54 protein-coding genes and 1 pseudogene (1 of these 55 cut by a window edge) are annotated in these 56,185 nt (G+C 64.2%); 18 read left to right on the top strand and 37 right to left on the bottom strand.

Translation table 11 applies throughout. The annotated features are described in order from the left end of the window. The 6 genes from OSJ75_RS20265 to coxB form a co-directional block, all read right to left on the bottom strand. Positions 1-356: the 5' end (the start) of a cytochrome c oxidase subunit 3 gene (locus tag OSJ75_RS20265; protein ID WP_250014825.1), read on the bottom strand. Its footprint begins 523 nt before the window's first position; 356 of the gene's 879 nt are visible here — the first part of the coding sequence; it begins with the start codon at positions 354-356; its stop codon lies off the left edge, out of view. A gap of 57 nt (positions 357-413) precedes the next feature. Further along, on the bottom strand, positions 414-1,025 hold the full coding sequence (locus OSJ75_RS20260; protein WP_250014827.1) for a cytochrome c oxidase assembly protein: 612 nt from the start codon (positions 1,023-1,025) through the stop codon (positions 414-416). Positions 1,026-1,034: 9 nt separating this feature from the next. Next, entirely contained in the window at positions 1,035-1,190 is a 156-nt protein-coding gene (locus tag OSJ75_RS20255) for a hypothetical protein (protein WP_250014830.1), read from the bottom strand. Next, positions 1,187-2,137: a heme o synthase gene (locus tag OSJ75_RS20250; protein WP_267229280.1), complete on the bottom strand. Its 951-nt coding sequence runs from the start codon at positions 2,135-2,137 to the stop codon at positions 1,187-1,189. Before OSJ75_RS20250 ends, OSJ75_RS20255 begins: the two co-directional genes overlap by 4 nt. A 66-nt stretch (positions 2,138-2,203) precedes the next feature. After that, positions 2,204-3,865: a cytochrome c oxidase subunit I gene (ctaD, locus tag OSJ75_RS20245; RefSeq protein WP_250014835.1), complete on the bottom strand. Its 1,662-nt coding sequence runs from the start codon at positions 3,863-3,865 to the stop codon at positions 2,204-2,206. Positions 3,866-3,904: 39 nt separating this feature from the next. After that, positions 3,905-4,774, bottom strand: a complete 870-nt coding sequence (coxB, locus tag OSJ75_RS20240; protein WP_250014837.1) for a cytochrome c oxidase subunit II — start codon at positions 4,772-4,774, stop codon at positions 3,905-3,907. A gap of 453 nt (positions 4,775-5,227) precedes the next feature. Here coxB and OSJ75_RS20235 point away from each other — a divergent pair. Together OSJ75_RS20235 and tldD are read left to right on the top strand one after the other, a co-directional pair. After that, positions 5,228-5,662: pseudogene (locus OSJ75_RS20235) on the top strand (invasion associated locus B family protein); the annotation flags it as partial. A gap of 93 nt (positions 5,663-5,755) precedes the next feature. Next, entirely contained in the window at positions 5,756-7,168 is a 1,413-nt protein-coding gene (gene tldD, locus OSJ75_RS20230; protein WP_267229278.1) for a metalloprotease TldD, read from the top strand. Between the two features lie 5 nt (positions 7,169-7,173). Here the strand turns inward: tldD and OSJ75_RS20225 are convergent, their stop codons facing one another. From OSJ75_RS20225 to aroC, 9 genes are all read right to left on the bottom strand, one after another. After that, complete coding sequence (locus OSJ75_RS20225) at positions 7,174-8,403, bottom strand: class I SAM-dependent RNA methyltransferase (protein ID WP_267229277.1); 1,230 nt, start codon at positions 8,401-8,403, stop codon at positions 7,174-7,176. Continuing rightward, positions 8,400-9,134, bottom strand: coding sequence for a TlyA family RNA methyltransferase (locus OSJ75_RS20220; protein ID WP_267229276.1), 735 nt, complete (start codon positions 9,132-9,134; stop codon positions 8,400-8,402). Before OSJ75_RS20220 ends, OSJ75_RS20225 begins: the two co-directional genes overlap by 4 nt. Before the next feature lie 5 nt (positions 9,135-9,139). Continuing rightward, a complete protein-coding gene (gene dxs / locus OSJ75_RS20215; protein WP_250014843.1) occupies positions 9,140-11,059 on the bottom strand; it encodes a 1-deoxy-D-xylulose-5-phosphate synthase in 1,920 nt (639 codons plus the stop codon). A gap of 114 nt (positions 11,060-11,173) precedes the next feature. Continuing rightward, a complete protein-coding gene (locus OSJ75_RS20210) occupies positions 11,174-12,097 on the bottom strand; it encodes a pirin family protein (protein ID WP_267229275.1) in 924 nt (307 codons plus the stop codon). A gap of 86 nt (positions 12,098-12,183) precedes the next feature. Next, positions 12,184-12,438, bottom strand: coding sequence for an exodeoxyribonuclease VII small subunit (locus OSJ75_RS20205; RefSeq protein WP_250014845.1), 255 nt, complete (start codon positions 12,436-12,438; stop codon positions 12,184-12,186). Positions 12,439-12,441: 3 nt separating this feature from the next. Beyond that, entirely contained in the window at positions 12,442-13,368 is a 927-nt protein-coding gene (locus tag OSJ75_RS20200) for a histone deacetylase family protein (RefSeq protein WP_267229274.1), read from the bottom strand. Positions 13,369-13,451: 83 nt separating this feature from the next. Further along, positions 13,452-14,735, bottom strand: coding sequence for a cystathionine gamma-synthase family protein (locus OSJ75_RS20195; protein ID WP_250014848.1), 1,284 nt, complete (start codon positions 14,733-14,735; stop codon positions 13,452-13,454). A gap of 148 nt (positions 14,736-14,883) precedes the next feature. Then, positions 14,884-15,987: a 3,4-dihydroxy-2-butanone-4-phosphate synthase gene (gene ribB / locus OSJ75_RS20190; RefSeq protein WP_250014850.1), complete on the bottom strand. Its 1,104-nt coding sequence runs from the start codon at positions 15,985-15,987 to the stop codon at positions 14,884-14,886. A 12-nt stretch (positions 15,988-15,999) separates the two neighbouring features. Further along, positions 16,000-17,094 carry a chorismate synthase gene (gene aroC, locus OSJ75_RS20185; protein WP_250014852.1) on the bottom strand — a complete coding sequence of 365 codons (1,095 nt, stop codon included), beginning with the start codon at positions 17,092-17,094 and terminating at the stop codon, positions 16,000-16,002. Positions 17,095-17,261: 167 nt separating this feature from the next. On the opposite strand from aroC, the gene OSJ75_RS20180 reads away from it, so the two are divergent. Continuing rightward, positions 17,262-17,525 (top strand): DUF1344 domain-containing protein, encoded by a 264-nt coding sequence (locus tag OSJ75_RS20180; protein WP_250014853.1) that lies wholly within the window; start codon positions 17,262-17,264, stop codon positions 17,523-17,525. Positions 17,526-17,531: 6 nt separating this feature from the next. Here OSJ75_RS20180 and OSJ75_RS20175 read toward each other — a convergent pair whose 3' ends face one another. The 4 genes from OSJ75_RS20175 to OSJ75_RS20160 form a co-directional block, all read right to left on the bottom strand. After that, positions 17,532-18,122 (bottom strand): histidine phosphatase family protein, encoded by a 591-nt coding sequence (locus OSJ75_RS20175; RefSeq protein WP_250015436.1) that lies wholly within the window; start codon positions 18,120-18,122, stop codon positions 17,532-17,534. A gap of 12 nt (positions 18,123-18,134) precedes the next feature. Continuing rightward, positions 18,135-18,953: an enoyl-ACP reductase FabI gene (fabI, locus tag OSJ75_RS20170; protein WP_250014854.1), complete on the bottom strand. Its 819-nt coding sequence runs from the start codon at positions 18,951-18,953 to the stop codon at positions 18,135-18,137. Positions 18,954-19,062: 109 nt separating this feature from the next. Beyond that, positions 19,063-19,980 (bottom strand): J domain-containing protein, encoded by a 918-nt coding sequence (locus tag OSJ75_RS20165; protein ID WP_267229273.1) that lies wholly within the window; start codon positions 19,978-19,980, stop codon positions 19,063-19,065. A gap of 122 nt (positions 19,981-20,102) precedes the next feature. Beyond that, positions 20,103-20,453 (bottom strand): RT0821/Lpp0805 family surface protein, encoded by a 351-nt coding sequence (locus OSJ75_RS20160; RefSeq protein ID WP_267229272.1) that lies wholly within the window; start codon positions 20,451-20,453, stop codon positions 20,103-20,105. A 176-nt stretch (positions 20,454-20,629) separates the two neighbouring features. On the opposite strand from OSJ75_RS20160, the gene pdxH reads away from it, so the two are divergent. After that, positions 20,630-21,241 (top strand): pyridoxamine 5'-phosphate oxidase, encoded by a 612-nt coding sequence (gene pdxH / locus OSJ75_RS20155; RefSeq protein ID WP_267229271.1) that lies wholly within the window; start codon positions 20,630-20,632, stop codon positions 21,239-21,241. A 15-nt stretch (positions 21,242-21,256) separates the two neighbouring features. Here the strand turns inward: pdxH and OSJ75_RS20150 are convergent, their stop codons facing one another. From OSJ75_RS20150 to OSJ75_RS20120, 7 genes are all read right to left on the bottom strand, one after another. After that, positions 21,257-22,009, bottom strand: a complete 753-nt coding sequence (locus OSJ75_RS20150; protein ID WP_267229270.1) for a crotonase/enoyl-CoA hydratase family protein — start codon at positions 22,007-22,009, stop codon at positions 21,257-21,259. Positions 22,010-22,017: 8 nt separating this feature from the next. Beyond that, entirely contained in the window at positions 22,018-23,802 is a 1,785-nt protein-coding gene (locus tag OSJ75_RS20145; protein ID WP_267229269.1) for an acyl-CoA dehydrogenase, read from the bottom strand. A gap of 185 nt (positions 23,803-23,987) precedes the next feature. After that, positions 23,988-25,364 carry an NAD(P)H-dependent oxidoreductase gene (locus OSJ75_RS20140; RefSeq protein WP_267229268.1) on the bottom strand — a complete coding sequence of 459 codons (1,377 nt, stop codon included), beginning with the start codon at positions 25,362-25,364 and terminating at the stop codon, positions 23,988-23,990. A gap of 34 nt (positions 25,365-25,398) precedes the next feature. Further along, entirely contained in the window at positions 25,399-26,916 is a 1,518-nt protein-coding gene (locus OSJ75_RS20135) for a tripartite tricarboxylate transporter permease (protein WP_250014864.1), read from the bottom strand. A 55-nt stretch (positions 26,917-26,971) separates the two neighbouring features. Further along, positions 26,972-27,472: a tripartite tricarboxylate transporter TctB family protein gene (locus tag OSJ75_RS20130; RefSeq protein WP_250014866.1), complete on the bottom strand. Its 501-nt coding sequence runs from the start codon at positions 27,470-27,472 to the stop codon at positions 26,972-26,974. Positions 27,473-27,535: 63 nt separating this feature from the next. After that, on the bottom strand, positions 27,536-28,519 hold the full coding sequence (locus OSJ75_RS20125) for a Bug family tripartite tricarboxylate transporter substrate binding protein (protein WP_267229267.1): 984 nt from the start codon (positions 28,517-28,519) through the stop codon (positions 27,536-27,538). A gap of 66 nt (positions 28,520-28,585) precedes the next feature. Beyond that, a complete protein-coding gene (locus OSJ75_RS20120; RefSeq protein ID WP_267229266.1) occupies positions 28,586-29,647 on the bottom strand; it encodes a 4-hydroxythreonine-4-phosphate dehydrogenase PdxA in 1,062 nt (353 codons plus the stop codon). Positions 29,648-29,869: 222 nt separating this feature from the next. On the opposite strand from OSJ75_RS20120, the gene OSJ75_RS20115 reads away from it, so the two are divergent. Then, positions 29,870-30,553: a GntR family transcriptional regulator gene (locus tag OSJ75_RS20115; RefSeq protein ID WP_250014873.1), complete on the top strand. Its 684-nt coding sequence runs from the start codon at positions 29,870-29,872 to the stop codon at positions 30,551-30,553. A gap of 6 nt (positions 30,554-30,559) precedes the next feature. Here the strand turns inward: OSJ75_RS20115 and OSJ75_RS20110 are convergent, their stop codons facing one another. Both OSJ75_RS20110 and OSJ75_RS20105 read right to left on the bottom strand, forming a co-directional pair. Further along, a complete protein-coding gene (locus OSJ75_RS20110) occupies positions 30,560-31,231 on the bottom strand; it encodes an aldolase (protein ID WP_267229264.1) in 672 nt (223 codons plus the stop codon). A gap of 15 nt (positions 31,232-31,246) precedes the next feature. Continuing rightward, on the bottom strand, positions 31,247-32,242 hold the full coding sequence (locus OSJ75_RS20105) for a LacI family DNA-binding transcriptional regulator (protein ID WP_267229263.1): 996 nt from the start codon (positions 32,240-32,242) through the stop codon (positions 31,247-31,249). Positions 32,243-32,406: 164 nt separating this feature from the next. On the opposite strand from OSJ75_RS20105, the gene ltnD reads away from it, so the two are divergent. From ltnD to OSJ75_RS20085, 4 genes are all read left to right on the top strand, one after another. Beyond that, positions 32,407-33,336, top strand: coding sequence for an L-threonate dehydrogenase (gene ltnD / locus OSJ75_RS20100; protein WP_416362595.1), 930 nt, complete (start codon positions 32,407-32,409; stop codon positions 33,334-33,336). Positions 33,337-33,338: 2 nt separating this feature from the next. After that, positions 33,339-34,115, top strand: coding sequence for a 2-oxo-tetronate isomerase (gene otnI, locus OSJ75_RS20095; protein WP_267229262.1), 777 nt, complete (start codon positions 33,339-33,341; stop codon positions 34,113-34,115). Between the two features lie 5 nt (positions 34,116-34,120). Continuing rightward, the gene (gene otnK / locus OSJ75_RS20090; RefSeq protein WP_267229261.1) at positions 34,121-35,410 is read left to right on the top strand and encodes a 3-oxo-tetronate kinase; all 1,290 of its coding nucleotides are present in this window, start codon (positions 34,121-34,123) and stop codon (positions 35,408-35,410) included. 119 nt (positions 35,411-35,529) lie between these two features. After that, positions 35,530-36,708, top strand: a complete 1,179-nt coding sequence (locus OSJ75_RS20085) for a GH25 family lysozyme (RefSeq protein ID WP_267229260.1) — start codon at positions 35,530-35,532, stop codon at positions 36,706-36,708. Between the two features lie 743 nt (positions 36,709-37,451). Here the strand turns inward: OSJ75_RS20085 and purD are convergent. After that, positions 37,452-38,729, bottom strand: coding sequence for a phosphoribosylamine--glycine ligase (purD, locus tag OSJ75_RS20080; protein WP_267229259.1), 1,278 nt, complete (start codon positions 38,727-38,729; stop codon positions 37,452-37,454). 147 nt (positions 38,730-38,876) lie between these two features. Between purD and ubiA the strand changes: the two genes are divergently transcribed. Further along, positions 38,877-39,872, top strand: coding sequence for a 4-hydroxybenzoate octaprenyltransferase (ubiA, locus tag OSJ75_RS20075; RefSeq protein WP_267229258.1), 996 nt, complete (start codon positions 38,877-38,879; stop codon positions 39,870-39,872). Between the two features lie 8 nt (positions 39,873-39,880). Here ubiA and OSJ75_RS20070 read toward each other — a convergent pair whose 3' ends face one another. The 7 genes from OSJ75_RS20070 to OSJ75_RS20040 form a co-directional block, all read right to left on the bottom strand. Then, positions 39,881-40,453, bottom strand: a complete 573-nt coding sequence (locus OSJ75_RS20070) for a DUF6101 family protein (protein WP_250014890.1) — start codon at positions 40,451-40,453, stop codon at positions 39,881-39,883. Between the two features lie 212 nt (positions 40,454-40,665). Continuing rightward, a complete protein-coding gene (locus OSJ75_RS20065) occupies positions 40,666-42,081 on the bottom strand; it encodes an FAD-binding oxidoreductase (RefSeq protein ID WP_267229257.1) in 1,416 nt (471 codons plus the stop codon). Continuing rightward, on the bottom strand, positions 42,078-43,070 hold the full coding sequence (locus OSJ75_RS20060) for an L-threonylcarbamoyladenylate synthase (RefSeq protein WP_267229256.1): 993 nt from the start codon (positions 43,068-43,070) through the stop codon (positions 42,078-42,080). The genes OSJ75_RS20065 and OSJ75_RS20060 overlap by 4 nt, the downstream gene beginning before the upstream one ends. Positions 43,071-43,204: 134 nt before the next feature. After that, a complete protein-coding gene (gene glyS / locus OSJ75_RS20055) occupies positions 43,205-45,499 on the bottom strand; it encodes a glycine--tRNA ligase subunit beta (RefSeq protein WP_267229255.1) in 2,295 nt (764 codons plus the stop codon). Beyond that, positions 45,499-46,434, bottom strand: coding sequence for a glycine--tRNA ligase subunit alpha (locus tag OSJ75_RS20050; protein WP_256473344.1), 936 nt, complete (start codon positions 46,432-46,434; stop codon positions 45,499-45,501). Before OSJ75_RS20050 ends, glyS begins: the two co-directional genes overlap by 1 nt. A gap of 238 nt (positions 46,435-46,672) precedes the next feature. Beyond that, a complete protein-coding gene (locus tag OSJ75_RS20045; protein ID WP_267229254.1) occupies positions 46,673-48,430 on the bottom strand; it encodes a tetratricopeptide repeat protein in 1,758 nt (585 codons plus the stop codon). 119 nt (positions 48,431-48,549) lie between these two features. Continuing rightward, positions 48,550-49,566, bottom strand: coding sequence for a polyprenyl synthetase family protein (locus tag OSJ75_RS20040; RefSeq protein WP_250014902.1), 1,017 nt, complete (start codon positions 49,564-49,566; stop codon positions 48,550-48,552). Positions 49,567-49,752: 186 nt separating this feature from the next. Here OSJ75_RS20040 and OSJ75_RS20035 point away from each other — a divergent pair, with 186 nt between their 5' ends. The 6 genes from OSJ75_RS20035 to moaB all read left to right on the top strand — a co-directional run bounded on the left by OSJ75_RS20035 (position 49,753) and on the right by moaB (position 53,406). Beyond that, a complete protein-coding gene (locus tag OSJ75_RS20035) occupies positions 49,753-49,974 on the top strand; it encodes a DUF2007 domain-containing protein (RefSeq protein WP_250014904.1) in 222 nt (73 codons plus the stop codon). A 3-nt stretch (positions 49,975-49,977) separates the two neighbouring features. Continuing rightward, the gene (locus OSJ75_RS20030; RefSeq protein ID WP_267229253.1) at positions 49,978-50,751 is read left to right on the top strand and encodes a tRNA1(Val) (adenine(37)-N6)-methyltransferase; all 774 of its coding nucleotides are present in this window, start codon (positions 49,978-49,980) and stop codon (positions 50,749-50,751) included. A gap of 71 nt (positions 50,752-50,822) precedes the next feature. After that, positions 50,823-51,680, top strand: a complete 858-nt coding sequence (locus tag OSJ75_RS20025) for a S49 family peptidase (RefSeq protein WP_250014909.1) — start codon at positions 50,823-50,825, stop codon at positions 51,678-51,680. Between the two features lie 96 nt (positions 51,681-51,776). After that, entirely contained in the window at positions 51,777-51,962 is a 186-nt protein-coding gene (locus OSJ75_RS20020; RefSeq protein WP_250014911.1) for a hypothetical protein, read from the top strand. A 5-nt stretch (positions 51,963-51,967) separates the two neighbouring features. Next, a complete protein-coding gene (locus OSJ75_RS20015; RefSeq protein WP_267229252.1) occupies positions 51,968-52,852 on the top strand; it encodes a 4-(cytidine 5'-diphospho)-2-C-methyl-D-erythritol kinase in 885 nt (294 codons plus the stop codon). Positions 52,853-52,854: 2 nt separating this feature from the next. Then, entirely contained in the window at positions 52,855-53,406 is a 552-nt protein-coding gene (gene moaB, locus OSJ75_RS20010; RefSeq protein ID WP_250014914.1) for a molybdenum cofactor biosynthesis protein B, read from the top strand. A gap of 3 nt (positions 53,407-53,409) precedes the next feature. Here moaB and OSJ75_RS20005 read toward each other — a convergent pair whose 3' ends face one another. After that, on the bottom strand, positions 53,410-53,916 hold the full coding sequence (locus tag OSJ75_RS20005; protein WP_267229251.1) for a glycosyltransferase family 2 protein: 507 nt from the start codon (positions 53,914-53,916) through the stop codon (positions 53,410-53,412). Positions 53,917-54,059: 143 nt separating this feature from the next. On the opposite strand from OSJ75_RS20005, the gene OSJ75_RS20000 reads away from it, so the two are divergent. Continuing rightward, positions 54,060-55,211, top strand: coding sequence for a PA0069 family radical SAM protein (locus OSJ75_RS20000; RefSeq protein WP_267229250.1), 1,152 nt, complete (start codon positions 54,060-54,062; stop codon positions 55,209-55,211). Positions 55,212-55,416: 205 nt separating this feature from the next. Next, entirely contained in the window at positions 55,417-56,076 is a 660-nt protein-coding gene (locus OSJ75_RS19995; protein ID WP_267229249.1) for a ribonuclease HII, read from the top strand. Positions 56,077-56,185: the final 109 nt, after the last annotated feature.

The raw sequence follows: 56,185 nt of genomic DNA, 5'->3' as shown, positions 1-56,185 counted from the left end.
GCATCGAAGAACGCCCAGAACCAGGCGGCGAAGAACATCACCTCGGAGGCGATGAACATGATCATGCCATAACGCAGGTGCAGCGAGACGACCCGCGTGTGGTGCCCCTGCTTGCCTTCCTTGATCGTATCCGACCACCAGCCAAACATGGTGTAGAGCACGATCACCAGACCGACCAGGAATATCCACGGATTGGTCAGGTTGGCATTGAAGAGAACGAACTCGCCGCCGGAATGGTACCGCATGAAGCCGATACCGCCGATTGCCAGGATGAAAGCGCCGACCGAGGCGAGAAAGGGCCAGGGGCTCGGATCGATAATATGGTAGTCGTGGTTCTTTTGGTGCGCTTCGGCCATTTTAACCCCCGCAAGGTCTGTTATCGAATAAACATCGGCAGCACTGCCGGTGCAAGTTCAGAGTTGTCCCGCCTTGTCCTTCTTCGTCACATCGGCGCTGGCGGCAACCGGCGCAGGCATGTCGATCGGAAAGAATGTATAGGACAAGGTAATTGTGTGAACGCCTTCAAGTTCCGGCGCATTGACGATCTCCGGGTCAACGAAGAAGACCACCGGCATCTCCATGTCCTCGCCCGGCTTCAACACCGTATCGGTAAAGCAGAAACACTCCACCTTGTTGAAATAGGCTCCCGCCGCCTGCGGCGTGACATTGAAGGACGCCCTGCCCGCCGTCGCCTTGCCGGTGACGTTGCGGGCTTCGTACTTGATCAGCGTCGTCTCGCCGATATTCATCGTCACTTCGCGCTGCACCGGCTTGAAATCCCAGGGCAGCCCGCCCGACGTATTGGCGTCGAAGCGCACCGTGATCTTCCTGTCGAGGATCGTATCGGAAACCTGTTCGACCCGCTGAGTCGTGCCGCCATAACCCGTGACCTGGCAGAACATCGCGTAGAGCGGAACCGCGGCAAAGGCCATGCCCACCATGCCGAAGAAGAAGGCGAGGCACGAAATCGCTATGGTCCGGTCGGACCAGCGGGATTTCCTTGCGGGTGCGTTGCTCTGTGTCATTCTTCCAACCTACATCGGCCTGTTGAAGAGAGCGGCACCGAGCTTTGCCCAGGTGCCCACATAGACGATGACCACGAAGGCGGCCAGCGCCAGCGCCAGCGCCAGCGACCGGCTGCGCCGCGCCCGCTTCTGCTTTTCCGTGAGGGTAACGCGATCCTCGCTCATATCGCCCCACCGAACGCCGCCATGGCCTTGCCGACCAGAACCTCGCCGAGGAGGACGGCATAGAGCGAAAACAGGTAGAAGATCGAAAATGCGAACAGCTTCTTTGCCGGGCTGATCATCGGCTCGCCGACTTCCGCGCGCCACACCTTGAAGGCGTAGAGCAGGAACAGCGCACCCATGACGATGGAGAACACGCCATAGGCCGGCCCGGCAAAGCCCATCACCCAGGGCAGCACGCCAACCGGCGCCACCAGCACCGTATAAAGGAGGATCTGGAACTTGGTCGAAGCCGCGCCCATCACATTCGGCATCATCGGGATGCGGGCCTTTTCATAGTCGTCAGACATGAACAGCGACAGCGCCCAGAAATGCGGCGGCGTCCACAGGAAGATGATCATGAACAGCACGATGCTCTCGATGCTGACGGAATTGGTGACGGCGGCCCAGCCGATCATGGGCGGGAACGCACCCGCCGCGCCGCCGATGACGATGTTCTGCGGCGTCGAGCGCTTCAGCCAGATCGTATAGATCACCGCATAGAAGAAGATGGTGAAGGCGAGCAGGAAGGCGGCAAGGAGATTGACGAAGAGCCCGAGCGTGACGACCGAGAATGCCGACAGCACCAGGCCGAAGCCCAGCGCTTCCTCGCGCGAGACGCGTCCGGCCGGGATAGGCCGCTTGGCGGTCCGCTTCATCACGGCGTCGATATCGGCGTCGTACCACATGTTGAGCGCGCCGGAGGCGCCGGCTCCAACCGCAATGCACAGAATGGCGATCGCCGCGATGACCGGATTGATATGGCCGGGCGCCGCCATCATGCCGACGAACCCGGTGAAGATGACGAGCGACATGACCCGAGGCTTGAGCAGGGCAATGAAATCCGATGCGCTGGCCTCTGAAAGACCTGCGCCCGCATCCATGACTGCCTGTTTCTCGATAAGTGACATTCGCTTTTTAAAGTCCGCTGCTGTGTTGGTCGGGCGGGCCGCCATGAAGACGGCCCGCCCTGATCGTTACTTGATGCGTGGAAGCTGTTCCCACTGATGGAAGGGCGGCGGCGAAGAAAGCTGCCATTCCAGCGTCGTGGCGCCGACACCCCACGGATTGGCTCCTGCTTCGCGCTTCTTGGCAAAGGCCTCGAAGACGCCGAAGAGGAAGATCAGCACGGCGACGCCCGAGATGTAGGAACCGATCGAGGATACCTCGTTCCAGCCCTGGAACGCATCCGGATAATCGATATAGCGGCGCGGCATGCCGGCAAGCCCGAGGAAATGCTGCGGGAAGAAGACAAGGTTGACGCCGATGAACGTTACCCAGAAATGCACATGGGCGATCGTCTGGTTGTACATGTAGCCGGACATTTTCGGGAACCAGTAGTACCAGCCCGCGAAGATGCCGAAGACAGCGCCCAGCGACAGGACGTAGTGGAAGTGGGCAACCACGTAGTAGGTGTCGTGCATCGCGCGGTCGAGACCGGCATTGGCCAGTTGCACGCCGGTGACGCCGCCGACGGTGAACAGGAAGATGAAGCCGATAGCCCAGACCATTGGCGGCTTGAACGAGATCGACCCGCCCCACATCGTGGCGATCCAGGAGAAGATCTTCACGCCGGTCGGAACCGCGATGACCATCGTCGCGAAGACGAAGTAGCGCTGCGTCTCGAGCGACAGGCCGACCGTATACATGTGGTGCGCCCAGACGATGAAGCCGACGACGCCGATGGCGACCATGGCGTAGGCCATGCCGAGATAGCCGAAGATCGGCTTGCGCGAGAAGGTCGAGACGATGTGGCTGACGATGCCGAAGGCCGGCAGGATCATGATGTAGACTTCAGGATGACCGAAGAACCAGAAGAGATGCTGGAAAAGGATCGGGTCACCGCCGTTTTCGGGAGCGAAGAAGGCAGTGCCGAAGTTGCGGTCGGTCAAGAGCATGGTGATGCCGCCTGCGAGCACCGGCAGGGCCAGGAGCAGCAGGAAGGCGGTGATCAGCACCGACCAGGCGAAAAGCGGCATCTTGTGCAGCGTCATGCCCGGCGCGCGCATGTTGAAGATCGTGGTGATGAAGTTGATCGCACCGAGGATCGACGAGGCGCCGGCAATATGCAGCGACAGGATCGCGAGATCCATCGCCGGACCGGGCTGGCCCGAGGTCGACAGGGGCGGATAGATCGTCCAGCCGCCGCCCGTGCCGAAGCCGCCTGCCGGGCCCGGAACGAAGAGCGAAAGCAGGAGGAGAAGCAGTGCCGGCGGGAGCAGCCAGAACGAGATGTTGTTCATGCGCGGAAACGCCATGTCCGGCGCACCGATCATGATCGGCACCATCCAGTTGGCGAAACCGCCGATCAGCGCCGGCATGACCATGAAGAAGATCATGATGAGGCCGTGGGCCGTCGTGAAGACGAGATACATGTGCTTGCCGGCATCGAGCGCCGCATCGCCCTCGAACCCGTAGACCATGGCGGCGAGGCCGTGGAATATCTGGATGCCGGGCTGCTGGAGCTCCGCACGCATGGCGATCGACAAGACACCGCCGATAATGCCCGCGATGATCGCGAAGATCAGATAAAGCGTTCCAATGTCCTTGTGGTTGGTCGAATAGACCCAACGCACCCAACCACGCGGTTTGTGATCGTGGTGTTCGTGGTGGGCTTCGTGAGCAGCTGAACCTGCCATGAGATAGCTCCCGTTCCTCAAATGCAAAGCGCAGCTGGCTTAGTTGCCAGCCACATTGATGTTCTTGCCGGCTTCCACCGAAGCGGCGAGCGTCTTGTAGGCCCCCGGCAGATCGCTGCCGGCAGCCGCGAACCAGGCATCATACTGCGCCTGCGAGACGACGCGTATGGCGATGGGCATGAAGGCATGGTCCTTGCCGCAGATTTCCGAGCACTGGCCATAGTAAAGGCCTTCCTTGTCGGCCTTGAACCAGGTCTCGTTGACGCGGCCGGGCACGGCATCGATCTTCACGCCGAAGGCCGGCATGGCGAAGGCGTGGATGACGTCGGCGCCGGTCACGAGGACGCGCACCGTCGTGTCGACCGGCACGATCATCTCGTTGTCCACAGCCAGGAGGCGCGGATAGGCCTTGATGTCTTCCTTGCCGGCGGTGCTGCGGTCGGCATCCTTGAGCATGACCGAATCGAAGGAAAGCGGCGTCTCGCCCGCCTGGTACTCATAACCCCAATACCACTGGTAGCCCGTGGCCTTGACGGTGAGCTTCGGATCTTCGGGCGAATATTGCGCCGTCAGCAGCTGGAAGGACGGCACGGCGAGGAAAAGCAGGATGACGACCGGCGCCACCGTCCAGACGATTTCCACGGCGGTGTTGTGGCTCGTCTTGGAAGGCACGGCGTTCCTGCTCGCGCGGTAACGCAGCATGACCCAGGCCAGGAGGCCCATGACGAAGAGCGTGATCGGAATGATAAACCAAAGCGTGTAGCGCTCGAACCAGACAATCTGCTCCATGATGCCGGAAGCGGCCGGTTGGAACGTGATCTGCCAGGGTTCGGGCTGCGCCGCAAAGGCAGTGCCAGCGCACAAAAGGCCACCCAGGATACCGGTCAGCGTGACAATGTTCTTCTTCACCTAGAAATCTCCCGAATGAAGCTTTGGTTCCATACATTATTGCCGGGCGGCGAGGCCCGGGTCCTGCCGCGTTCAAACCACACATTAGCCCACATCGCAAGGAAGGCGAACGTGAACCCATGCGGCATTTTTGCGCGCAGCCTGCCCGATAATTGACCCGATGCGGCCAAACGGATGAATTTTTAGCCGCGATGGCGTGTTTTCCTCGTCAGAGCGGCGTTCAGCACACAATCCGGCCACTTTTGCGCTGCACCAAACCGGAATGGCTGCCATACGCTGGGGAGTGTTCAAGTGGCATTCTTTTCATCCGGTTCGGGGCGGTTTATCGTCTGGATGATTCGTTTTGGAGCCACCATGTCATTTTTTGCGTTACATAAGATTACAGCACGTAAGATTATCGCCGGCCTGTTCGTCGCTACGATCGCGGCCTTGCCCGCCAACGCCCTTGCGGCGCCCCAGAGCGGAACCGTGAAGTCGACCCATGGCGCATGGTCCATTCTCTGCGACACGCCGGCCGGAGCCAAATCGGAGCAATGCGCGCTCGTCCAGAACGTGGTCGCGGCGGATCGGCCCGAAATGGGCCTTTCGGTCGTGGTGCTCAAGACCGCCGACAACAAGGCGAAGATCCTGCGCGTCCTCGCACCGCTCGGCGTGCTGCTGCCGAACGGGCTCGGCCTCAATGTCGACGGCAAGGACATAGGCCGCGCCTATTTCGTCCGCTGCTTCGAAGATGGCTGCTATGCGGAAGTCATTCTCGAGGACCAGCTGGTGCAGACGCTGAAGACCGGCAAGGCGGCGACGTTCATCGTCTTCCAGACGCCCGAGGAAGGCATCGGCATCCCGGTCGAACTGAACGGATTCGGCGCAGGTTTCGACGCCCTCCCCTGAGCGCTTCAAAGCGGGCTTCAAATTTCGGGTTGTCCCGCGCTGGCCGAAGTCCTACATCCGTTCTTGTAATTGCCATTGGAACCGGATGTTGCCATGAAAAGCCTTATCGACAGTTTTGACGCCCCCCGGGAGAAAATCCTCGAAACTGTCAAGCATGCGCTTGGCTCGGCCGATGATGGCGAGCTTTTCGTGGAATATCGCGAATCGGAAGGCCTCGTCTTCGACAATGGCCGGCTGAAGAACGGTTCGTTCAACCAGGATCGCGGTTTCGGCCTGCGCGCCGTCGCGGGTGAAGCCGTCGGCTATGCGCATGCGGGCGAGCTTTCGCTGAATGCGCTTGGCCGCGCGGCCGATGCCGTCTCGGCCGTCGCCACGGGACATGCTGGCACCTACCAGGCCGCGCCGCCAAGAACCAATATCAGCCTTTATGGCGACGAAAATCCCCTCGGCGCGCCGAGTTTCGAGGAAAAGGTCAAGCTGCTCCAGGAAATCGACGCCTATCTGCGCGCCAGGGACCCCAAGGTGCGCCAGGTCACGGCTTCGCTCGCCGCCTCGTGGCAGCAGGTGGAAATCCTGCGCGCTGATGGGCATTTCGTCCGCGACGTCAGGCCCATGGTGCGGCTCAACGTTTCCGTCGTTGCCGGCGATGGCGATCGCCAGGAGAGCGGCAGTTACGGCGCCGGCGGACGCAAGGGTTTCGGCGAATTCATCGCCGGCGGTAATTGGCAGCATGCGGCCGATGAGGCGCTGCGGCAGGCGCTGGTCAATCTGGAGGCGATCCCCGCCCCGGCCGGCACCTTCGATATCGTACTTGCCAGCGGCTGGCCGGGCGTCATGCTGCACGAAGCCGTCGGCCATGGCCTCGAAGGCGATTTCAACCGCAAGAAGACGTCGGCCTTTGCCGGGCTTCTCGGCCAGCGCGTCGCTTCGAAGGGCGTCACCGTCGTCGATGACGGCACGATCACCGAACGCCGGGGCTCGCTGACGGTCGATGACGAGGGCATGCCTACCAACAAGACGGTGCTGATCGAGGACGGAATCCTCGTCGGCTACATGCAGGACCGCCAGAACGCCCGGCTGATGGGCATGGCTCCGACCGGCAATGGCAGGCGGGAATCCTACGCCCATGCCCCGATGCCGCGCATGACCAATACCTATATGCTGAGCGGCGACAGGACGCCCGAGGAGATCATCGCTTCGGTAAAGAAGGGCATCTACGCCGTTTCCTTCGGCGGCGGCCAGGTCGACATCACCTCAGGCAAGTTCGTCTTCGGCTGCACCGAGGCCTATATGATCGAGGATGGCAAGATCGGCGTCCCGGTCAAGGGCGCCATGCTGATCGGCAATGGACCGGACGCCATGCAGCGCATCTCCATGGTCGGCAACGACATGCAGCTCGATACGGGTATCGGCAATTGCGGCAAGGGCGGGCAATGGGTGCCGGTCGGCGTTGGCCAGCCGCATCTGCGCATGGATCGCATGACGGTCGGCGGCACCTCGGTCTGATCCGGCTATTTCTTGCTCAGGAGCGCCACCGTCTCCACATGGGCCGACCATAGAAACTGATCGATCGGCACCACCCGGTCGATCTTGTAGCCGCCCTTCGCCAATATGCTCAGATCCCGCGCCAGCGTGATCGGATTGCACGACACGGCCGCGACCTTCGGCACGGCAGATTTGGCAAGCTCGAGGCATTGCGCCTCGGCACCGGCACGCGGCGGATCGAAGAGCACGCCATTGAAGGGCGCAAGTTCGCGCGGAAGCAGCGGCCGGCGGAAGAGGTCGCGCCGCTCGACCGTCAACGGCTTGAGGCCCTGGACGTGACGCACGGCCCTGTCCAGCGCGTTCACGGCGGCCTGATCGCCCTCGACGGCATGGACGGCCGACTTTTCCGCCAGCCGCAGTGCAAAGGTGCCCGAGCCCGAAAACAGATCCGCCACGCGCTTGGACTTGCCGAGATGCGCCGTGACGAGAGCAGCCATCGCGGTCTCAGCATCGAGCGTAGCCTGCAGGAAACTGCCCGGAGGAACGGCGACGGGCACGCGGCCGAACTGCACGACAGGCTTGCGCGGCTCGACAATGATCTCCCCGTCGAGGCTGAGCCGGGCGAAACCCTTCTCGATGACAAGCGCAGTCAGGGCGCGGCGCTGGGCGCCATCGGGCGCGGCGCAGCCGGATGCCATGATGTCGAGGCCGCTTGCCGTCGCCGTCACCGTCAGCTTGAACGGCTTCATCGCCCCGCCGAGCACGGCGACCAGTTGCCGCAGATCGGCCAGTCGGTCGGTGATGGCCGGCACGGCAATAGGACATTGGGAAATATCGATAAGCTCGTGGCTGTGATGGCGATTGAAGCCGAGCTGCGGCCCGTGATCGCTGTTGCGGACGGCGAAGACCACCCTGCGCCTTGTCTGCGGCGCGCAGGATATCAGCGGATCAAGCGTAAACTGCAATCCGCGCCCGGCAAGGGCATCCTGCACCAGCGACCGTTTCCAGGCGCGATAGGCATCCTCCTGCCAATGCTGCAACGTGCAGCCGCCGCATTCCTCGAAATGCTGACAGACCGGCGCCACGCGCTGCGGCGATGGCTCCAGAAGCGCCATGATCGTACCGCGCCCGTTCTCGACGGCGATATTGGCTGTTTCGCCGGGAAGGGCAAAAGGCACGAACGCCGTTCCGCCGGCAAGGGATACGATCCCATCGCCGCCAGCACCCATCCGCTCTATCGTGACCCGTGTCGTCATTGTTCCTTCAGTCCTGCAAGCAGGAATTCGCGGTTGCCGTCGCCGCCTTCGATCGGTGATGGATGCAGCCCCAGCGACCGCCAGCCCGGCAGGCCGTCCAGCCACTCCCTTAGAGCATTTGCCACGCGTTCGCCATCGCCGGCGTCGCGCAAAATGCCGCCCTTGCCGATTGCCTCGCGGCCCGCCTCGAATTGCGGCTTGACCAGCAGCACGCAATGGGCGCCGCTTTCCGCCAGCGACAATGCCGGTGGCAAGGCGAGCTTCAGCGAGATGAAACTCACATCGGACACCACAATGCCTATCGCGTGGCCGGCCAGGTGGTCCCGCTCCAGTTCCCGCGCATTCAGCCCCTCAAGGCTGGTGACGCGGCTCTCGGCGGCAAGCACGGGGTCGATCTGCCCATGCCCGACATCGACCGCGACGACATGGCGGGCGCCGCGCTCAAGCAGCACCTGCGTAAACCCGCCGGTAGACGCGCCGATATCCAGTGCGGCCCTGCCGGCGACGTCGATCCCGAAGGCGTCGAGCCCGGCGATGAGCTTGAGAGCAGCGCGCGATACATAGGCACTCGCCGGGTCATCGACCATGATTTCCGCCGCCGAGCCGCATTCCGCACCCGCCTTGCGCACGACGCGGCCATCGACCTGCACGGTTCCGCGCAGAATGGCGTCGCGTGCGCGGGATCGGCTGTGGAAGAACCCACGCTCGACCAGCAGTTGATCAAGCCGCATGGCGATCAGGCGCGGACCGGCGCCACCAGCCGGTCACGGCCAAGCGCGGCGAATACCGTCTGAACGATGCCCGCTGCGTTCAATCCGGCGCGGGCATAGAGCGTCTCGGGCTTGGCATGGTCGAGATAGCAATCCGGCAAGGTCATGGTGCGGACACGCAGGCCGCCGTCAAGCAGGCCCTCGCCGCTGAGGAAATGCAGCACATGCGAGGCAAACCCGCCGATAGCGCCCTCCTCCACCGTAACGAGCACTTCATGCGAGCGCGCGAGCCGCCTGATCAGGTCCTGGTCCAGCGGCTTGGCGAAGCGCGCATCGGCGACCGTCGTCGGCAGGCCGGCGGCATCCAGTTCCTCGGCGGCAAGCAGACACTCCTGAAGCCGCGTTCCGAACGAAAGAACAGCGATCTTGCCGCCCTCGCGGACGATGCGCCCCTTGCCTATGGCCAGGACTTCGCCGCGCTCCGGCAGTTCGACGCCGACGCCATCGCCACGCGGATAGCGGAAGGAGATCGGGCCCTCGTCATATTCGGCAGCAGTGCGCACCATGTGGCGAAGCTCGGCCTCGTCCGACGCGGCCATGACGACGAAGCCCGGCAGCGCGGCAAGAAAACCCGTATCGAACGAACCCGCATGGGTGGCACCGTCGGCGCCGACGAGACCCGCCCTGTCGATCGGAAACCGAACCGGCAATTGCTGCAGCGATACGTCGTGGACCACCTGGTCATATCCGCGCTGCAGGAAGGTCGAGTAGATGGCGGCGAACGGCTTGTAGCCCTCGCTGGCCAGCCCTGCGGCGAAGGTCACGGCGTGCTGCTCGGCTATGCCGACATCGAATACGCGGCTCGGAAATGCCTGGCCGAAAAGATCGAGCCCGGTGCCGCCGGGCATCGCAGCCGTGATCGCGACGATCTTCTCGTCGTGGCGGGCCTCCTCGATCAGGCTTGTCCCGAAAATCTTGGTGTAGCTTGGAGCATTGGCCGGCGGCTTCGCCTGCGCGCCCGTGATCACGTCGAAACGATTGACGCCATGATATTTGTCCGCCGATGCCTCCGCCGGCGCATAGCCCTTGCCCTTCTGGGTGACCACGTGGATCAGCACGGGACCATCCATCGTATCGCGCACGTTCTTCAGGACGGGAAGCAGGTGTTCGAGATTATGACCGTCGATCGGGCCGACATAATAGAAGCCGAGCTCCTCGAACATCGTTCCGCCGGTCCAGAAACCCCTGGCATATTCTTCCGACAGCCGCGCCTTCTCCTGCAGGAATTTCGGCAGCTTTCGCGCCAGCTGCTTCGCCGTTTCGCGGAAAGTGCGGTAGGTGCGTCCCGAAACGAGGCGGGCGAGATAGGCGCTCATCGCGCCCGTCGGCGGGGCAATGGACATATCATTGTCGTTGAGGATGACGATGAGGCGGGCGTCGAGCGCACCGGCATTGTTCATCGCCTCATAGGCCATGCCGGCGGACATGGCGCCGTCGCCGATGACGGCGATCACATTGCGCTTCGTGCCCGAAAGCTCGCTGGCGACGGCCATGCCGAGACCCGCCGAGATCGACGTGGAGGAGTGCGCCGCACCGAAAGGATCATATTCGCTCTCGCTGCGCTTGGTGAAGCCGGACAGCCCGCCCTCCTGCCGCAGGGTGCGGATTCGATCGCGCCGGCCGGTCAATATCTTGTGCGGATAGGCCTGATGGCCGACATCCCAGATGATGCGGTCCTCCGGCGTGTCGAATACGTGGTGCAGCGCCACCGTCAGTTCGACGACGCCGAGCCCCGCGCCGAGATGGCCGCCGGTCGTCGATACGGCGTCGATCACCTCGCTGCGCAGTTCGGCGGCGAGGCGCGGCAGCTCGGATTCCGGCAGCCGGCGCAGGTCGGCCGGGATCGTCACGCTGTCCAGTAGCGGCGTTTCGGGTTTCTTGGTCAAGCCTCGGTTCCATCATGCAATTGCATGCCTGTTCCTAAAGCCTTTTGCGGGCGAATAGAAGAGGCTCCGTCTCCTCGACGGTGAGACAATGCGCGCGATGCTGTCGAACAACCCCTATGCTTCAGGCAGCGGAATGAATTCTTCCTCGTCGCCGGGAACGATATCGAAGCGGCCGCTGCGCCATTCTTCCTTCGCCTGCTCGATCCGCTCGCGCGACGACGAGACGAAATTCCACCAGATATAGCGCCTGGATGGCAGGGCAGCGCCGCCGAACAACATGAAATGTGCGCCTTGCGGCGCAGAAACGAGGATCTCGTCGCCGGCGCGGAAGGCAAGGAGCCGGTCGGCGGGAAACGACTGGCCGGCGATTTCCACCGAGCCATCCAGCGTATAGATCGCCCGTTCTTCCGCCGCCTTGGCGGGAATGACGATGCTGCCGCCCGGCTGCAACCTTATATCCACATAGAGCGTCTCGGCATGCTGCGTCACGCCGGAACGCGCGCCGTGGAACGTGCCCATCACGATTCGGGCCTCCATGCCGTTTTCCTGCAGCACCGGCAGGTCACGCACGCCCGTATTCGCAAAAGCCGGGTCGATCTCTTCGAGATGGTCGGGCAGCGCCAGCCAGGTCTGCAGCCCCGAAATCGGCAATGGCTCCGTCCGCAGTTCTTCCGGCGAGCGCTCGGAATGGACGATGCCGCGCCCCGCCGTCATCAGATTGACGTCGCCCGGCTTGATGACCATCTCGGTACCGAGGCTGTCGCGATGGCGGATATTCCCGTCAAACAGATAGGTCACGGTCGATAGGCCGATATGGGGATGCGGGCGCACGTCGAGCGGATCGGTCGGGCGCAGGATCGCCGGGCCCATGCGGTCGAAGAATATGAAAGGACCGACCAGCCGGCGCTTGGCGGTGGGCAATGCGCGCCGCACCTCGAGCCCGCCTATGTCGCTCGTCCGCGGTATGATCAGCGTTTCGATCGAATCGACCGCCGCCGCATCGCCGGGTTCGGGATCATTGCCGGGGAAGAAACTCATGGCACGCACGCTCCAGTTGTGGAAGCCGCCAGACTAGCGGCTCGTGCCTGCCATGGATAGTCCGCGCCACTGCAACAGTGTGTCGCCTATTCCGGATCGAGCGGCTCGGTGCCGGTCGGCTGGCCGTCGCGGCCAAGCCTGATCTTCTGCACCTTGTCTTCAGCCGCCTTCAACAGGCTGTCGCAATGTTTCTTCAACGCTTCGCCGCGCTCATAGATCAGGATCGACTGTTCGAGCGGCACGTCGCCCCGCTCCAGATCGTCCACGATCTTTTCCAGTTGATCGAGCGCCTGCTCGAAGCTCATGGCGGCGATATCGGAATTGTTCGGGGCGTCGGCCATGCTTTAACCTCTCATCAAGCGTTTGATATGTGCGCCCGCGGAGAGCGACATTCCCTTCAGGTCGTAACCGCCTTCCAGAAGGCTGACAAGGCGGTTCGACGCGTAGTTCCCAGCAGTTTCGAGCATAAGGCCGGTCGCCCAGTCGAAATCGTCCTCGGTCAGGTTGATCTCGGCCAGCGGGTCGCGGTGATGGGCGTCGAAACCGGCGGAAATGATCACCAGTTCCGGCCGGAACGCTTCCAGGGCCGGCAGGATGCGGCTGGTGAAGGCCTCCCGGAAGTCGGCGCTTCCGCTGTCGGGAACCAGCGGCGCATTGACGATATTGCCCTCGCCGGTCTCGTTCTTGCCGCCGGTGCCGGGATAAAGCGGCATCTGGTGCGTGGAACAATAGAGCACGGAAGGATCGGACCAGAAGATGTCCTGCGTGCCATTGCCGTGATGCACGTCCCAATCGACGATGGCGACGCGCTCGACCCCGTGCTTCTTCTGGGCGTGGCGGGCTGCGATCGCCGCATTGTTGAACAGGCAGAAGCCCATGGCCCTGTCCTTTTCCGCATGATGGCCGGGCGGGCGCGACGCCACGAATACATTGTCCGCCCTGCCCTCGAACACGTCGTCGATGGCGGCATTGGCTGCGCCGATGGCCGTCAGCGCCGCTTCCCAGCTCTTCGGACTGACGGACGTGTCGGCATCGACCCGGCTGAGGCCTTCCTGCGGCACCGCCTCGCGCACCCTTTCGACGAAAGTCTCCGGATGGGCAAGCAGGATCGCCTGCTCGTCGCCCATCGGCGCCGTCACCCGGTCAAGCGCATCGAATTCACTGTCCTCCAACACTTTTGCCAGCGCGCGCAGCCGGTCCGGCCGTTCGGGATGGCCGGGCGGCGTCAAATGTTCCAGATAGATCGGATGAGAATAGAGGCGCGTGACCATGAAACTTCCCATTGCGTCGTCGAGCTACAAGTTGCACCAGGCAGCCGAAGCAGCGCAAGGGGGCCTCCATCCGATTTGACCGGTCAGGCGGCGGCGAGCGCCTGGGCGAGATCCGCGATCAGATCGTCCGGGTGCTCTATGCCGATCGAAAGCCGGATCGTCGAATCCAGCACGCCGATACGCTGCCGCACGTCGACCGGAACGCCGGAATGGGTCATCGTGGCCGGGTGGCTCGCCAGCGATTCGGTTCCGCCAAGGCTGACGGCCAGTTTCAGGATCTCGAGCGCATTCAGGAAGCTGAACGCCGCCGGCTGGCCGCCGCGAATGTCGAACGAGAATGTGGAGCCAGCGCCGGTGCATTGCGCGGCGAAAACCTTGCCGATGGGCGATGCCGGGTCGTGGTAGGGCAGATAATGGATATGCTCGACCTTCGGATGGTCGCGCAGGAAATCTGCCACGGCCTTTGCATTCGTATTGGCCTTTTCCATGCGGATCGACAGTGTTTCCAGTGAACGGCCGAGCATCCAGCAGGAATGCGGGTCGAGCTGGGTGCCGATCGCGCCGCGCAGCGCCTTGACCTGTTTCATCACGGCTTTCGAACCAAGCGCCGCGCCGGCGATGAGGTCGGAGTGGCCACCGACATATTTGGTCAGCGAGTACAGCGAGATGTCGGCGCCATGTTGCAGCGGGCGCTGGAACACCGGTCCGAGCAGCGTGTTGTCGCAGGCTATGACCGGGCGATGGCCCTGCCGCTTCTCGATCGCATCGGCTATGCGGCCGATCATGGCGACATCGACAAGGCTGTTGGTCGGATTGGCCGGCGTCTCGATCAGGATCAGCGACACGCGGCCACGTTCCATGGCGTCATTGGCGGCCTGCCTGACGCTGTCCTCGTTGACGCCGTCGGCAAAACCCACGGCGGCGATGCCAAGATTGAGGAAGGTCCTGGCGAGCAGGGTCTCGGTGCCGCCATAGAGCGGCTGCGAGTGGAGGATGGCGTCGCCCGGGCGGGCGAAGGCCAGCAGCGTCGTGGCGATGGCCGACATGCCGGAAGAGAACAGCGCACAGCTCTCGGTCTTTTCATAGACGGCGAGGCGATCCTCGACGATTTCGCTGTTCGGGTGGTTGAAGCGCGAATAGACGAGGCCGGCGCCGGTTCCCGCCGGAGGTTCGCGCCGGCCGGAGACGAAATCGAAGAAGTCCCGGCCCTCTTCCGCCGATTTGAACACGAAGGTCGAGGTCAGGAACACCGGCGGCTTTACGGCGCCCTCGGAAAGCTCCGGGTCGAAGCCGTAATTGAGCATCAGCGTTTCAGGGTGCAGTTCGTGATTGCCGATATGGGTCTTGGAGGGATGTGGAGCGGTCATGCCGGTACCTCGCTTAACTGACTGAACCCGCGAGGTTACAATAAATTCGCCGATCGTTCCTTGCTTATTTGGGCCTGTCTGGCGCACGAACCGCAATGGGACGCGCAGCCGGCGCGACGCTTCCCAAGACTTCGAGGACCCAAGCCCGTTAGAGGATTTCGGTGCGGGTGATCTCGATGCCGAAGCCTTCGAGGCCGACATAATGGCGCTCACGCGAGGCGAGAAGCCGGATCGAGGTAATGCCGAGATCCTTCAATATCTGCGCCCCGAGGCCGATCTGACGCCATTCCTCGTCGCGGACCTTGGCTTCGGCATGGCCCTCGCGCTCCTGGAGCAGCGCCCGGTTGCGATCATCCTCGCTGCCGACACCGACCGAACCCTCGCGCAGATAGACGATGACGCCGCGCTTTTCCTCCGCCATGCGCTTCATGATGCTGTCCAGCGTGTTGCGTGCGCCGAACACGTCCGTCAGCACGTCCTCGCGCTGCAATCGCACCGGAACATCCTCGCCATCGCGAATGTCGCCATAGACGATCGCCGCATGGTGCATCGGCTCCCACGGCAGCGAATAGGTGATGGCGCGCGCCTTGCCGGCGCAGGTGTCGACATCGATTTCGCCAATGCGCTCGATCAGGGTTTCCTTGCGCTGGCGGTAGGCGATGAGGTCCGCCACGGTAACCTGATGCAGATCGTGGGTCTCGGCGAAGTTTTGCACCTGCGGGCCGCGCATGACCGAGCCGTCATCATTGACGAGTTCGCAGATCACGCCGATCGGCGGCAGGCCGGCAAGCTTGCACAGGTCGACCGCCGCTTCCGTATGGCCGGAGCGCATCAGCACCCCGCCTTCACGGGCGACGAGCGGGAAAATATGGCCGGGACGGACGAAATCCGCGGCGCCGGCATTGGGATTGGCAAGGTTGCGCACCGTCAGCGTGCGGTCGTCGGCGGAAATGCCGGTGGTCGTGCCGTGCTTGTAATCGACGGTGACGGTGAAGGCCGTCGAATGCGGCGCGTCGTTCTCCGCCACCATCGGCGCGAGGTTCAACCGGCGCGCCTCCTGCCGCGTCATCGGCGTACAGACGATGCCGGACGTATGCCTGACGATGAAGGCCATCTTCTCGGGCGTGCAGTGAACCGCCGCGACGATCAGGTCGCCCTCGTTCTCGCGGCCGTCATCATCCATGACGACGACGATCTCGCCCCGCTCGAATGCCCGCAGGGCATCCACGACACGCTTCTGATTATAGGCCATTCCGTTGCCCCCTTAGATGCGGCCCGTCTGGCCGCGATGTCTGAGATAATGATCGGCGATCGCGCAGGCCACCATGGCCTCCCCGATCGGCACGGCCCGGATGCCGACGCAGGGATCGTGCCTGCCCTTGGTCATCACATCGACCTGCTGGCCGTCGGCATCGATGCTGCGGCGCGGGGTCAATATCGAAGATGTCGGCTTGACGGCAAAACGCGCAACGATGGGCGCGCCGCTCGATATGCCGCCGAGGATACCGCCGGCATGATTGGAGAGGAAGATCGGCTTGCCGTCATTCCCCATGCGCATCTCGTCGGCATTGGCTTCGCCCGTAAGCTCGGCCGCGGCAAATCCGTCGCCGATCTCGACGCCCTTCACCGCATTGATCGACATCAGATAGCTGGCGATGTCCTGGTCGAGCTTGGCATAGACCGGAGCGCCGAGGCCCGCAGGAACGTTTTCGGCAACGATCTCGATCACCGCCCCTATGGACGAGCCCGCCTTGCGAAGACCGTCCAGATAGGTTGCAAAGCCATCGACTGCACCAGCATCGGGTGTAAAGAACGGGTTCCTGTCCACCTCTTCCCAATCCCAGCGGCTGCGGTCTATCGAGTGCACGCCCATCTTGACCAGCGCGCCACGGACGACGAGCCCCGGCACCACCTTGCGGGCGATCGCCCCGGCAGCCACCCGCGCGGCCGTCTCGCGCGCCGAGGAGCGGCCGCCGCCGCGATAGTCCCTGATGCCATATTTCACGTCATAGGTGTAATCCGCATGGCCGGGCCGATATTGCCGGGCAATGTCGCCATAATCCTTCGAGCGCTGGTCGGTGTTCTCGATCATCATGGAGATCGGCGTGCCGGTGGTGATCATGGTCACGCCGTCATCCTGCAGCATGACGCCGGAAAGCACGCGCACCTGGTCGGGCTCGCGCCGCTGCGTGGTGAATTTCGACTGGCCCGGCTTGCGCTTGTCGAGATAGGCCTGCACCTCCGCCTCGGTGAAGCTGATGCCGGGCGGGCAGCCGTCCACGACGCAGCCAAGCGCTATGCCATGGCTTTCGCCCCAAGTTGTGACGCGGAAAAGATGACCGAAACTATTGTGAGACATGCGCCTACCCGACTTTGTGTGAGGCGGTTTTATGAGCCTTTCGCATCGCGGTCAAACCTGCCTGTGAAATTCCTTCATCCGGCGCGAAAAAAGCAATTCTTTTGCCACAAATGAAAGCTCTAACTGACGCCATAGCAGATATGTATTTTGTCCGAGAGGTTCCCGCCATGCGCCATTTCGTTGCCGCCTTCATGTTTTTCGCTTCACTTTTCCCCGTCGGTGCCCTTGCTGACGATGCGCAAGGCACGATCACCAAGATCGACGAGGACAATTCGACGATCACGCTCGACGATGGCAAAGTCTACAAGCTGCCGGGCGAATTCGACCTGAGCGCGATCGAGAAGGGCATGAAGGTGACGCTGATGTTCGACGTGGTCGACAAGGAGCGCTACATCACCGACATCGAACAGGCGACCGATCTGGCCGAGTAAGCGGGATCACATCCAGGTCAGCTGACCGTTCTCAAGCCGCAATATATGGTCCTGCGTGATCGCCATGTTGGCGGCATCGTGGCCGTCGAGGCCATTGACCATCTGGAAGATGGTGCGCAGGCAGCCGCCATGGGTGACGCAGACCGTCGGCTGGCGCACCTCGGATAGCCAGTCGGCGACACGCACGCCGAGCAGCGCATAGCTTTCGGCGGCCGCGCCCGGAGGTACGAAATTCCACTTGTCGCGGGCGCGCGCATCCACGAGTTCCGGCGTCCTTGCCGCGATATCCTCGATCATAAAGCCCTGCCAGTCGCCGAAATGCACCTCCTTGAGGCGCGCATCGGTGCGATAATCGTGCGGGTCGAGCCCCATGCGCGTCCTGATGCGTTCCATCGTCTCGCGCGTGCGGCGCAGTGGGCTTGCGACGAAATCGAAGCCGCTGCCATCGCCGATCAGCGATTTGATCATGTCGCCATTGCGGTCGGCCTGCACCTTGCCGCGGGCATTGATGTCGATGTCTTCCTGCCCCTGGATGCGCTCGGACACATTCCAGTCCGTCTCGCCGTGTCGCGAGAAATAGATGACCGAACTCGGCAATTTCACTTGATATCAGTCCTTAACGACGGAGATGTCCGGAGCGTCGACCGCCTTCATGCCCACGACGTGATAGCCGCTATCGGCGTGGTGAACCTCGCCGGTGACCGAGCGCGAAAGGTCGGAGAGGAAATAGAGGCCGGCATCGCCGATCTCCTCGATGGTCACCGTGCGGCGCAGCGGTGCGTTATATTCGTTCCACTTCAGGATATAGCGGAAGTCGCCGATGCCGGAAGCGGCCAGCGTCTTGATCGGGCCGGCCGAAATGGCGTTGACGCGGATATTGTCCGGGCCAAGGTCGACGGCGAGATATTTCACGCTCGCTTCGAGCGCGGCCTTGGCGACACCCATGACATTGTAGTTGGGCATGACCTTCTCGGCGCCATAATAGGTGAGCGTGAGGATCGATCCGCCATCGGTCATCAGCTTCTCGGCGCGCTTGGCGACGGCCGTCAACGAATAGACGGAGATGAGCATCGTCTTGGTGAAGTTCGCCTCTGACGTGTCCACGTAGCGGCCGGTCAACTCGTCCTTGTCGGAGAAGCCGATGGCGTGCACGAGGAAGTCGATCTTGCCCCAATGTTGTTCGAGCGCCGCAAAGCAGGCATCGATGGTCGAGGCATCCGAAACATCGCAATGGCCGCAAAGATAGGCGCCGAGCTCTTCCGCCAACGGCTCCACGCGCTTTTTCAGCGCATCGCCCTGATAGGTAAAGGCGAGTTCGGCACCCGCATCATGGGCTGCCTTGGCGATGCCCCAAGCAATCGAGCGATTGTTGGCGACACCCATGACAAGCCCGCGTTTACCCTGCATCAAACCAGTTTTGGCGGTCATCTACCAACCCTTCATGTAACTTCTGATTGACTGCGGTATCGCACAGCCCGCGCCGGGCTTCAAGCCATGCCGTCATAGCCTATTTGGGTTTTCCGGAACGTGCGCAGATCTAGCTCTCCGATTGGCGCAGAAACGCCTCAAGTGCGGGATCGCCATTCTCCGGCAGCATGATGCGGACATGGACGAAAAGATCGCCATGTCCATCCGGCTTGCGGGGCAGGCCCTTGCCCTTCAATCGCAGGACGCGGTCCGAACTCGTCCACGGCGCGACCTTCACCGCGACGCGCCCGTTCAGCGTCTCCACCTCCTGGCGCGAACCGAGCACGGCATCCTTCAACGAAACCGGCAGGTCGGCGTGGAGATCGCGGCCCTCGACGCGGAATCGCGGATGCGGCCGGAAACGGATGGTGACGAGCGCATCGCCCGGCGTTCCGCCGAGAACGCTCTCGCCCTGGCCCTTGAGGCGAATCGTCTGGCCATGCTCCACCTGCGTCGGCAGCTTGATCGCCAGCCGCTTGCCGGTCGGGAACACCGCCTCCACCTTCTCGGCACCGGCGGCCTGTTCCAGGGTGATGTCGATCGTGGCCTGCAGGTCCGCACCCTTGCGGGAAGAGCCGCGCCGCGCACCGCCTGCGCCTGCCGTCTCGCCGAACAGGCTGCTGAGGATGTCCTCGGCGTCGAAGCCGCCCATGCCGCTGCGGAACTCGAATCCGCCCGGGCGCGCTCCACCCCCGCCGAACCCGGCAAATGGATCGCCGCCGCCGCCGCCGCGGGCGAAACCTTCGAAGCCATGGGGCGCGCGCTGCTTGCCCTCACCATCGATCTCGCCGCGGTCGAACTGGGCCCTGCGGTCCTTGTCGCCGACGATTTCGTAAGCCTGGTTTATCTCGGAGAACTTGGCCTGCGCCTTCGGATCATCCTGATTCTGGTCGGGATGATATTTCTTGGCGAGCTTGCGAAACGCCGATTTTATTTCCTCGGGCTTCGCCGTCTTGGCGACGCCCAGCACGCTATAGGGATCGCGCATGCGTGTGCCTTTCCTCGCGACATGCGAATGGATATGAAATTCAGTCCACGCCTATATGGGCTCAAATAGGAAGAAATTCCATATTGTGTCATGAAAAACACGAAAAATCTTGATGTCCACCCCTACATAGGAGCGAAGGATTTCAATGTCCACTGGCCGCCATTCTGCAGGCAGGTTTCGCCCTTGTAGAGCATGACGCCATCAAAGGATTCGCGCGAGGTCTGGAATTCGCGGCAGAGCTCGGCACCGGCCTTCTTCTCGGCGATGGCGGTAATGGTGCCCTGGCTGCCGGTCTCGGGGTTCGACCATGGCAGGGGCTTGTTGCCCCATTGCGTGAAATTCAGGGCCGAGACGATGTTGCGCACGGTGTTCTGGTCGGAAGTTGTCTGTCCGTCCACCGGCTTGTGCGAGGCGACCGAGCCCGTCACGGTACTCTGATCCGGCACCGCATCCTCGACGCCGATGCCCTTCATGGCACAACCGGAGAGAAGGCATAGCGCTACGACCGCCGTTACTACGCCGCCGTGGAAAGTGCCCGAGCCAACCCGTATAATTGCTCCGGACTGCTTGCTATCGGATCGTAGAAGCGCCAAACACATATCTCTCTTTAACAAGCCCAAACCGAATTGACCATGGGACTATGAATTAAATGAAGTTAACAATGGATGACTTCACGCAAAAAACCGATCCTTTTGCGTTGTTCGAGGAATGGTTGCAGGACGCAACGAAGACGGAACCCAACGATCCGAACGCGCTGGCGCTGGCGACGGTCGATGAAGATGGCCTGCCGGATGTGCGCATGGTGCTGCTGAAGGGCTTCGATAGCGACGGATTCGTCTTCTACACCAATTTCGAAAGCCGCAAGGGCGTCGAGATCCTGGGGTCGATGAAGGCAGCCATGTGCTTCCACTGGAAATCGCTGCGCAGGCAGGTGCGCGTGCGCGGACCGGTCGAGATCGTGACGGCGGCCGAAGCCGATGCCTATTACGCCACCCGGCCCCGTGGCAGCCGCATCGGTGCATGGGCGTCGAAGCAGTCGCGACCGCTCGAAAGCCGCTTCGCGCTGGAGAAGGCCGTGGCGGAATATACGGCGCGCTACGCCGTCGGCGACATTCCGCGCCCCGCCCACTGGTCGGGCTTCCGTATCCGTCCCATTTCGATCGAATTCTGGCACGACCGGCCGTTCCGGCTGCATGATCGCGTCGTTTTCGAGCGTTCTTCGCCTGACGAGCCGTGGAGCAAGACCAGGCTCTATCCTTGAGAGCAGGCGGGCGGCTCAGCCCTTCTTGCGCGCGAGGAAATTCATCATCGCGGCGCGCGCTTCCTCCGATTGCAGGCGCTCGGCGAAATGCCGGGCCTCCAGCGCCATCCGTTCGGCCACGGCCTCGCGCGGGCCGCGCAACAGGTCCCGCGTGATCTGCATCGCCTCAGGCGGCTTGGCCGCGATCTCCGTCGCCGCCGCCAACGCGGTTTCCTCGAGCTGCGCGGCATCGACGATCCGGTAGACCAGCCCCGCCGCCTTCGCCTCCTCCGCGCTCAGGTCGTCGCCCTTGGCCAGGAAAGCGAAAGCCTGCTGCGGGCCCATCAGCCGCGGCCCCAGCAGGCTGGACGCCGCCTCGGGAACAAGTCCGAGATCGACGAAGGGCGTCCTGAACAGCGATTGCGGCGTGGCGAAGGTCAGGTCGCAGTGGAAATGCAGCGTCGCGCCGATGCCGATGGCAAGGCCGTCCACGCCCGCAAGCAGCGGCTTGCGCGCCTGGCCGAGCGCCATGATGAAGTCGAACACCTCATTGCCCATCTGGCCGCTGATGGCGAAGGCCATGAAATCCTGCAGGTCGTTGCCGGAGGAGAAGGCGCCGGGAACGCCGAGAAAGAGATTGGCGCGGATCGAGGCGTCGGCCTCGCTGTCCACGAGCGCCGCGGTCATGGCGGCATACATGGCGCGGGTCAGGGCGTTCTTCTTCTCCGGGCGGTTCATCCGGATGAGCTGGACTGCGCCCTGTCGTTCGATCTTGATATGGTCTGACATCGTCTTTCCTAGGTTTCGAGTGCGCTTCGTGCGGCAAGCAGGCTTTCCGCGCCATTGACCACCCGGTCCATCAGCGCCGTGGTTTCGCCAAGCAGGTTCTCGGCAAAGAAGCGGGCCAGCGCCACACGGCCCGCATCGGCGGACGAAAGGGCTCCCCTGGCGAGGCAGGCGCCGCCGGCGGCGAGCCCGAACAGGCGCAGGAACGGCGTCGCGCCGGCCAGCGCCTGCGCTACCTGCCGCTCCGCCAGCCGCTGCTGCAGCCAGGTCGCCGCGGCCTCGAAATCGTCGAGAGCGCGCGCCAGCCGCTGGCCCGTATCGCCGAAACCTTCGCCGCCGGAGGCCTGCACCGCCTCGGCGATGCCGCGCAGTTCGGCGATGTAGCCGCGAATATGCCCGCCATTGCCGAGCGGCAGCTTCCGCTGCACGAGATCGATGGCCTGGATGCCGTTCGTGCCTTCATAGATCGGCGCGATGCGCGAATCGCGCAGGAACTGGGCGGCGCCGGTCTCCTCGATGAAGCCCATGCCGCCATGGACCTGAATGCCGAGCGAGGCGACATCGACGCCTGTATCGGTGGAGAACGCCTTGGCGACGGGCGTCAGGAGATTGGCGCGATCGGCCCAATGGCCCGCATCATGGTGGGCATCATCATCGGCCTTCCCGGTCTTCGCCATGTCCAGCGCATGGGCGCAGCTATAGGCAATGCCGCGGGCCGCGCCGGTCAGCGCCTTCATGGTGAGCAGCGTCCGCTGCACGTCCGGATGTTCGATGATCGGACTCGGCCCCTCGCCCGTCCAGCCCGGCGCCCGCATCTGCCGGCGCTCCTGCGCATAGGCCAGCGCCTGCTGATAGGCCGCCTCGGCCACCGCGACGCCCTGGATGCCGACCGCAAGCCGCGCATTGTTCATCATGGTGAACATGCAGGCGAGGCCGCGATTCTCCTCGCCGATGAGCCAGCCGATGGCGCCGGGCTCGCCGGCAAAGCCATCGCCATAGATCATGGTGCAGGTGGGCGAGCCGTGAATGCCGAGCTTGTGCTCGATGCCACCGCAGAAGACGTCGTTGCGGGCGCCGAGCGAACCATCATCATCGACGAGGAACTTCGGCACGAGAAACAGGGAAATGCCCTTGTTTCCCTCCGGCGCATCGGGAAGCCGCGCCAGCACCAGATGGATGATATTGTCGGTAAGGTCATGCTCGCCATAGGTAATGAATATCTTGCTGCCGAACAGGCGATAGGTGCCGTCATCGCTTCGTTCCGCGCGGCAGCGCAGCGCACCGACATCCGATCCGGCCTGCGGCTCGGTCAGGTTCATCGTCCCCATCCACTCGCCGGAAACGAGCTTCGGCAGATATTTCCGTTGCAGTTCCTCGGTGGCGTGGGCTTCGAGCGCCTCGATCGCGCCGAGCGTCAGCGTCGGCCCTATGCCGAAGGCCATGGATCCGGAATTCCACATTTCGAAGGTCGCGATGGCCAGCATCATCGGCAGGCCCTGCCCGCCATGGCGCTCGTCGCCGGTCAGCGCATTCCAGCCGCCTTCGGTCCACTCGCGGTAGACGTCCTTCCAGCCGGGCGGCATGGTGATCTTGCCATCGGCCAACGGCGTACCATGCTCGTCGCCGACGCGCAGCAGCGGTGCGACGCGCTGCGAGGCGAAACGCCCGGCCTCTTCCAGGATCGCATCGACGAGATCGCTGGAAAGCTCGCCGAACCGGCCCTGTTCAATGGCTGCTTCGAGCCCTGCGACCTGTTTCAGGCAATGGGCGATTTCCTCCACCGGCGCGCGGTACATGTCAAAGTCTCCTCATCCGTCATGCTGGCGCACTTTGAAACGGCGGAACGCGCAAAGGCAAGTGCATTTTTACGTAAACGTAAGCTTTTTCGATGGAGCCGGCATTTTGCCGTAACCGGCCGCACCCATCCGGCCGGATGGATCGGCGGCGAGGCCGGCACGCACTGACGCGCCCTTGGCTGCGTTCAGCCGAAAAACTGCGCGTCCTGGTCCCGGCGCAGCGCCAAGAGCAGCGAACCGCCCAGCTCCACATCGTCGAGACGGACCGGATCGCCGGCTTTCACGTCGCGAATGAGACGCCGGTTGGCGACCAGGTAGAATGGCGCGGCCTCGCCATCGGCGACAGGCGCCGCCGGCACCAGCGCGGAGGAGAGATTGGCGATCGCATGGTGGTGACCGGTGGCCGACAGGACCGTGCCGGCAGCGATGTCGGCATCGGCAACGGCGATGAGGTCGAGGCGCGGCCGTGGCTCTGCGGCGCCGCTCGAACGGCCCTTCAGGCCGGCTTCGAGAACGCTTGTCGCGGCCTCGAGCCCCAGCAGATGGCGCGGCAGGTAGATCATCGCCGCCGTGCCGTTGCGGCTGATGACATGGCCTTTGCCGGCGAGAAGCTCCCAGCTCGTGGCATCGTCGCAGCGGATGACCACGAAGACGCCGCCGGCAAAGCTGACCTCGCCCGGCAGGCGCAGGCAATGGAACACGTCGAGACGGCGATCGCCGCGAAGCAGGCCGCCCTCGGCGCGCGTCGAGAACAGCGATGGCACTTCGCCGATCCGCGCGATCGGGCAATGAAGATCCGGCCGGTCGGGAACGAGATCGACGGAATGGGACGTCACCGCGAGTTCGCACAGATCGGGAACCGCGCGCTGCGGCAGCCGGGACGCGGCGATGGAACGGGCCGCCACCAGCTCGGCGGCATCGCGGTCGCCAAGATCGAGGCAATCGCCGAGAGCCGCCGCCTCGATCTCCTGGCCGTTGCTGGCAAGGAGCCCGGTCGCCGGGTCGTAGACGAAATCATATTCGCTGGATTTTCCGGCGCAGATGATTTCGAAGCCGAGGGTTTCCGCCCAGGTGACGAGGCCGATCAGCAGGCTTGGCTGATCGCCGTCTACCGGCGTCACCACCCTCCCCGCCGCTCCGGCCCGCCAGGCGAGACCGGGGCCGACGACGCTGTCGACCTCCTTCGACACCAGCGCCACATGCTTGCCGTTGCGGATGGCGAGATCGACATGCCGCGCGCCGCCTTCGGGATGCCCGGTCGCCTCGACCAGAACGTCGAAGGGAAGATGCACCACATGGGCGAGATCGCCCGCCGCAATTGCCTTTCCGGCGCTCCAGGCGCTGCTCGCCTCTTCCGGGCTGGCGCATTCGGCGATGGCCGCGATGCCGAGGGATCGCAGCGCCGCCGCCGCCGTGGCGCTGTCGAGATCGACGGCGATGCGGCTGTTCATCAGCGGAACGTGACGGCTCTGCGCCAGGAAGCTGCGGCCAAATCCGCCCGTGCCGACGATACATGTTTCGACCGGGCGCGAGGCGCCGGAGAAATACTCATGAAAATTCATGCCGAAGCGATCCTTCTTTGCGATATTTGGCGGGTCAGGCGGAGCGTTGCGCCGGCCGGCGGCGCAGATTGCGCAGGCCGATGGCCTTGGCGATCAGCGGCCAGGCGAGCATGAGCAGGCCGATCGCCATGATCCCGCTGACGAGGGGGTTGGACCAGAAGATCGACAGCGAGCCGTTCGACATCAGCATGGACTGGCGGAACGCGTCCTCCGCCTTGTCGCCGAGCACCATGGCGAGGACCAGCGGCGCAATCGGATAGTCGAGCTTCTTGAACAGATAGCCGAACACGCCGAAGCCGAGCACGAGCCACATGTCGAAGGTGGAGTTGGCGATCTGATAGGCGCCGGAGAAGATGATGGCGACGATCACCGGCCCGACGATGGCGAAGGGAACGCGCAGGATCGAGGCGTAGAGCGGCACGGTTGCCAGCACCAGTATCACCGCCACCACATTGCCGAGATACATGGAGGCGATCAGGCCCCAGACGAAATCCGGCCTGTCGATGAAGAGCATCGGCCCCGGCGTCATGCCCCAGATCATCAATCCGCCCATCATGACGGCAGCGGTGGCGGAGCCCGGAACGCCGAGGGCGAGCATGGGCAACAGCGCCGATGTGCCGGCCGAATGGTCGGCGGTCTCGGGCGAGACGATGCCGCGCGGGTCGCCCTTGCCGAATTGCGACTTGTCCCTGGCGAAGCGGCGGGCAAGGCCGTAGCTCATGAACGACGCAGCCGTCGGCCCGGCCGGCGTGATGCCCATCCAGATGCCGATGACGGTCGAGCGCAGGATGGACCAGGCATAGCGCGGCATTTCCTTCAGCGTCCGCAGCACGTCCATCGGGCGCACGCGGGCCTTTATGCCCTCGAAGCGCAGGCCCTCTTCCGTCGTCAACAGCAGTTCGCCGATGCCGAACAGCCCCATGACCGCGACGAGGAACGACACGCCCTTGATGAGGTCCGGTATGCCGAATGTCAGGCGCAGCCCGCCGGAGATCGTATCCATGCCGACGGTGGCGAAGGCGAAGCCCAGCATCATCATGACCAGCGACTTGGATGGCGCGCTGGAACTCATGCCGATGAAGCTGGCGAAGGCGAGGAAATAGACGCCGAAGAATTCCGGCGACGAGAACTGCAACGCAAAGCGCGCGACCCAGCCGGAAAGCAGCGTGATCATGACGACGCCGGCCAGCGCGCCGATGCCGGCCGACATGAAGGCGAGCGTCAGGGCGCGCGTCGCCTCGCCATTGCGCGCCATCGGGTAGCCGTCGAAGGTGGTGGCGACGGAGGACGGCTCGCCCGGAATGTTGAAGAGGATCGATGTGGTGGAGCCGCCGAAGAGCGCGCCCCAATACATGCAGGACAACAGGATGATCGCCGAAATCGGGTCCATGGTGAAGGTCAGCGGCAACAGCAGCGAGACGCCGTTCGGCGCTCCGAGCCCCGGCAGCACGCCGACGAGGATACCAAGCATGACCCCGATGATCATGATGACGATGTGATGGGCGGTGATGACGGTGGCGAAGCCGTCCATCAGATAGCCGATATTGCCCATTGTCGTTTTCCTCCCGAATTCCGATGCTATGGCAGGCAGCCTGGCCCTGCGGCCGTCAGTAAAGCCCGATGGCGTTTTCCAGCGGTCCCTTGAGCAGCGGAACCTGGAACCCGATCTCGAAGACCAGATAGAACAGCACGATCACGACAAGGCCGGTGAGCAGCGATATCCACCAGCGATAACCGCCCTGCCAGGTCATGAAGCCGAATATGTAGAGCGCGGTGCCGACATAGAGCCCGAGGAGAAGCGAGACGACGATGAAGCCGATGATCGGCAGGAAGAAGCCGAGCACCGGCTTCGCCTTTTCCATGTCGAGGAATATCTCGCCCTCGTGCCGGTAGAAGAACATGGTCCGCAGCAGCGTCACGAGGCTGCCGAACACGATGAGGACGCCGATATAGAACGGGAAATACCCGGCCTCCGGCCCTGTTTCGCTCCAGCCGATGCCGCTTTTCCACGATCCGTAGCAAACGGCGAGACCGGCGCCGGCTGTAATCAGCGCGGTAACGATTTCCATGGTCCTGCGGGACAATGAGGATTTTTCGGACGCGGCCATGCTTTTCTCCCATGCGTGCCTTGTCGGGCGCCGCGCATGGCGGCACCCGATGGAGGTAGGTGGCTACTTGACCAGCCAGCCTTCGCGCTCAAGCACCTTGACCACGTTTTCGCGGTCCTTGGCCTGGTAGGACTTGAAGTCGTCCCCGGCCATGAATTGCGCCGTCTGCGAGGTCTTGGCGATATATTCCGCCCATTCCGGCGTTTCCGAAACCTTTTTCAGCACGTCCTGGTAGAAGGCGACTGCCTCCGCATCGACGCCGCCCGGCAGCCAGACGGTGCGCGGCATGCGGTAGCTGTCGATGCCGAGACCGGCTTCGGCGCAGGTGGGGATATCGTGCCAGCCCTTGCCGTCATGCACCGCGTCGCTCTTCGGAAAACGGTCGGGGCGGAACACGCAGAGCGGCTTCACCATTCCCGCCTGCCACTGGCCGCGATTCTCGTTGGGATTGTTCACATTGGCGTCGATATGCCCGCCCGCGAGCTGCACGCCGGCCTCGCCGCCGCTCTTGAACGGAATGTAGCGGAATTCCGCCCCCGTGGTCTCGCCAATGGATGATACGAGGATCTGGTCGGTGTCCTTCGACTGGCTGCCGCCGAACTGCACCGCCTGCGGCTTGGCCTTGGCCGCATCCAGGAAGGCCTTCACATCGGCATATTCGGACTGGCCGTTGACCCAGATCAGGAATTCGTCGAGCGCCATGGCCGCGACCGGCGTCAGGTCCTCCGGCGCATAGGGCACCTCGGCGACGCTCGGCAGGAGATATTCATTATTGGTGCCGAAGGTCAGCTTGTAGGGATCGGCCTTGTAGCCGGCGGCATAGACGAAGCCTTCCGCACCGCTGCCGCCGCCCTTGTTGGTGACGACGATCGGCGCCTTCATCAGCTTGTGCTTGCCGATGATCGCCTGCACGGTCCGTGCGAAATTGTCGGTGCCGCCGCCCGGCCCCGAGGTGACGACGAACTCCACCGGCCGCGTCGGCTCGAATGCGAGTGCCGGCACTGCCGACACGGCAAGGGCAAGCGCGAGGGTAATCTGTTTCAGCATTTTCGGTTCCTCCCGGTTATCGGTCCCCTGCCGCAAGCTCCTACCCGGCAGCGGGTCCCGTCTTCATCAAGCAGTCTTGCGGTCTGCCTCCCTCTGCCGCGCCTGGCGGACAGCCATGCGCGCTGCGAGCAGGATGGCCTCGCGCGTCGCGCCGATATCGGCGACGCCCTGGCGGGCAATGTCATAGGCCGTGCCATGCGCCGGCGTGCAGAGCGGGAACGGCAGCCCGCCCATCATCGTGACGCCCTTGTCGAAGCCCATCATCTTCATCGCGATCTGGCCCTGGTCATGATACATGGTCAGCACCGCGTGGAATCCCTCCTTCAGCGCCCGCAGGAACACCGTATCGGCGGGAAACGGTCCATCGACGGCATAGCCCTGGGCCCTGGCACGCGCGACGGCGGGTTCGATCACGTCGATCTCCTCGCGACCGAAACTGCCGCCATCGCCCGCATGGGGATTGAGCCCGGCGACCGCGATCCGCGGCTTGTCGATGCCCGCGAGCCGCAGGCAGGCGCTGGTCAGGTCGATCTCGGCCAGTATGGCCTCCTCGCTGATATGCGAGGACACGGCGGAAAGCGGGATGTGAGACGTTACGCGGGCATTCCAGATGCGCTCGAGCACGTTGAATTCGCGCATCTTGCCCTTGAAGGAAAGCACGTCGGAGACGAAGCGGATTTCGTCGTCATAGCCCGGATAGGCATAGCGCATGGCCTTCTTGTTGAAGGGCGTGAAGCATACGCCGTCGACGCGGCCGGCATCGGCAAGCTCCAGCGCCAGACGGAAATTGCGCGTGGCGAAGGTACCGCCCGCAAGCGTCGCCTCGCCGACGACGACATCGGCCGGATCGAGATGGCCGAGATCGACGAATACGGGCCTCTCGGCGGGTTCGGTGGAGAAACTGTCTTCGCCCCGGTAATCGATATCGAGTTCGACGCCGGCGATCTTCGCCCCGTCTTCCAATATGCGCCTGTCGCCGACGACGACGAAATGCGCAATCTCGCGAATGTCGGCAAGGGAAAGAAGACGCGCAGCCAGTTCCGAGCTGATGCCTGCGGGGTCACCCATGGCAAGGGCCAATACGGGACGCTGGTCCCCGCCGCCAACAGGCCTGTTGTTCTGCGCCATCCAAAAACCTCCCTCTTCGTCCGGTTCCCCAACGACTACGATCATATTCCCCGCTTTGCAAGTATTTTGTATACAGTATTAAAAATAGCGTATTAAGCCCAGTATCATTTTGCCGCGACAAATGCGAGAATGCGCCAGATTCGGCGCTCGTATGGGCAGCACAGGCCGCCGGCACGGGCAGCACAGGCCGCCCCCATGGGCAGCACAGGGATGGAGGATTGAATGGCATCGGAAGTCGTTGAGCCGGCGGGGCGCCGCGCGGTCGCCACCATTTCGCGCCAGTCCCTGCATGGAGAAATCGTCACCCGGCTGCGCGACATGATCATCGAGGGCGATCTGCAGCCCGGCGAGCGCATCTATGAGAACCAGCTCGGCGAGGAGCTCGGCGTATCGCGGACGCCGCTGCGGGAAGCGTTGAAGTTTCTCGCCAGCGAGGGCCTTGTCGAGCTCGTGCCCAGCCGTGGCGCGGTGGTGAAGCGCTTCTCGCCGAAAGACATCGAGGACATGCTCATCGTCATCAGGTCGATGGAGATGCTTGCCGGGCGCATCGCCTGCGCCATCGCCAGCGACGAGGGCATCGCCGGATTGCGGCTGCTGCATGATGCGATGGTCCGGCATTACGAGGCCGGCGAGCGGCTCGAATATTACAAGTTGAACCAGCAGATCCACACCGGCATCGTCGCCCTTGCCGACAATGCGCCGCTGGCGGAAGTGCATGGATTGCTGCAATCGCGGGTGAAGCGCATCCGCTTCATCGGGCATGAGGGGCCGGAGCGCTGGGCCAATGCGGTTGCCGAGCATGAGCGCATCATGGCCGCGCTCGAACGGCGCGACGCCGAGACGCTCGCCCGTGAACTCGACGTTCATCTCGCCAATGGCTGGGAGCGGGTGAAGTCGGTGCTCTGACGGCAATCACTCGTGATCGTGGTGATCGTGCGCGACCGGCAGGTCGAGGCCGAATGTGCGCTCCAGATCGGCCACCTGCCCCGGTGAAAGATAGCGCGGATTGAGATTGCGCAGGAGCAGATAGAGCTTCGCCGTCTCCTCCAGTTCCTCGGTGGCGAAGACCGCCGCTTCCAGACTGTCGCCGGCGACGACCGGCCCATGATTGGCCAGCAACACCGACGAATAGCGCCCGGCAAGGCCGCGAATGGCATCGGCCACGGCCGGATCGCCCGGACGATAATAGGGGATCAATGCCGTCTGCCCGGCCCGCATCAGATAATAGGGCGTCATCGGCGGCAGCGCCGCGCGCGGGTCGATCTCCGGCAGCATGGTCAGCGCCACCGCATGCGTCGAATGGAGATGGACGATGGCGCGGGCGCTGGTGCGGCTGTCATAGAGCGCCGTATGAAGCGGGATTTCCTTGGTCGGCTTGTCGCCGGAAACGAGGTTCCCTGAACCATCGAGCCGCGAAATGCGCGCCGGATCGAGAAATCCCAGCGAGGCATTCGTCGGCGTGACCAGCCAGCCGCCATCGTCGAGCCGCAGCGAAATATTGCCGGAGGAGCCCGGCGTCAGGCCCCGCTCGAACAGCGACCTTCCATAGCGGCAGATTTCTTCGCGCAGGCGGGTATCGGACATGATGTCCCTCCGATGTCAGGCGGTGGCGCCAGTGATGAGTTCAAAGCCGAGATCGACGATCTGCGGCGGTGCCTTGTCGACGATCAGTTTTGCCGCCACCTCACCCGTGGCGGCGCGCGGCGTCCTGATGGTGGACAATGGCTGCGGCATGGCCTTGCCGATATCGAGGCCGTTATAGCCGAATATCGCCAACTGGCCCGGGATGGCGATCCCTTGGGCCAGACAGTGGAAATATCCGCCGAGCGCCATGTCGTCATTGGAGAAATAGACCGCATCGAGATCCGGATGCCGCGCCAGCAGGCGCGACAGCGCCCCGCGCCCCTCCTCCACCGAGGACCGGCCCGGATGGATCTCCTCGCCGGCCAGCCCGGCGCCGTTGTCGACGAGCGCGTCGCGAAAACTCGCATGGCGCTTGGCGGCGCGCGTATCGCGCTTGAGATCATGCCCGACATAGCCGATCCGGCGGTATCCGCGCTCCAGCAGGAAGCCGGCGCTGGCCCGCCCCGCCGCATGATTGGAGAAGCCGACCGCCAGATCGAGCGCCGTGCCATCGATGTCGAGCAGTTCCACGATACGGCAGGAAGCCGCCTGAAGCGTGCGCACAGTGCGCTCCGTATGCTCATAACCCGCCAGCATGATCGCCGCCGGCCGCCATGCGAGCATGGAGGCGACCAGCATTTCCTCGCGCTCGGCATCGTAATCCGTCACCGCGAAAACCGCCTGGTGCTGCGCCTGTTCCAGCGTGCCGATGGCGCCGCCCAGAAGATCGGCGAAGACGATGTTCGAAAGCGACGGAATGACGAAGGCGACGAGCGGCGAACCGGACGAGGCGAGCGTGCCGGCAATGCGGTTCGGCACGTAGCCGAGCCGTTCCACCGCCGACAGGACGCGCTCCCGGGTCTTGGCGGAGAAGGAACCATGGTTCCTCAATACCCGCGACACGGTGCTTTCACCGACGCCGGCCGCCTCCGCAACCTGCGCCAGCGTCGCCGACTGCTGCCTTGTGCCCATGGGCCGATTTCTCCCCTTGCAGCCTCTTCCTCCATGCCACGGATAATAGGGAAATTTTGGCAGCGCTACCATTTTATTATTGGCAGCGCTGCCAATTCGTGGTTTACCATCGGACTGCCCTCTTGAGCGAGGCGATCCATGTCGATTGGGCGGAGGAGACCGATATTTTGGCCAATGAGAACAATCGCGGCGGCGTCACCATCGCCGTCATCGGACTGGGTTCGATGGGGCTCGGAATGGCGCATTCCGCTGCCCGGGCCGGCCATGACGTGGCCGGGTTCGATATCGCGCCGGCAGCACTTGCAAAGCTCGCCGCCTTCGGCGCGCGCAGCGCCGCCTCGGCCGTCGATGCGGTTCGAAACGCCGATATCGTCGTTTGCGTCGTGGTGAATGCGCAGCAGACGGAGGCGCTGCTGTTCGGCGACGACGGCATGGCCACGGCCATGAAGCCCGGCGCGGTGTTCGTGTCCTCCGCCACCATGGACCCGGCGGCGGCGCGCGATCTTGCGCAGCGCGTCGAAGCCGCCGGCCTGCACTATCTCGATGCGCCGGTTTCCGGCGGTGCCGTCAAGGCCCTCGGCGGCGAACTGACGATCATGGCATCCGGCACGCCGGAGGCGTTTCTCAAGGCGCGGCCGGCGCTCGATGCCATGGCGGCAAAGGTCTATGAACTTGGCGACGCAGCAGGCACGGGCGCGGCATTCAAGATGATCAATCAATTGCTCGCCGGCGTTCACATCGCCGCCGCTTGCGAGGCCATTACCTTTGCCGCCCGGCAGGGGCTGGATCTCGACAAGGTCCATGAGGTCATCACCGCCTCCGCCGGCAATTCGTGGATGTTCGAAAACCGGGTTCCGCATATCCTCGACGGCGACTACACGCCGCTGAGCAGCATCGACATTTTCGTCAAGGATCTCGGCATCGTCCAGGACATGGCGCGCAATGCCCGCTATCCCGTCCCGCTCGCCGCCGCCGCGCTGCAGATGTATCTGGCGGCTTCCGGCAGCGGCATGGGCCGCGACGACGATTCCTCGCTCGCCCGGCTTTATGCCGGTCTTTCCGGCACTGAGCTGCCCATGGCACCGGAGAAATAGACATGCCGAAATTCGCCGCCAACCTCACCATGATGTTCACCGAATGGCCGTTTCTCGACCGTTTCGACGCCGCCGCGGATGCGGGCTTCGGCGCGGTCGAATATCTGTTCCCCTATGAGGTGGAGCCGGGTGAAATCGCCCTGCGCCTCGAACGCAACAGGCTGGAACAGGCGCTGTTCAACCTGCCGCCCGGCGACTGGGCCGGCGGCGAACGCGGCATGGCGGCGCTGCCGGAACGGTTCGACGATGTCGCGGCCAGCGTCGGGCGCGCGCTCGACTATGCTGCCGCGACCGGCGTCCGGCGCCTGCACCTGATGGCCGGAATCGCCGACCGCTCCAGCCCCGCAGCAAGCGCCGCCTATCGCCGTTCGGTCGTCCATGTGGCTGAACGGCTGGCGTCTGCCGACATCGACCTCCTGCTCGAGCCGATAAATGGCCGCAACATGCCCGGCTATTTTCTCGACGATTTCGCCTTCGCGGCGGCGCTGATCGAGGAATTGCGCCTGCCCAACCTCAAGCTCCAGTTCGACATCTATCATCGCCAGATCATGGATGGCGATGTGGTGATGGCGCTGCGCCGGCTCCTGCCGATCATCGGGCATGTCCAGATCGCCAGCGTCCCCTCGCGCCACGAGCCGGACGACGAGGAGATCAACTACCCCTATCTGTTCGCGGAGCTCGACCGGCTCGGCTATGCCGGCTTCGTCGGCTGCGAATACAATCCGAGGAACCACACGCTGGACGGCCTCCGCTGGTTCCAGTCCTTCAAGCGGAGCTAGCTGACATGGCAATCCTTCTCGGGTCCATAGCGGACGATTATACCGGCGCATCCGACCTCGCCAATACCTTGTCGAAGAACGGCCTGCGCACCATCCAGACGGTGGGGATACCCGATCCCGGCCTTGCCATGCCCGATGTCGATGCGGTGGTGATCGCCATGAAGATCAGGTCGGTGCCCGCCGGCGAGGCCGTGGCCGCAGCCCGGACGGCCGGGAACTGGCTGCGCGGCCAGGGCGCGGCGCACATCCTCTACAAGATCTGCTCGACCTTCGATTCGACCGATGCCGGCAATATCGGGCCGGTGACCGAAGCGCTGCTCGCCGGGCAGCAGGCGCCGGTCCTGGTGACGCCGGCCTTTCCCGAAACCGGGCGCACGGTCTATTTCGGCCATCTCTTCGTCAATGGCCAGCCGCTCGACGAAAGCCCGCTGAAGGACCATCCGCTGAACCCGATGCATGATTCCGATCTCGTGAGGGTGCTCGGACGGCAGACGCGGCAAGCGGTAGGGCTTGTGGATCTGGCGACGATCCGCGCCGGTGCGGACGCGGTCAGGCAGCGCATGGCGCTGCTCGCCGGCGAAGGCCGGACCATGGCGATAGCCGATGCCATCGCCGAGGACGATCTCGAAGTGCTCGGCGAAGTCGCCGCCGATCATGGACTGTCGACGGGCGCCTCCGGCCTCGGTCTCGGCCTGGCGCGGGCCCTGAGGCGCAGGCACGGAACCGGGGATGGCAGGACCGGGGAAACCAATACCGGGAATACGGGCATCGGCGCGCCCGTCGGCGGGCATGCCGCCATCATCGCCGGCAGTTGCTCGCGGATGACGCTGCAGCAACTGGCTGCGGCCGAGAAGGCCATGCCCGTGCTGCGGCTCGATCCGGAGAAGCTGCTGGCCGGCACGGCGGAGATCGAACGGGCGCTTGCCTGGGCCGGCGAGCGCCTTGCGAAGGGCCCCGTCGCCATCGCCGCCAGCGCAACGCCGGAGGAAGTGGCCAGCCTGCAGGCAAGGCATGGGCGCGACGCCTCCGGCCATGCGATCGAGCAGGCGACGTCCACCATAGCGGCCGAACTCGTCGCCCGCGGCGTGCGGCGGCTGGTGGTGGCGGGCGGGGAAACTTCCGGCGCGGCGGTCGATCGGCTGGCTATCCCGGCCTTCCTGATCGGGCCCGAGATTGCGCCGGGCGTTCCGGTCCTGCGCACGGTCGGCGGCGGCCACGACATGCTGCTCGCGCTCAAATCCGGCAATTTCGGCGGCGAAGATTTCTTCGCTCAGGCGCTGGACGCCATGCGCTAAACAGGGGCGCTAAACGGGGCGCTAGCTGGAAGACCAGGCGTAGTTAACGCGGTGTTAACCCTGCTGGGCCAGCATTCACATTCTGGTCACTGAACCCCTTGAGGCGCGAGGGCGAAAATTTGGCATACCGCTATTCCGGCCTGTCCCTGCTTGTAGCAGTGCTTGCCCTCTTCGGCCCCGCCGAAGCATCGCGGGCGGAGTCGGAGTTCAGGACGCCGTGGACCGACAAGAACCGCGCCATCGTGCTCGACGGCTACGAGCAGAACACGTTCAACCTCGTCGAGATCGCCAAGGACCCGCGCATCGCCGCCTTCATCCACAAGGGCTCGGATGGCGTGCCGGTCAATTATCATTGCAAGCGCATCGAAGATGCCATGCAGCAGGAATTGTGCCGGCGGATCTGGCGCAACTACGCAGTGTCGCGCGAGCTCTATCACACGCGCAAGATGCTGGCGAAGGCGATGGGACTGAAATGGGGCGCCTATCATCTTGGCCGCCCGGGCGATCCGATCGAGCAGGCCAATCATTTCATCGACTATGCCGAGCCGGCGGATGACGAGCTGATCGCCATCGACATCGAGGACAATGACCCGACGCGCTTCATGTCGCTGCGCGATGCGGAGATCTTCGCCGAACATATCAAGCTGCGGACCGGGCGCTATCCGGTTCTCTATACGAACGGCACCACCGCCAGGCATATCGCCGAGAACAGGCTGGAATTTCCGGTGCTTTCGCGGCTCCAGCTCTGGTATGCCCGCTACGAGGCGGATATCGCGCCGCATTTCCCCAAGGGCAACTGGCAGGACTACGCCCTGTGGCAGTTCGCGTCGCAAAGCAATTGCACCGAGGCGCGCTGCCCCTATCGCCCTGCCGGCACCAATCGCGATATCGACGTCAACATAGCCGATATGAGCGTTGCCGAACTCAAGGCGGCCTGGCCCCTCGGCGAACTCGTGCCGGCCCTGCCGCCGGATGGCGTGCCCCTGCCCGGCTCGCGGCCCTATGATCGCGACGACATCCTGATGGCGGCCGCCGCGCCGCCGCTCGTCGATTACCGCGCCCTGCTTGGCGCGGTGCGCACCCTGCCGCAGGCCGCGTCGCGGCTCATGGCGGACGCCGGTCGCCTGTGGCAAGGACCCGACGCGGTAGACACCGTTACCACCGCCGCCATTCCGCCAAAGGCCGCGCCGACGCTCGCCGACATAAGGGCCGCGCTCGCCGAGCCCGCGCGCGCCCGGTTCGCCGCCTCGGGGGGCGCCCGGCAATGTGTGGCAATGACGGACATCGCCGCCAATTAGGGGATTTCGCTCTTGGGTGTTTGGCAGGGGGATAATTCTGCGAGGTTTCAGATCCTGGCTCCCTGCTTTTCTGCAATCAAATCAATCATCCTCATCCTGCGCTTGTTGAAGCGCCCGCTTTATTCATGCAACACACGTCCCTTCTGGTGGGATAAGTCGATACTTATCCCACCTGTTTGAAACCGGGTTATTTTGATTCGGTCCTTTCCAGTGGGGGAGCAGCTTCCGGTGCTGTTTCGACAAGCTGGGAAAGGGTGGCGTTGCCGGATGGTCGGAAGTGACAACCCCGACCATCAAGCAAACTGCAGAAGGAAACGGAGGTGGCGCTTCGTTTTCCGGGTTGTTGCGTCTGACAAGCGTGACAACAGCAGGCAAAGACGTCGCGGGCGGTCTTCGGACCTCGACCCTGATACCATACTGACGCGCTGAAGACCGCCCGTCTCCCCCCATTTCAATGACCAGACGCAATTTTCGCGGGCGTGGTGCGGATTTTCTGTATCCAGCATCTCCATAAGGGATTGCACAAACGTTGCAGCGCCCTTCGACAGGCTCAGGATGAGGGGAAATAGAGTTTTGCAGGGTGGTGGTTCTGAGATGTTGGCAGGTGTCGAGAGCTTGCAGAACTACCTACCTGCCACCAACCCACACCCCTCATGCTGAGCCCGTCGAAGCACGCAATAACATTCCTGCCATCAACCGAGAGGTTGGCTCAGCATGAGGGAGGTGGTTGGTGGCAGCGAGCCTCAGGACCGCTCGCGCTCGATGGCGCGCCAGCCAATATCGCGGCGGTAGAAGCCTTCCGGCCAGTCGATCCGGGCGATGGTTTCATAGGCGGTCTTCTGCGCCTCGCTCACGCTGCGGCCGCTCGCCGTGACGTTCAGGACGCGGCCGCCATTGGCGACGAGTTCGCCATTGCGCAGCGCCGTGCCGGCATGGAAAATCTCGACGTCGCCGCCCGCTGCGGCCGCATCGACGCCGCGGATGACGCTGCCCTTTTCCGGCGCTGCCGGATAGCCGCGCGCCGCCATGACCACCGTCAGCGCCGGCTCGGCGTTCCAGCGCACCGACACCTGGTCGAGCGCGCCATCGGCGGCCGCCTTGAGCAGGAGCAGGATGTCGTCCTTCAGGCGCAGCATGAGCACCTGGGTCTCGGGATCGCCGAAACGGGTATTGTATTCGATCAGCCTGGGTCCGTCGCTGGTGATCATCAGGCCGGCAAAAAGCGTGCCGCTGAAGGGCGAGCCGAGTTCCGCCATGCCGCGCATGGTCGGCTCGATCAGTTCGCGCATGGTGCGCTCGATCATGGCGTCGGTCATCACCGGCGCCGGCGAATAGGCGCCCATGCCGCCGGTATTGACGCCCGTATCGCCCTCGCCCACGCGCTTGTGGTCCTGCGCCGTGCCGAAGGGAATGGCCGTCCTGCCGTCGCAAAGGCAGAAGAAGCTCGCCTCCTCGCCCTCGAGATATTCCTCGACGACGACTTCCGCGCCGGCGCCGCCAAAGGCGCCGTCGAAACAGGCGTCGACCGCATCGAGCGCTTCCTCGAGCCCGAAGGCGACGACGACGCCCTTGCCGGCAGCCAGCCCGTCGGCCTTGACCACGATCGGCACGCCCTTCGCACGAATATAGTCCTTTGCCGGGCCCGCCTCGGAAAAGCGCTGGTAATCGCCGGTCGGAATGCCGAAACGGGCGCAGAGATCCTTGGTGAAGCCCTTCGACCCCTCGAGCCGGGCCGCCGCCTTCGAGGGCCCGAACACCGATATGCCGGCGGCGCGCAGATCATCGGCAAGACCGGCCACCAGCGGCGCCTCCGGTCCTATGACGACGAAATCCACCGCATTTTCCCGGCAGAAGGCGGTGATCGCCGCGTGATCGGCGGGATCGAGCGGCACGCAATCGGCGACGGCGGCCATGCCCGGATTGCCGGGGGCGCAAAAGAGCTGCGTCAGCACCGGCGACGCCGCGATCTTCCATGCCAGGGCATGTTCGCGCCCTCCCGAACCGATAAGCAGGACTTTCATTGGATTTCGCTCCGCGCTGGCCAGATTCAAGGAAATTCGAGGTTTCGGTATGGCTTTGCAGCCCGGGGGTCAAGCGGCCAATCGAAAAATCCGCTTGAAAACCCTCATTGCGCTTGACTGTGCGACGTCTCGCTGCAAGGTCACGCCATGACATCAGAAAAAGACATCATCCAATCGGCGCAGGCGCGCGGCCGGGTGTTCGATGCGCCGTCCGGCCACTGGGTCTACCGGGTGCTGCCGAACCGGCTCTGGCCCTATGCCCAGCTCGCCCGCTGGGACAGGCCGATCGGCTGGTGGCTGCTGCTCTGGCCCTGCTGGTGGGCGACGGCGCTGGCGGCGACCGCTGGCGCGCGGACCGGCGACCCGCTCGTCTCCGTGCTGCCCTCGTTCTGGCATCTGCTGCTTTTCCTCATCGGCGCCGTCGCCATGCGCGGCGCGGGCTGCACCTATAACGACCTTGCGGACGAGGATATCGACAATCAGGTGGCGCGTACCCGTTCGCGGCCGCTGCCCTCCGGCCAGGTGACGCGCAGCCAGGCCAGGCTGTTCCTGGCGCTGCAGGCGCTGGTCGGTCTCGTCGTGCTCGTGCAATTCAACCGCTTCACCATCGTCCTTGCCGTGGCGTCGCTCGCCATCGTCGCGGTCTATCCGTTCATGAAGCGCATCACCAACTGGCCGCAGCTCGTGCTCGGGCTCGCCTTCTCCTGGGGCGCGCTCGTCGGCTGGTCGGCCCATTTCGGCACGCTCGGCTGGCCGCCGGTGCTGCTCTATGCCGGATCGATCCTGTGGGTGATCGGCTATGACACGATCTATGCCCATCAGGACAAGGAGGACGACGCTCTCGTCGGCGTCCGTTCCACGGCGCGGCTCTTCGGCAGCCGCACCCGCGAGGCGCTGATGATCCTCTATGGCGGGGCGCTGGCGCTGTTCCTCGGCGCATTCGCCCTCGCCGAAGTGCCGATGCCGGCCATTGCCGGGCTGCTTGCCGCCGGCGCGCACATGTATCGCCAGATCAGCGTGCTCGACATCGACGATCCCGCCGAATGCCTGCGCCTGTTCAAGTCGAACACGGTCGTCGGCTGGCTGATCTTCCTCGGCCTCGTGGCCGGCGGCCTGTGGACGGTGGTCAAGCCGCTCGTCTGACGGGCGCCCTACCGCGCCCGCTGCGGGATTATCTCTTCGCCGCCGATGACGAGCCGCATGCCGAGATTGCCGACCTGGCGGCGCGCCAGGAAGCGCGGGCGGCGGCGGTTTGCCTCGCTGCCCTTGCGGCGGGGCATGGCTTCGCGCACGGTCACCGGGCCGACCTTGTGTTCGAGCGGCCGCGCCACGCCGTCTTCCTCGACCATCAGCATCGGCAGCGCGAAGATCGACGACCATGCGCGCCAGTCGGCGGCGACATCGTTGAGATCATGCGCCACCAGCAATGGCACCGAAAGCTGCGGGTCCGTGTGCATCAGTTCGAGCGTCACGGTGATGTCGCCGGCATCGTCCTCCACCGCGCGGGCGGCAATGCCGCGAAAGGCGCATGTCGGCAGCGCCATGGAAACCGGCAGGTGGCTCGCCGGCAATAGCCGCTTCAGCACGGCGCCGCGTTCATGCAGGGTGAAGGTGATGTCGCCACTGTCATCGCGGGTGGCGTAGGTTACGGTCTGGGGCAGGTGGAATGGGTCAAGCCGGAGTTCCCGGCCTGCCCAAACCGGCTTGGTTCCGGCTTGTTTCATTTGACGCCTTCTGTCGATCCTGAGAGCCGGTTTTCCCGGGCTTCTCTTTTTTCCCTGTTAGGAGCGGACCCTTCTGGGTCTCGTTGGACTGACAATAGCGCGCTCTTTCCCAAGACCGCTTAATGAACGGGGTTAACTCTTTATGATTAGATCGAATGGTTATCGAAAGCCAACCGGGGCCAAGAAACTGGTAAGGTTCCCGGCGTTTCGGGCTAGATCACCTTGCCCGGGTTCATGATGCCGGCGGGATCGAAGGCGAGCTTGATGCGCCGCATCAGGTCGAGCGCCACCGGCGATTTCGTCAGGGCCAGTTCCTCGCGCTTCAGCTGACCGATGCCATGTTCGGCCGAGATCGAGCCGTGACAGGAGCGGACGATATCGTGCACGCGCTTGTTCACCTCCGGCCAACGCGCAAGAAAGGCGTCCTTGTCGGCGCCGACGGGCTGGGAGATGTTATAATGCAGGTTGCCGTCGCCCATATGCCCGAACGACACGATCCTCGCGCCGGGGATCATTTCGAGCACGGCGGCATCCGCCTCGGCGATGAAGGCGGGGATGCTGGCGACCGGCACCGAAATATCGTGCTTGATCGAGCCGCCTTCCGGCTTCTGCGCGTGCGACATCGCCTCGCGCATGTGCCAGAAGGATTTCTCCTGCGCCGTGCTTTCGGCAATGGTCGCATCCTCGACGAGACCGGCCTCGAACGCCTCCGTCAGGATCGCCTCGATGGTTTCGCGCGCATCCCCGGCCGAGCGCGACGAGGATATGTCGATCAGCACATACCAGTCATGCGGCTCCTGCAGCGGGTCGCGAACGCCTTCCGTATGCCGGACGGAGAACTCGACGCCGATGCGCGGCATCAGCTCGAAGCCGGTCAGGGATGGCCCCGCATGGTCCTGCGCCAGGCTGAGAAGCTGCAGCGCGGCCTCCGGGCTGGCGAGGCCGGCATAGGCGACGCCCTTGCCCTTCGGCAGCGGATAGAGCTTCATCACGGCGGCGGTGATGATGCCGAGCGTACCCTCGGCGCCGATGAACACATCCTTCAGGTCGTAGCCGGTATTGTCCTTCTTGACGCGGCGAAGATCGTTCAGCACCTCGCCATTGGGCAGCACCACTTCGAGCCCGAGGCAGAGCTCCCGCGTATTGCCATAGGCGAGCACGGCGGTGCCTCCGGCATTGGAGGAGAGGTTGCCGCCGATCTGGCACGAGCCTTCCGAACCCAGCGAAAGCGGGAACAGCCGGCCCGCATCGGCCGCCGCCTCCTGCAGCTTCTGCAGGATGACGCCGGCTTCGACGACGGCGAGATTGCCGGCGGGATCGATCGACCTGATGCGGTTCAGCCGGCCAAGCGACAGGATGACCTGGCTGCCGGTCGAATCCGGTATCTGGCCGCCGACCAGCCCGGTATTGCCGCCCTGCGGCACGATGGGCGTCGTGGTCTCATTGGCGAGCTTCAGGATCTGCGACACTTCCTCCACCGTTGCGGGGCGCAGCACCAGCCGCGTCGCGCCGCCGAACTTCTCGCGGGGCTCCAGCAGGAAGGGCGCGATGTCCTGCGCCTCGCGCAGCGCATTGGCCTCGCCCACTATTGCCGTGAAGCGTTCGATAAGCTCGGGTGTCAGGGTCATCTTGTCCGTTCCAGTTCGTCGACCGCCAGACCGCGCGGCGCCGCCGCACGGGTGAGACGATCATTGATTGCCTCGCCGAGGCCGGTGAAAGGTATCGGCTCGACGGCGATGGATGCACCGCCGAGACGGTCCAGCTGCTTCATGAAGCCGAAGAGATTGGCCGCAGCCTCGCGCAGGTCGCCGCCTGGGCTGAGATTGAGGGTCGCGGCGGCCTTTTCGGCTCCGGCGGCGCGCTCCGGCCCGAATGCCAGCAGCGCCTCGCCGTCGCGCAGCTCGCGCGCATTCAGCCGCACCGCCGCCGCCGGCGCATAATGCGAGGTGAGCATGCCCGGCGCCTGGATCGCCGCCTGCTGGTCGAGCCGGACGAGCTTGCGGCCGAGCGTCGCCTCGATTTCCTCCGCCGCCAGCCCGCCGGGCCGCAGCAGGCTGACCGTCTCGCCCTCGACCCGGACGATGGTCGATTCGAGCCCGACTTCCGACGGGCCGGCATCGAGGATCAGCGCGATCCGCGTACCGAGATCGTCGGCCACGGCTTCGGCGCTGGTGCCGCTGATCCGGCCGGACGTATTGGCGCTCGGCGCGGCAAGCGGCCGGTCCAGCGCGGCGATGATCGCGCCAGCGACGCCGCGCGGCATGCGCAATGCGATCGTATCGAGCCCCGCCGCGACCAGCGGATGAATGGCGGTGCCGGCGCGCAGCGGCAGGACCAGCGTCAGCGGGCCGGGCCAGAACTGCTCGATCAGGCGGCGCGACAGGCTGTCGATTTCGGCATAGCGCTCGGCCATGGCGATGCTGGCGACATGGCAGATCAGCGGATTGAAATGCGGCCGGCCCTTGGCCTCGAAGATGCGGGCGACCGCCTCGCCATTGGTCGCATCGGCGGCGAGGCCATAGACGGTCTCGGTGGGAATGGCGACGAGTTCGCCCCTCGACAGGGCGTCTGCCGCTGCCGAAATGGCTTGCGCGTCGGTTCCCATGATTTTGGCCATGCCACAACGATCCCAGTTTGATCATGAAGGCTCTAACGGAGCGCAGGCCGGGCTGCAAGTCATCCGCTGATGAACTCAGCGAATGACGTCATACGGCAAATCGCTGCCGCCGGGGCTGGATCACCGACCGAAGATCAGCCGGCGATCCGGGAGAAATCGGCCACGGTGCCGGTCGCCATGCGGATGCGATCGAGCAAGGCCAGGCGGTTGGCGCGGATCGCCGCGTCCGGATCATTGACGAGCACCTTGTCGAAGAACCTGTCCACCGGCTCGCGCAGGACGCTCAGCGCCGACATGGCCGCGGCGAAATCCTCGCGCGCCACCGCCTCGGCGGCAGCAGCCTCCGCCTCGCCGATGGCGGTGAAGAGCACGCGCTCCTCATCCATCGCAAACAGGGCGGGATCGAGGGCGGCGGTGACCGTGGTGCCCTTCTTTTCCTCGGCGCTCAATATATTGGCGGCGCGCTTGGTGCCGGCGAGGAGATTGCGGCCCTCCTCGGTGTTCAGGTAGACCACCAGCGCTTCGACGCGGCGGGCGACCAGCATCAGATTGTCGGCGCCCTCGCTGATCACGGCATCGATCAGGTCGTGCCGCGCGCCGAGATCGCGCAGATGCACCTTCATGCGGTCGTGGAAGAAGGCCAGCAGGTCGAGCAGGACCGGATGCGCCTGTTCGGAAACCTCGCCGCGCACGCGCTTCTCGAAGCCGGAAATGGCATTGACGACATCTTCCTCGCCATCGACATCGCCGCTGCCAAGCTTCGCCTGTGCCGTCTCGAAGGCTTCGATACGGCCCTCGACGTGGTTTTCGCGCAGCTGGGCGAAGGCGAACTCGAATATGGGCAGCAGCGAAATCTTCCAGTCGCCCGAAAGCAGCAGCCGGATCACGCCGAGCGCCGCACGGCGCAGCGCGAACGGGTCCTTCGAGCCGGTGGGCTTCTCGTCGATGGCCCAGAACCCGACCAGCGTGTCGAGCTTGTCGGCCAGCGCGACGGCGATCGAGACCGCGTCCTTCGGCACGATGTCGGAGGGACCGAGCGGCTTGTAATGTTCCTCGACAGCAGCGGCGACGGAAGCATGCTCGCCCTGCAGCAGCGCATATTTGCGGCCCATGCTGCCCTGCAATTCGGGAAATTCGCCGACGATCTCGGTGGTCAGGTCCGCCTTGGCAAGGCTGGCGGCGCGGGCTGCCAGATCGGCATCGGCGCCGACGAGCGGTGCGATGTGCCGCGCCAGCGCGACGATGCGCGCCACGCGCTGGCCCTGCGTGCCGAGCCGTGCATGGAAGGTGACGTCGAGCGCGTCGAGGCGGGCCATGCGCTGGTCGAGCGGCTTGCCGAGGTCGAGGCCGAAGCGCGCCGCGGAAGGTCCGAGCAGCTGGAGATCGGGCAGGTCCGACTGGTCGGTGTTCCAGAAGTAGAGGGCGTCCGACAGGCGCGCGCGCACCACCTTGGCATTGCCATGGGCGATCTCGCGGCCGCCATCCGCCGCCTCGATGTTGGAAACGAGGATGAAGCGGTTCGACAGGCCGCTTTCGTCGCCGGGCTTGCGCGTCACGAAGCATTTCTGGTTGGTCTTGATCGTCAGGCGAACGACTTCGGCCGGTATGGTCAGGAATTCCTCTTCGAATTCGCCCATGAGAACGACGGGCCATTCGACGAGGCCGGCCACTTCCTCCAGCAGGCCCTCATCTTCGACGAGTTCGAAGCCGGAGGCGAAGGCGACGTTGCGCGCGTCGGAAAGGATGATCTCCTTGCGCCGGTCCGCATCGAGCACGACCTTGGCCTTTTCGAGCTTCGCCACGTAATCGTCGAAGCGGCGGACGGTGATCGGCGCGCCGTCGCTGAGGAAGCGGTGCCCATAGGTCACATTGCCGGCGCGCAGCCCGTCGATCTCGAAATCGACGACGACCGGCTCCTCGGTCTCGGGGCCGAAGGTGCACAGGATCGACTGCAGCGGACGTACCCAGCGCAGGCTGCCGGGCCGCGCCGATGCCGCGCCCCAGCGCATGGATTTCGGCCATGGGAAATCGCGGATGATGCGCGGCAGGAGCTCGGCGATGATCTCTTCGGCGGCCCTGCCCGGCCGGGTCAGGTGCGCGACGTAGAAATCGCCCTTCTTCGGATCGGTATGGACATGCGCCTCGGATATATCGCTGAGCCCGGCCGAGCGCAGGAAGCCGGCGATCGCCTGTTCCGGCGCATTGACGCTCGGTCCCTTGCGGTCCTCGTGCACATCGCGCGAGCGGGCGTTGAGGCCGCGAATGTCGAGCGTGAGACGCCGCGGCGTCCAGTAGTCTCCGGCTGCCTCATAGGTCAGGCCCGCTTCGACCAGCCCGTCGGTCACGAGCTTCTTCAGGTCGCCGGCAGCCTTGCGCTGCATGCGCGCGGGTATTTCTTCCGATCGCAGTTCAAGCAATAGATCAGGCATCAGAGGGACTCACTCTTGAAATTCGCGCCGCCGGCATCGGTCAACAGGAAGGCCTCGCCGCATTGGCGGGCAAGATTGCGCACGCGCAGGATATAGCTCTGCCGCTCCGTCACCGAAATGACGCCGCGCGCGTCGAGAAGATTGAAGGCGTGCGATGCCTTGATGCACTGGTCGTAGGCGGGCAGCACCATCCTGTGCAAGGGGCTGTTGTCGCCGGCCTTCGGCGCACCGGCGCGCAGCAGGGCCTCGCATTCGGCTTCCGCATCCTCGAAATGGCGCAAGAGGACGCTGGTATTGGCATGTTCGAAATTGTGCCGCGAATATTCCTGCTCGGCCTGCAGGAACACCTCGCCATAGGTGACCTTCTCGGCCCCTTCCAACCCGTTGAAATTCAGGTCGTAGACATTGTCGACGCCCTGCACATACATGGCGAGGCGTTCGAGGCCATAGGTGAGCTCGCCCGAGACCGGCGAGCATTCGATGCCGCATACCTGCTGGAAATAGGTGAACTGCGACACTTCCATGCCGTCGCACCAGCACTCCCAGCCGAGCCCCCAGGCGCCGAGCGTCGGGCTTTCCCAATCATCCTCGACGAAGCGCACATCATGCACCAGCGGATCGAGCCCGATCGCGCGCAGCGAGCCGAGATAGAGCTCCTGCAGGTTGGCCGGCGAAGGCTTCATGATCACCTGGTACTGGTAATAATGCTGCAGCCGGTTGGGATTTTCGCCGTAGCGCCCGTCCTTGGGCCGGCGCGAAGGCTGCACATAGGCTGCCTTCCACGGCTTCGGGCCGAGCGAGCGCAGCGTCGTCGCCGGGTGGAACGTACCCGCGCCGACTTCCATGTCATAGGGTTGCAGGATGACGCAGCCATGTTGCGCCCAGTAATTGTGCAGCGTGAGGATCAATCCCTGGAACGAACGGGTGGGCAGCATATGGTCGGGCAAGGAAGCAGTCACCGGATAAGCCTTTTCGAGGAGGATAAGCCTTTCTTGTCCCAGGGTTGCATCGGGCGCAGCGCCATTCGCGGCACAGGGCACGGCACGGGGCGCGGCAGATGCTTCCATCCGGGACAAGAGAGGCTCTAAGTCCTGCGGCCCTGCCGGTCAAGCAAAAGGAGCCTGCGGCAGTTCGCATCGGCGCCGGGCCATGCCGGAATGCCGATGCTTCGCCTCAATTCGCCTTTTCGGTGCCGTTCTGGGCGACGCCCGGCGCCTTTTCCTCGGGAAGCCCGTTCTTCAGCTTCTCCTCGATCCTGGCGAGGTCTTCGGGTTCGGGCTTGCCGTCGCGCGCATGGGCCCACTGGAACGTCGCTTCGAGCTTGCGGCCTACCTTCCAGTAGGCATCGCCGAGATGATCGTTGATCGTCCAGTCCTCGGCCCGGAGCTTCACCGCCTTTTCGAGCTCGACCACCGCCTCGTCATACCGCCCGAGGCGGTAATAGGCCCAGCCGAGCGAATCGACGATATAACCGTCCTGCGGCCGCGAGGCGACGGCGCGCTTGATCAGGTCGAGGCCCTCGTTCAGGTTGATATTGCGGTCGATCCAGGAATAGCCGAGATAGTTCAGCACCTGCGGCTGGTCGGGGAAGAGTTCGAGCGCCTTCTTGAAGTCGGGCTCGGCCTTGTCCCACTGCTTCAGCCGCTCATAGGCGATGCCGCGCTGGTAGAAGATGGTCCAGTCGTTCATGACCGGTTCCTTGATCGCCAAAACGGCCTTGTCGTAGATTTCGGCGGCCTTGGCGAAGTTCTTGTCGCCGGCATAGATGCTGCCGATGGCGAGATAGGTGCGCATGTCCTGCGGATCGTTGGCGAGCAGCGTGTTCAGATGGCCGATGGCCTCGTCATTGCGCTTCAGCGCGGCGAGATTGATCGCCTGCTGCATTTCGGCATCGCGCCGATAGGGCGAATCCTTGGGCACCTTGTCGAAGAACTCGATGGCGCGCTCGGACTGGTCCATCTTGGAGCTGATGTCGCCGAGCTGGTAGAGCGTCGCGTCGTGGTTCGGCCTCAGCGGCAGCGACATCTGCAGATAGAGCTTGGAGAAGGCCTCGCCGCCGTCGCGGTTGATGGCCGTCGCCACCGTATAGAGCACTTCCGCCGCGCCCTGCTGCGGCGTCGCGACCAGCGGCTCGACCGATTTCGCATTGGCGATCTTCTTGCCGAATTCCGTCAGCACCATGCGGCCGGACAGCATCTCCGTCGCCTTGCTGACGAGCTCCTGCGCGCCCTCGCGATCGCCGGAGCGCAGCTTGAACAGCGCGAAGGATTCGACGATGCGCTCATAGGTATCGGGCGCAGCCGCCACATTCGTCCTGTCGTCGATGGCGCTCTGGTAGAAGGCCGCGGCCTTGTCCTTCTGGCCGGCCATCTGGGCGATCAGCGCGGAACTATAGGTCTTGAACAGCGTGAAGCCTTCCGGCCCCTCCAGCTTGTCGATCGCGGCAAGAGCTTCGTTCGGCTTGCCGGCGCCGGCCTTGGCGAAGGCGGAAAGCAGGCCGGTGATCATCCGGTCCAGTTCCGACTGCAGCGCGAGCTTCAGGTAGGAATCGGCCGAGCGGTAGCGTTTCTTGGCAAGGGCGTCGACCGCCAGCGCCAGGCGCGAAAAACGCTCGATCTCCGGCACGGTCTTCAGGTCCTCGGCGATCGGCAGCGCGTCCTTGAACTGGCCGTCGGTCAGAAGGACGAGCATCAGGCTCTGGCGCAATTCGGTATTGCGCGGATCGAAGCGCAGCGCCTCGCGGTAGAAGGCGACGGCGCTGTCGAAATCATTGCTGCGTTCGGCTGTCCGCGCCGAAAGAAACGCCCCCGACAAGGTGCCGGTGCTGAGGGAAGGCGCCTGGTTCGTGGTGGCGGCCGCAGGAATCGAGCCTGCCATGACGGCGGCCAGCGCTGCGCCCGCGATGGAGCCAAGCAATTTGCTGCGTTGCATATTGTGTTCCTCTTTGGCCACCCTTGTGGCCCTCGATACGAATCCTGGCCGAAACCATGGCCTTTTTACGGTTTCACCACAAGTTTTCCCGAAACGGCCCCGGCTTTTTGCGCCGCCGGTCAGTTGACCCTGCTGATGCAGAAGTCGATGACGTCGAGCAGCGCATCCTTCTGCGGCGACGCATCGAGAGGGGCAAGCGCGTCGCGCGCGATGCCGCCAAAGTGGCGGGCGCGCTGGACCGTGTCGCTCAAGGCGCCATAGCGCGTCATCAGGCCCTTGGCCTTTTCGAGGTTCTTGTCGTCGTTCTGGCCGTTTTCCAGCGCTTCCTTCCAGAACAGCCGCTCCTCGGAGGTGCCGCGGCGATAGGTCAGCACCACCGGCAGGGTGATCTTGCCCTCGCGGAAATCGTCGCCCGTATTCTTGCCGAGGTCCTTGGCATTGCCGCCATAGTCCAGCGCATCGTCGACCAGCTGGAAGGCGAGGCCGAGATTGAGGCCATAGGAACGCAGCGCCTGCCGGTCCGTGCGCGATGCCGCCGCGATGATCGGACCGACTTCCGCCGCCGCCGAGAACAGCGCCGCGGTCTTGGCCTTGATCACGGCCAGATATTCATCTTCCGTCGTCTCGAGATTCTTCGCTGCCGCAAGCTGCATCACCTCGCCCTCGGCGATGATCGAGGCCGATGTCGCGAGCACGTCCAGCGCTTCGAGCGAACCGACATCGACCATCATCTTGAAGGCCTGGCCGAGCAGGAAATCGCCGACGAGGACGCTGGCCTGGTTGCCCCAGATCATGCGCGCAGTGCTGCGGCCGCGCCTGAGGTCGCTTTCGTCCACCACGTCGTCATGCAGCAGCGTCGCCGTATGCATGAACTCGACGCTGGTGGCGAGCTTCACATGGCCATCGCCCTGATAGCCGAACATGCGCGCCGCCGCGAGCGTGATCATCGGGCGCAGGCGCTTGCCGCCGGAGGAGATCAAATGATTGGCGACCTCCGGTATCATCTCGACATCGGAACCCGCCTTGGACAGGATAAGTTCATTGACGCGGCCCATGTCGCCCCTGGTCAGATCGACCAGCGGCTGGACCGAACCGTCATTGCTTTTCTTCTCGTCGAGACTGACAACAACGCCCAAAACGAAACTCCTACTGTCCTGCTATCGTGCGGGTGCACCTTATTTTGACCGGCTGCGAGCCGCAAGCGGCGAATTGGCGCGCGGAATTTGATGCCTGCCATTGGATCGTGCTAGGCAAATCGTGCTAGGCCCCAAGCGGGCTTGCAGCATCGCCGGAAGCCGGCATCCCTCGGAAGGTAGAATGACATGCTCGAAATCATGCGCACGAACGACCCCGTCCTGATTTCCTTCGTCGAGGCCCTGCTGAAGGACGCCAACATCAACTTCTTCGTCGCCGACGCCAATATGAGCATTCTCGAAGGCTCGCTCGGCGTGCTGGCGCGGCGCATCATGGTGGAGGAGGCGAACGCCTCCGAGGCGCGGCAGATCCTGACCGACGCCGGCATCGAGCAGGAGCTTCGTGACTGACCGATGCTGCCGGACGACGATACGAGCACTGTCGACGCCTTTCATCGCGGCCGCTTCCACGTGGTGCAGCCCGCGCTCAAGGGCCATCGTTCCGGCGTCGATGCCATGATCCTCGCCAGCATGGTGCCGGACGGTTTCAACGGCCGGATCGCGGATATGGGCGCCGGTGCGGGAGCCGCCGGCCTTGCCGTGCTGTCGCGCTGCCCGGAGGCGAGCGCGACGCTGATCGAGCGTTCGGCCTTCATGGCCGGTTTCGCCCGGCGGACGCTGGAACTTGCCGAAAATGCGGCGCTTGCCGGCCGCGCGGAAGTATTGGAAGCCGATGTCATGCTGACCGGGCGGGCCCGCGCCGCGGCCGGCCTGCCGGATGACAGCTTCGGCTTCGTCATCATGAACCCGCCCTTCAACGCGGCATCGGACCGGGCGACGCCGGACCCGCTGCGGGCCGAGGCGCATGTCATGGCGCCCGGCATGTTCGAGGGCTGGCTCCGCACCGCCGGAGCGATATTGCGGCCGTCCGGCATGGTCGGCATCATCGCCCGCCCGGGCTCGCTGGCCGAAATCCTCGAAGCCCTGCGCGGCCGCTTCGGCCAGATCGTCATCGTCCCGGTTCAGCCCCGCCCGCAGGAAGCCGCCATCCGCATCCTCGTGCGCGCCGTCAAGGGCAGCAAGGCGCCCCTCGCCCTGCATCCGCCGCTGATCATCCATCACGAGAGCGGAAACGGCTTCACGCCGCGCGCCGACGCCATCAACAACGGGCTCGCCGGGCTTTTTTAGCCGTGGCGGGATTGTCATTCCGCCGCAGCCGCCTACATGCCAGTTGAAACACCACCAATGAGGAGAGCCCCTTGCCCCGATTCATCCGGAATCTGCTGCCGCGGCGCTGGCGCCCGGACCATCACGAAATTCCCGTGGTTCGCCTGCACGGCGCCATCATGTCGGGCAACAGCCGGTTCCAGAACAATCTGTCGATCGCCACGGCCGCCTCGGTGCTCGAAAAGGCCTTCGCCGACAAGGACGCGCCGGCCGTCGCCATCTCGGTCAATTCGCCCGGCGGCTCGCCCGTGCAGTCGCGGCTGATCTACCGGCGCATCCGCGATCTCGCCAGCGAAAAGAACAAGAAGGTCTATGTCTTCGTCGAGGATGTCGCGGCCTCGGGCGGCTACATGATCGCGCTCGCCGGCGACGAGATCATCGCCGACCCCTCCTCCATCGTCGGCTCGATCGGCGTCGTCTCGGCAAGCTTCGGCTTCACCGAACTGATCAAGAAGATCGGCGTGGAGCGGCGCGTCCATACGGCCGGCAGGAACAAGGCGACGCTCGACCCCTTCCGCCCGGAAAACAAGGACGACATCGAACATCTGAAGGCGCTGCAGCTCGAAATCCACGAGACCTTCATCGGCCTCGTCAAGGAGCGGCGCGGCGACAAGCTGAGCGAGGCGCCGGACCTCTTCACAGGCCAGTTCTGGACCGGGATCCGCGGCCTCGAACTCGGGCTAGTCGATAGCCTCGGCGACATGCGCTCGCATCTCCAGGCGCAATACGGGCCGAAGACCAGGCTGAAGCTGATCTCGCAGCCGCGCGGGCTTTTCGGCCGCAGGCTGCCCTCCGCCGAAGTGGGGCTGGAGCGTCTCGGCGCCGGTCTCGCCAATGGATTGGCGGCTTCCGTGGAGGAACGCGCCCTGTGGTCGCGTTTCGGCCTGTAGACGGGAGCCGGAATTTCCGCACCGGCCGCTTTGGCAAGCGCGGCCGGCCATGCTATATCTGGTCTTGAACAGCCGCATGTTTCGAGGGTTACGCCGATGCCACAACTGATCTTCTTCCTGCTTGTCGGCCTCGCCGCCTATTATGGCTACCGCTCCTTCAAGCGCGAGGCGCAGCGCGTTTCGCAGCGTGTGCGCGAGGCGGAAAAGGAAGCGCAGAACAGGGCCGACGGCACCCTGGTGCGCGATCCGAAAACCGGTGAATACCGCCTGCGCAAAGACTGAAAACCATGTTCGACAGCCCAGCGCCCGGCACAGTGAGCCGTGTTGCTCCCGCCAAGATCAACCTTGCGTTGCATGTGACGGGCCGGCGCGACGACGGCTATCATCTCCTCGACAGTCTCGTGGTGTTTGCCGGCCATGGCGACCGCATCAGCGTGAAAAGCGCCGCCGCCGACAGTTTCGCCATCGGCGGCCCTTTCGCGGCGGGACTGCCGGCGGACGACGGCAATCTGGTGATCCGCGCGCGCGACGCCCTGCGTTCGCTCTTCCCCCGGCATTCGGGCGCCGTTGCCATCCATCTTGAGAAAAACCTGCCCATCGCCTCCGGCATTGGCGGCGGATCGAGCGACGCAGCGGCGGTCCTGCTGGCTCTCGCCCGGCTGTGGCGCCTGCAGATCGAGCCCGGAGCCCTGCTGCCGGTCGCGCTGAAGCTCGGCGCCGACCTGCCGATGTGCCTGCACGGGCGCCCGCTCATGGCGCGCGGCATCGGCGAAGCCATCGAGCCGGTGGCGCAGTTTCCGCATCTGTCGCTGGTACTGGCCAATTGCGGCCTTGCCGTCTCGACACCGCAGGCCTTCGCGGCGCTCGACCGGCGCGACAATCCCGGCTTGCCGCCATTGCCCGGCCTCGCCTCGGCGGCGGCGCTTTGCGACTATCTCGCGGCAACGCAGAACCATCTCTACCTCGCCGCGCGCAAGCTCTCGGCGAGGATCGACGACACGCTTCACGCGCTGGAAGATACCGGCCCGCTTCTGGCGCGCATGTCCGGCTCGGGTGCGACCTGCTTTGCCATCTATGACAGCGACGCGGCGGCGGCGCTTGCCGCGCAGCGCCTGCAACAACAGCATCCGGACTGGTTCGTCATGGCCACACATAGTCCGGCGGAGGGATGATCATGGACAGGATAGACGAAAGCCGCGCCTTCGTGCCGGTGAAGATCGCGGTGCTGACCGTCTCGGACACCCGCACCACGGACGACGACAAATCCGGCGCGACCCTCGCCGAGCGTATCGTCAAGGCCGGGCATATCCTCGCCGACCGCGCCATCGTCGCCGACGAGCTCAGCGTGATCCGCTACAAGGTCATCGCCTGGTCGGAGGACCCGGAGATCGATGTGATCATCACCACCGGCGGCACCGGCTTTACCGGCCGCGACGTGACGCCGGAAGCGCTGGAGCCCATATTCGAGAAGCGGATGGATGGCTTTTCCGCCGTCTTCCACCGGATATCGCAGGACAAGATCGGCACCTCGACCATCCAGTCGCGGGCGACGGCAGGCCTGTTGAATTCGACTTTCGTCTTCGTCCTGCCCGGCTCGCCCGGCGCCTGCAAGGACGCCTGGGACGGCATACTCCAGCACCAGCTCGACTACCGGCACATGCCGTGCAATTTCGTCGAGATCATGCCGCGCCTCGACGAGCACCTGCGCCGCGGCGCTGCAAGCTGAAACCTATCTGGCCGGCGCCGGCACGATCTCGGCACGCATGCGCTTCATGGCCAGCCCGCGCGCAAGATCCGCCGCCCTCGTATCCGGCTTCAGCAATGTCAGCGACTGGCGGCGCGATATAAGCAGGCCGTCCGCTATGGGATTGGCCGCCGAGAACAGCCGCTTCAACAGCGGCTTCCGATACAGGGAGGCACGGGTGAAACAGGCCGGCCCCTGCATGCGCTCCACATGCACCGCCACCGGCTCGATCCAACCATCCATGAGGCGCGCGCCGGGCTCCAGCAGCAGGAACCAGTCGCTGCGGCCCCGCATGAAGCCATCGATCAGCATCTGGTCCTGCAGGAAGATGCAGCCGGCCGCATCAGCGACGCGGTGCGTCTGGTCCTGCGAGCCATGATCGACGACGATGACGTCGCTCAACAGCCCCTCCACCGCTCCGCCGACCAAACCGGTGAGCGTCCTGGCCAGAAGTTCGTCGGAATTGTGGGTTTCAATCAGGACGGAGATCATAAAAAGCAATTATAGCAAGCGCGCGAAAATTTCCATCACTGCTTTTGGCTAAATTGTTCTTGCTTTGTTCTATCCGCGTGCTAGGAATAGATTCATGTTTAGCAGCGATGCGAATCGAGCCGTTCCTGAAGAGGGAGGATGCAATGGATATTGTAGTGCAGGCTGACAAGGCCGCTTTCGGCGATGGCCGGGCGCAACATGCCAATGCGCTGCTCGACGAGACGGGCCTGCGCGTCGATTCCGAACGCCGGCGCGGCCGGGGTGCGGGCATCAACCCGACAGGGCGCTTCGAGAGCGAGACCAGGCACGTCTATGATGATGGCTGGGAGACGATCGAGGACCTGCCGCCGTTCAAGACCGATGTCCAGGTGGAAAAGCCGCGCACCATCATCACCCGCAACGATTCCCCCGATATCAGCTTCGACCGCTCGATCAATCCCTATCGGGGCTGCGAGCATGGCTGCATCTATTGTTTCGCCCGGCCGACGCACACCTACATGGGGCTTTCGGCTGGGCTCGACTTCGAATCGAAGCTGTTCGCCAAGCCCGACGCCGCGAGGATGCTCGACAAGGAATTGTCCCGGCCGGGCTATCAGGCCAGGACCATCGCCATCGGCACGAATACCGATCCCTACCAGCCGATCGAGAAGAAATGGCGCATCATGCGCGATATTCTGCAGGTGCTGGAGGAGCATCAGCATCCCGTCGGCATCGTCACCAAATCGGCGCTCGTCATGCGCGACCAGGACATTCTCGCGCGCATGGCCGAGAAGGGGCTGGCCAAGGTCTGCCTTTCGGTGACCTCGCTCGACGGCAGGCTCGCCCGCACCATGGAGCCGAGGGCCTCGACGCCGACAAGGCGGCTGCAGGCGCTGCGCGGCCTCGCGGATGCGGGCGTTCCCGTCGGCGTGATGGTGGCGCCGGTCATTCCCGGGCTCAACGACCATGAGATCGAGCGCATTCTCGACGCGGCCCATGCCCAGGGCGTGCGCGAGGCCGGCTATGTCCTGCTTCGCCTGCCGCTGGAGGTGAGCCCGATCTTCAAGGAATGGCTGCTGCGCAACTACCCGGACAGGTATCGCCATGTGCTGTCGCTCGTCCGTTCCATGCGGCAGGGCAAGGATTACGACGCCGAATGGGGCAAGCGCATGCGCGGCGAAGGGCCCTATGCCTGGCAGATCGGGCGGCGTTTCGAGCTGGCGACAAAACGCCTCGGCATCAACACGAACAAGAAGAGGCTGAGGACCGACCTGTTCGCGCCCACACCCGCGAGCCAGCAATTATCGCTTTTCTAGTGATCCGGGTTCACTGGCGCCCTGTTTCTACGCGTTTTCCCGGTGGAGAAATCCACCGACTTTTCCGGAAGGCGCACCAAGTGAAAGCTTCCCCTTCGTCCCGGCGGCACCCCAACCTCGCCGGGACGAGCCTCCCTGATGCCACCCGCCCCCCGAGCATCAGGGACTTGCAGAGAATCGGAACGAATGCGAGTGTCGCCGCAAGATGTCTCGATCGCGTTCTGATTCTCTGCTGCTTCCCCTGGAGCCCGCCAAGCCGGACTTTGCCAGCGAGCGCAAATGGATGCGTTCCGGTGTCGAGTTCGTCGCCGGCATAGACGAAGCCGGACGCGGACCGCTCGCCGGCCCCGTGGTTGCGGCGGCGGTCATCCTCAATCCGAAGAAGATTCCGGAAGGGCTGGACGATTCGAAGCGGCTGACAGCGGCGCGGCGCGAGGAATTGTTCGAGACGATCACCGCGACGGCGCTGGCCTGCTGCGTCGCCAGCATTTCCGCCCCGGCCATCGATGCCACCGACATTTTGAAGGCGGCGCTGGAGGCGATGCGCCGCGCGGCGCGTGGCCTTGCGATCCTGCCCGGCCATATCCTCATCGACGGGCGCGATGTCGCCCCCGGCCTGCCCTGCCCGGCGACGGCGTTGATCAAGGGCGACCAGCGCTCGGTCTCCATCGCCGCCGCCTCTATCCTGGCGAAAGTCACGCGCGACCGCATGATGGCGCAGACCGGCCGCTACTACCCGCTCTACGGGCTGGAACAGCATGCCGGCTACGCCACGGAAATGCACCGCAACGCCATGGAACAGCACGGCCCGCTGACCGGCCTGCACCGCTTCAGCTTCTCCCCGCTGAAGGACCGCATCGCCTGACAGGGTCGATTCTGCCCCGAGCGCCCCGCTCTCATTCCTGACTCTCCGCCTCCCGCATGCCGAGCCAACTTCCCGCATGGTGAGTTGCACCTCCCTCATGCTGAGCTCC

Origin of the sequence: Phyllobacterium sp. 0TCS1.6A (assembly GCF_026420825.1) — a bacterium.
In the GTDB taxonomy this organism is placed as follows: domain Bacteria; phylum Pseudomonadota; class Alphaproteobacteria; order Rhizobiales; family Rhizobiaceae; genus Phyllobacterium.
Note: the sequence above shows the minus strand (reverse complement) of the source record. Positions and strands in the feature narration are given on the sequence as shown.

Excerpts from the sequence above, each read along its gene's own strand:
- OSJ75_RS20015 (WP_267229252.1), top strand. The coding sequence starts at position 51,968 with ATGTTCGACAGCCCAGCGCCCGGCACAGTGAGCCGTGTTGCTCCCGCC.
- OSJ75_RS20220 (WP_267229276.1), bottom strand. The coding sequence starts at position 9,134 with ATGCGGCTTGATCAACTGCTGGTCGAGCGTGGGTTCTTCCACAGCCGA.
- OSJ75_RS20195 (WP_250014848.1), bottom strand. The coding sequence starts at position 14,735 with ATGACCGCTCCACATCCCTCCAAGACCCATATCGGCAATCACGAACTG.
- ubiA (WP_267229258.1), top strand. The coding sequence starts at position 38,877 with ATGACATCAGAAAAAGACATCATCCAATCGGCGCAGGCGCGCGGCCGG.
- tldD (WP_267229278.1), top strand. The coding sequence starts at position 5,756 with ATGAAAAGCCTTATCGACAGTTTTGACGCCCCCCGGGAGAAAATCCTC.
- OSJ75_RS20105 (WP_267229263.1), bottom strand. The coding sequence starts at position 32,242 with ATGGGCACAAGGCAGCAGTCGGCGACGCTGGCGCAGGTTGCGGAGGCG.
- moaB (WP_250014914.1), top strand. The coding sequence starts at position 52,855 with ATGGACAGGATAGACGAAAGCCGCGCCTTCGTGCCGGTGAAGATCGCG.
- purD (WP_267229259.1), bottom strand. The coding sequence starts at position 38,729 with ATGAAAGTCCTGCTTATCGGTTCGGGAGGGCGCGAACATGCCCTGGCA.
- OSJ75_RS20260 (WP_250014827.1), bottom strand. The coding sequence starts at position 1,025 with ATGACACAGAGCAACGCACCCGCAAGGAAATCCCGCTGGTCCGACCGG.
- fabI (WP_250014854.1), bottom strand. The coding sequence starts at position 18,953 with ATGACCGCCAAAACTGGTTTGATGCAGGGTAAACGCGGGCTTGTCATG.
- OSJ75_RS20165 (WP_267229273.1), bottom strand. The coding sequence starts at position 19,980 with ATGCGCGATCCCTATAGCGTGCTGGGCGTCGCCAAGACGGCGAAGCCC.
- pdxH (WP_267229271.1), top strand. The coding sequence starts at position 20,630 with ATGAAGTTAACAATGGATGACTTCACGCAAAAAACCGATCCTTTTGCG.
- OSJ75_RS20005 (WP_267229251.1), bottom strand. The coding sequence starts at position 53,916 with ATGATCTCCGTCCTGATTGAAACCCACAATTCCGACGAACTTCTGGCC.
- ribB (WP_250014850.1), bottom strand. The coding sequence starts at position 15,987 with ATGGCCTATAATCAGAAGCGTGTCGTGGATGCCCTGCGGGCATTCGAG.
- OSJ75_RS20145 (WP_267229269.1), bottom strand. The coding sequence starts at position 23,802 with ATGTACCGCGCGCCGGTGGAGGAAATCGCCCATTGCCTGAAACAGGTC.
- OSJ75_RS20035 (WP_250014904.1), top strand. The coding sequence starts at position 49,753 with ATGCTCGAAATCATGCGCACGAACGACCCCGTCCTGATTTCCTTCGTC.
- OSJ75_RS20120 (WP_267229266.1), bottom strand. The coding sequence starts at position 29,647 with ATGGCGCAGAACAACAGGCCTGTTGGCGGCGGGGACCAGCGTCCCGTA.
- OSJ75_RS20160 (WP_267229272.1), bottom strand. The coding sequence starts at position 20,453 with ATGAAGGGCATCGGCGTCGAGGATGCGGTGCCGGATCAGAGTACCGTG.
- OSJ75_RS20000 (WP_267229250.1), top strand. The coding sequence starts at position 54,060 with ATGGATATTGTAGTGCAGGCTGACAAGGCCGCTTTCGGCGATGGCCGG.
- OSJ75_RS20130 (WP_250014866.1), bottom strand. The coding sequence starts at position 27,472 with ATGGCCGCGTCCGAAAAATCCTCATTGTCCCGCAGGACCATGGAAATC.
- OSJ75_RS20140 (WP_267229268.1), bottom strand. The coding sequence starts at position 25,364 with ATGAATTTTCATGAGTATTTCTCCGGCGCCTCGCGCCCGGTCGAAACA.
- OSJ75_RS20180 (WP_250014853.1), top strand. The coding sequence starts at position 17,262 with ATGCGCCATTTCGTTGCCGCCTTCATGTTTTTCGCTTCACTTTTCCCC.
- OSJ75_RS20135 (WP_250014864.1), bottom strand. The coding sequence starts at position 26,916 with ATGGGCAATATCGGCTATCTGATGGACGGCTTCGCCACCGTCATCACC.
- OSJ75_RS20030 (WP_267229253.1), top strand. The coding sequence starts at position 49,978 with ATGCTGCCGGACGACGATACGAGCACTGTCGACGCCTTTCATCGCGGC.
- OSJ75_RS20205 (WP_250014845.1), bottom strand. The coding sequence starts at position 12,438 with ATGGCCGACGCCCCGAACAATTCCGATATCGCCGCCATGAGCTTCGAG.
- otnK (WP_267229261.1), top strand. The coding sequence starts at position 34,121 with ATGGCAATCCTTCTCGGGTCCATAGCGGACGATTATACCGGCGCATCC.
- OSJ75_RS20125 (WP_267229267.1), bottom strand. The coding sequence starts at position 28,519 with ATGCTGAAACAGATTACCCTCGCGCTTGCCCTTGCCGTGTCGGCAGTG.
- otnI (WP_267229262.1), top strand. The coding sequence starts at position 33,339 with ATGCCGAAATTCGCCGCCAACCTCACCATGATGTTCACCGAATGGCCG.
- OSJ75_RS20020 (WP_250014911.1), top strand. The coding sequence starts at position 51,777 with ATGCCACAACTGATCTTCTTCCTGCTTGTCGGCCTCGCCGCCTATTAT.
- OSJ75_RS20150 (WP_267229270.1), bottom strand. The coding sequence starts at position 22,009 with ATGTCAGACCATATCAAGATCGAACGACAGGGCGCAGTCCAGCTCATC.
- OSJ75_RS20210 (WP_267229275.1), bottom strand. The coding sequence starts at position 12,097 with ATGAGTTTCTTCCCCGGCAATGATCCCGAACCCGGCGATGCGGCGGCG.
- OSJ75_RS20115 (WP_250014873.1), top strand. The coding sequence starts at position 29,870 with ATGGCATCGGAAGTCGTTGAGCCGGCGGGGCGCCGCGCGGTCGCCACC.
- OSJ75_RS20065 (WP_267229257.1), bottom strand. The coding sequence starts at position 42,081 with ATGACCCTGACACCCGAGCTTATCGAACGCTTCACGGCAATAGTGGGC.
- aroC (WP_250014852.1), bottom strand. The coding sequence starts at position 17,094 with ATGTCTCACAATAGTTTCGGTCATCTTTTCCGCGTCACAACTTGGGGC.
- glyS (WP_267229255.1), bottom strand. The coding sequence starts at position 45,499 with ATGCCTGATCTATTGCTTGAACTGCGATCGGAAGAAATACCCGCGCGC.
- OSJ75_RS20250 (WP_267229280.1), bottom strand. The coding sequence starts at position 2,137 with ATGTCACTTATCGAGAAACAGGCAGTCATGGATGCGGGCGCAGGTCTT.
- OSJ75_RS20045 (WP_267229254.1), bottom strand. The coding sequence starts at position 48,430 with ATGCAACGCAGCAAATTGCTTGGCTCCATCGCGGGCGCAGCGCTGGCC.
- OSJ75_RS20200 (WP_267229274.1), bottom strand. The coding sequence starts at position 13,368 with ATGGTCACGCGCCTCTATTCTCATCCGATCTATCTGGAACATTTGACG.
- OSJ75_RS20050 (WP_256473344.1), bottom strand. The coding sequence starts at position 46,434 with ATGCTGCCCACCCGTTCGTTCCAGGGATTGATCCTCACGCTGCACAAT.
- OSJ75_RS19995 (WP_267229249.1), top strand. The coding sequence starts at position 55,417 with ATGTCTCGATCGCGTTCTGATTCTCTGCTGCTTCCCCTGGAGCCCGCC.
- ctaD (WP_250014835.1), bottom strand. The coding sequence starts at position 3,865 with ATGGCAGGTTCAGCTGCTCACGAAGCCCACCACGAACACCACGATCAC.
- OSJ75_RS20060 (WP_267229256.1), bottom strand. The coding sequence starts at position 43,070 with ATGGCCAAAATCATGGGAACCGACGCGCAAGCCATTTCGGCAGCGGCA.
- OSJ75_RS20225 (WP_267229277.1), bottom strand. The coding sequence starts at position 8,403 with ATGACGACACGGGTCACGATAGAGCGGATGGGTGCTGGCGGCGATGGG.
- OSJ75_RS20255 (WP_250014830.1), bottom strand. The coding sequence starts at position 1,190 with ATGAGCGAGGATCGCGTTACCCTCACGGAAAAGCAGAAGCGGGCGCGG.
- OSJ75_RS20070 (WP_250014890.1), bottom strand. The coding sequence starts at position 40,453 with ATGAAACAAGCCGGAACCAAGCCGGTTTGGGCAGGCCGGGAACTCCGG.
- OSJ75_RS20110 (WP_267229264.1), bottom strand. The coding sequence starts at position 31,231 with ATGTCCGATACCCGCCTGCGCGAAGAAATCTGCCGCTATGGAAGGTCG.